Here is a 57,671-nt window from a genome sequence, read left to right as displayed (position 1 = left end):
TAACCATTACCGATGCGAATCAAGGCAGCAACCATGTACTGATGGTGACAACGCCCAGCTGAGCTGGACGGATGACGGCGTGCTAATCAGCGCCGAAAGCCTCGCCACGAATATTGGCGGCGATGATGACGTGTTCGTCAATGCGGGCAACGTCACCTGGATCGGCGGTGTGGGTGATGACAGCTTAACCATCACCGACGCTGACCAAGACAGTCAGCATGTGCTGATGGGTGACAACGCCCAGCTGGGCTGGACGGATGGCGGCGTGCTAGTCAGCGCTGAGAGTCTCGCGTTTGATGAGGGCGGTAATGACACCGTCACAATGAATGCAGGCAACGTCACCTGGATCGGCGGTGTGGGTGATGACAGCTTAACCATCACCGCCGCTGACCAAGACAGTCAGCATGTGCTGATGGTGACAACGCCCAGCTGGGCTGGACGGATGACGGCGTGCTAATCAGCGCCGAAAGCCTCGCCACGAATATCGGCGGCGATGATGACGTGTTTGTCAATGCGGGCAACGTTACCTGGATCGGCGGTGCAGGTAACGACACCCTTGAAATCACCGATGCGCATCAAGGCAGCAACCATGTACTGATGGGCGATAATGCCCAGCTGGCTTGGATTAACGATAGTGTCCTAACCAGCGCTGAAAGCCTTGCATTTGAAGAAGGCGGCGATGACGCCGTGTCGGTTAACGCCGGCAATGTCACCTGGCTCGGCGGTGCGGGTAACGACACCCTTGAAATCACCGATGTAGCTCAAGGTAGTGAGCATATCCTAATGGGCGATAACGGTCGTATTAATTGGAGTGATAAGGGACTGCCTCACCTCGTTGAAAGCATTGCGCCTGAGTCAGGCGGAAACGACAAAATCATTGTTAATGCAGGCACTGTTCTTGCAGTAGGCGGCAGTGGCGAAAATACAATTACAACAGGTTTGGGACGCGACCGTATTATTGGCGATAGCGGTAAAATGATGTTCGATAGTCTGGGTGTAGTTACTAGACTTCTCAGCACTGATTTTGCGTTCGGTGCAGGCGATACGATCGAAAGTACTGGAGGCGATAACTGGGTTATTGGCGGTACAGGTGATAACACCATTGAACTAGAAGGAGGCGATAATAGCGTCATAGGTAACAACGGTCTTATCAAAGGTGACAACAGTATTCGACGTTTATTGCAAAGCCTTGATGTCGACGCTCCAACCGCTGGAAATAACACGATTGAAACAGGTACAGGCCGTGATTACGTCATCGCAGGGATTGGGGTAAATAAAACTATCAATGCCGCAGGTGAATCGATTGTTATTGGTGATGACGGCTTGATCGTAGCTGATAATAACGGCCGTTACATTCGAGTAGAGACCGGCAACCCTGCCCTTGGTGCCAATAATGAGCTCATCGGCGGATCTGGTCGTGACATATTAATGGGTGGAGTCGGTGATGACATTATTCGAGGTGACGACGGAAATGACATCTTATTTGGTGACTTCGGGCGCGTAATTCGCACAGCGGATCGACTCTTTATCGACTCCAAAAGTCTTTTTGAGGGCGGCAACGACCAAATCTTTGCGGGCGGTGGTAACAACATCGCAATAGGGGAGCCGGCCAAGATGAGTTTGATGCTAATTTTTCTACAGATATCTTTGTTGGCGACTATGGTTTCTTTGAAGTTGGAGTAAGCGACCCGAACGAACAAGAGCGAATCTTGCATTTCGAAACTATTTCCTATGGCCGTAGCGACTTGATTAGGGCTACTCTTGAAAAGCTGTATAGTGCTAATAGGACTGAGGCACCAACGCCTGAGCCAGTGGTTATAGATCGTGTGTTTGGTTCTTTGAATGTCACAGATAGCGCGCTCTCAATGGAGAGGGACGTGAGGTATAGCGCTAATCATATTGCTCACTTGGTTGATGCATGGATGGAGCGCCAGTCGGGAAGTTTACGTTCCAGTATTGCTAGCGCAACGGCAGTCGCTGCGACGGAAAGCCTGCGCAATGTGCAGGATACTGAAATGATAGAGACATCAAGTGAGTCGTTAGCGGATGCCGCTAGTGCTGAAGAGACTCTAGAGGCAGAGCTAAATAGCCCCGCGCTTGAAGAAGAAATTATAGAAGCATCAGAGGGTGATGAAGCATTGACGGAGCCGGTGGACGCAATAGAAGAAGAGGTCTCGGTAGGCGAGGAAGCTCCAGAAAGTAATGCTGTCATTAGTGACGATCTCGAGGGACTTCCCCCGGCTGGCTTGCCACTGTAAGCGGTGCTTCTGCATTAGCAGTTGCACATCAGCGTAGTAAGGCGAATGTTACGGATAGGTTTGAAAAGCTACGTCGTGAGTCCGCTGCGCGACACTGGAAAAAATGACATCTCCGCAAAAAAATCAAGGTGGCTAATGAGCTTGTCATGGCATAGCAGCGAAAGAAAGATATCTCAAGCGACAGAGGCGAGCGACATACAGCAATGGCTAGATCTTCAAGCTGATAGATTGGTTAGTGCACATACGCATTTGCACCTTATTGAAGGCATCGCGTTATGGGAACAAGAGGGGCAGTACCTGCCCATAGCTCTGTGGCCATCACAGGCGGACGGTGTTGGGTTACTTGATGTTGCAAACCAATCATTAGAGGCTGCCCAAGGTGTAGCGGTCGCTATAGGGAATGATATTGGTGTTGGCTATCCTATTGTTGATCGCTCCCCGGGGAGTGAGGGGCACGTATTAGGTGCGGTCGCTTTTTATATCGCATACCGATCTACTCAAGCGTCCAATCAGCGTTATCTCACTACGTTTCTATATCATTTAGAAGACAGTGTCTCGGGGCTAGAACTGGAATGTCTCTCCAGTGAAGCGCTAAAAGCTCATATATCTACGCAGCAGCAAAGCGACTTTTTTCGCTTTTAGCTGCTGTGTTGGAGCAACCTACCTATGTGTCTGCTGCCCTACAGCTGACGACTAAATTAGCGTCATTAATGCGCGCTGAACGGGTGAGTTTAGGTTGGCGCTCAGGTGCACGAACCAAAGTTACTAGCATCTCGCATAGTGCTAATTTTAACCGGAAGATGAACCGCATCCGCGCAACGGAAACGTCAATGGATGAAGCGCTTGATCAACAAAGACCTGTTGTGTGGCCAAGTAGCAGCGAATTTGGCAGTGATGTGGCTGCCGTCAATCGAGCCCACTTTTCTCTATCACAATTGACGGATATTAGTCACGTGTTGACGATTCCGTCTGCCGATCAAACAGGTGTTAAAGCAGCGCTGACAATTGAAAGAGAAAGCCCCTTTACCTTAACTGAAATTGAAGCATTAAGTAGTGTGATGGCGTTAAGTGTGCGTGCGCTAGAAGAAAAACGACGCAACGACCGTCCTTTACTGCTAAAAATGTTAGTTGCTATACGCGGTCAGTTTGCTGCATTGTTAGGTGCAGGGCATCTTGGTTATAAACTTGCTGCTATTAGCGTAGCTGGCGTAGTGGGGTACGCTTATTTTGCCACAGGCACGGCTCATGAAGCTGCAAATGCCACCTTGCTTAGTGAGTCTCAGCACGTTATTTCAGCTCCGTTTCAGGGATATATAGATACAGCACAAGCACGTGCTGGTGATCGGGTCAGTGCTGGAGAGGCGTTGGTGTTTATGGATACGCGCGACCTTCGTCTTCAACAATTGCAACATCAGAGTCGGCTGGCTCAGTTAGAAAGCGAAGCACAAAGTTTAAGGGCGCAGGGAGATCGAGCTTCTTTAAATATTTTGGATGCACAGCGCGCTCAAACACAAGCAGATTTAGAGCTTGTTGAGTCACGTTTGCAGCGGTCGACGTTAGAAGCTCCGTTCGATGGGGTGATAGTGGAGGGCGATCTAACACAACAGCTGGGGAGTGCTGTTAGTCCAGGAGAGGAGCTGTTTCGTATAGCGCCAGAAGGACGCTATCGTCTAGAACTGGCGGTAAACGAGTCCAGAGTAGTCGATATAGAGGAGGGGCAGCGAGGGCAATTACTGTTAGCTGCCTTAACAGACAGGAAATTTGAGTTTGAAATACAACGCGTTACACATGAAACGCGTCAACGCGAGGGTAATAATTATTTTATTGTCGAAGCTGTTTTATTGGATGACGATCCTTCTTTTCGGTCGGGTATGGAGGGGATTGGACGTGTGCCTCTTGGTGAGCAGCGGCAAATTAGTATTTGGACGCGTGAACTAAGAGAGTGGCTATTGATGCTTAAATGGCGCATTTGGTGATTCATGAGTGCTTCACTTTATAGCGATCAATGGCATCGTGTTGCTCACCTTGCACCACGACTACGCAAACATACCAGCATACATCGCCATGATTATCGTGGTGCACCTTGGTATGTATTATTTGACTCTCTCACGGGGCAAGCTCACCGTTTTACACCCGAGGCTTATCAAGTGATTGGTCGGCTTGATGGCTCGTCTACGTTGCAGAACATTTGGGATGAGGTGAGTCATGAAATTGGCGATGATGTGCCTACACAAGATGAGCTAATAGGGCTCATAGCGAAATTACATCATGCTAATATTCTTGCAGGGTATCACGATATTGATATCGACGAACTTTCACATCGCAATCGACAAGGGCGGTTGAAAAAGATTAAGCAGATAATGCGTTCTCCTCTAGGCGTGAAAATTCCTCTAGTTGATCCAGATGCTTTTATTAATGTCACTTACCCTTATGTAAGACTATTGTTAAGCGTCTGGGGAGCTCTGATTTGGTTAACTGTTGTTGGCTTTGCAGTTGTATTGGCGGCCATTCACTGGGAAGCGTTAACGGATAATCTTGCGGATAGAGTACTAGGCTTGAACAACTTGCTGCTCATGGCATTGGTGTATCCCGCTGTTAAGGTGATTCATGAGTTGGGACACGCTTGGACAACGAAAGACACAGGAGGAGAAGTACATGAAATCGGCATCATGTTTTTAGTTTTCTTTCCAGTGCCTTACGTTGACGCATCAGCAGTGGCAGTATGCCCGGATAAACACCAAAGAATGTTAGTGGGTGCGGCGGGTATTTTAGTAGAACTGTTTATAGCAGCATTAGCCATGTTAGTATGGGTATTAGCAGAGCCAGGTTTGCTGCGTTCAATAATGTTTAACATTATGATTATTTCAGGGATTTCTACACTGCTTTTCAACGGTAATCCTCTTTTGCGCTTTGATGCCTATTATGTATTATCAGACTGGTTAGAAATTCCTAATTTTGGACAGCGTGCAAATCAACAGCTCGGATATCTCATTAAGCGCTTTTTACTAAAAAAACGTGATGTAACAAGCTTGGCAGACTCTAAGAAAGAGTCCTGTTGGCTTGTTATATATGCAATCACTTCTTTTATTTATCGCATGTTTCTGATGGTGTTTATCGCTATTTTTGTAGCGACTAGCTACTTCTTTATAGGGGTGGTACTTGCTATTTGGTCTCTGTATATGGCTCTCATATTACCGAGCTTTAAAATATTAAAGGAGATGGTGGTGGGCACGCAATTGGAAGGCTTAAAAAGGCGAGCGTGGATTTTGCTTGTAAGCGTTTTGCTCATATTGTTGGTAGGGTTTTTTCTTGTGCCGATTCCCCATTCTTCGGTAATTCACGGTGTGGTAGATAGTCGGGAGCCAACGAGTATACGTGCCGGTGCTTCCGGTGAGCTCCGTCAATGGTGGGTTGAGGATGGAGACTACGTCGAAGAAGGGCAGTTGATGGCTGACCTTTATGCGCCTGAGTTGGCTAGTGAAGTTTCTCGTCTTGAAAGTCAGAGACGAGAGGCGGAGTTTCGTATGCAGGCAATGGTGCGCGACCCTCAATTAATTGCTATTGAGCAAGAAAATTTAAGTTTGGTTGAAAGCCGACTTGTTGACGCTAAATTACGTGCTGCCGGCACAAGCATAGTGAGTCCTCGAAGCGGTCAAGTAAGACTGAGCCAAGAACGCATCGATCTTGGTCAACATATTGCACAGGGCCAAACTATTGGAGCTGTTGTGCAAGACAGTGATCTACGTATTAGGTCACTATTGCCTAGTTACTTACAGCCTCAGGTCGTGAGCGATTTACAAGCAGTTAGGCTGAGGTTGCCAGGAAGTGATCGCGAATTTAAAAGCGAGCTATTGGCAATATCTCCAGGCGCTACACGTGAAATACCCAGCATTACCCTTACGAGACAAGGTGGGGGGCAAGTAGCGTTAGATCCTGAGCAGACTCAAGAAGCTATGGCATATCGACAGCACTACACATTGGATATTGATGCAACTCCTTTGATCCGCTCTGAAATACCTCTAGCGCTTGAAGGTCGTGTGTTTATCAAGCTGGTTTATACGCCTTCTCCTTTAGGTTTCCGGCTTTGGGACAATATTAGGCGAAACTTTTTGTCACTTTTTGACCGATAACATTAGGCTAATACCATGTTTTTGGAATTAATCGCTATCCTATTAATGGTGTTGACCGGCCTGAAAAAACGGTACCACCGCCTGGCTGGTTAGAACAGCTGTGGTCATGGGTGACAGCGTATATTCGTTTTCCTTCTGCGCTGTCACTTTTTGCTTTGAAAACACTTCTTCCCTTTATCCATCGCTCTGGGAAGAAGCTGGAACCGCTATGCGATGCAGCGCTAGATCAGCTTATTCTGAATCAACGACGACACTTGCTTAAAACGGGTATCAACGTTACCAACGTGATCAATAACTTTGCGTTAATACGAGAAGTTGCTCGAAGAGAGCTACAAATGCCTCATAGGGATATTCAACTACTAGGCGGCATGTCACTAATGCGTGGCTGCATGACTGAAATACAAACAGGTGAAGGAAAGACGTTAACGGCAACCTTAGCCGCTGCCACTGCTGCAATGGCAGGTATACCTGTGCATGTTGTCACCGTTAATGATTACTTATCTCAACGTGATGCAGAGTTGATGATGCCAATTTATGATCGTCTTGGGTTAAATGTCCATGCAGTTGTACACGCTATGCCTAATGCTGAGCGTCGAAAGGCATACGGTGCTGATATTACGTATTGCACCAGTAAAGAACTTGTTTTTGATTATCTGCGTGATATAAAACGTTTCGATCATGTCCGCTCACCTTTGCAGGCGCACGCTGCGAATTTACAAAGCCGTCTTGCAATACGCTCACTACTGCTACGAGGGCTGCATTTTGCTATCGTTGATGAAGCCGACAGCGTGTTACTTGATGAAGCGAGGACTCCGTTAATTTTATCGGCTGAGGATAATGAAAATCACGATATTGACATTTCATTGATTCTTGCAGCTCTTGAAATTACAGAAAATTTTAAGAAAGGAGAGCACTTTGATATTGAAAAAAGCGTGCTTTTTTAACTGTTAAAGGAAAAAACGTACTCTTAGATGAAATAGCTTGTAAAAATAAGATAAAGCAGCATAATTCAATACAAAAAGCAAAACTGGAGTGGCTCGCTCATCAGGCGCTTGTCGCTAGGCATCAAATCATCAAAGACCGCCACTATTTGGTGAAGGATAAGAGGATACTCATTATTGATGAGCACAATGGTAGGGTACTTTCAGATAGGCGCTGGGCTAAAGGGTTACAGCAGTTGCTAGAAGTGCTTGAGGGCTGTGAACGTACGCCACCTAACGAGACCATTGCGCAAATCACCTTCCAACGTTTTTTTCGTCGCTATCATCACCTTTCGGGAATGACCGGCACAGCAAAAGAAGTGAAAAAGGAACTTTGGCAAACCTATGGGCGCCCCTTTTTAGCTATTCCTCCTCACCAAAAAAATCGTCGCCAGAAAGGAAGTGTTCATAATTTTGATAACAATGGCTCTCGGTGGAAGTGGGTAGCTCAGCAAGCTTTAGAAAAGTCACGTGAGGGTAGGCCGGTTTTAATTACTACTGTTAATGTCAATGACTCTGAAGAGCTATCTAAGCTATTAGCAGACTATATATCTCACCATGACGTATTGAACGCCCGTCAAGATAGTAATGAAGCAGATGTTATAGGCCGGGCTGGATACTCAGGTTCAGTAACCATTGTTACTAGCATAGCTGGACGTGGCACCGATATAAAGCTTGACGATGCTGCTAAAGCTTTAGGTGGCTTGCATATTATAGCGGCAGGTTTCCACGATGCGGCAAGAATTGATCGTCAAATCGAAGGACGATGTGCAAGGCAAGGAGATCCTGGCTCAATTGAATGGGCTATCAGCGAAGAAGATACTATTTTGGACGAACTGCAAGGATGGCACAAACACGTGGGTAGACTTTATCAGCGGCAAAAAAAAGCACAGCGTTTGCGTGAGAAGCGACATGCTCAACAGCGTGCCCGTATGCTGCGAGCTGATTGGAAAAGTAGCGAGCGACTAGGGTTTAGCGGTCGTCTAGAGTAAGCATGTGTAATTTTTATAAGAGTAGGTTGAATTAATATGTTGAAAATATATACACGTACATCATCTTGTTTGTCAGTAATTGCCTTGCTTGTTGCGCCATTAGCAGCACAAGCAAGCACTGAGGCAGTTAGTTGTTTGGTAGGGCCTAGTCGATTCGCTGTACTGTCTAGTGGAGTACCAGGGTTATTAAGCACGATAGACGTGCAACGTGGAGAAGAAGTCGAAAGAGGTCAGTTACTGTTTAGCCTTACAACTGACGTTGAGGAAGCAAGTCTCGCGCTTGAGTCTGCCCGTGTCGCTTTTGCGCAACGTACACTGCAGAGAAATCAAAGACTAATTGAGAGAGGTATCTTAAGTGAAAGCGAGCGTGATGAAATAGATACCGAGCTTAGCGTGGCGAGGCTACAAGCGAATTTAGCAGAAGCAAGGATAGCAAATCGATTAATTCAGGCCCCGTTCTCAGGAATTGTTGCTTCTTTAGATAGTGAAGAAGGTGAGTACATAGATAACACTCCCGTAATGCAGCTTATGCAAATTAACCCACTTGAGATTGAACTTGTGCTTCCTCTGAGTGCATTTGGCCAGCTTTCAGTAGGTGAAACAGTAGATGTTGACTTAACTGAGCCTGTGTCTAGAACAATGTCTGCTGAAGTCACAAATGTTGATCGTTTCGATCCTTCAAGTGGCACATTTGTGGTTTATTTGGATTTGGATAATTCTGATTACATCATTCCTCCGGGTATTAATTGCTATTTTTGACCAGAATGCGCGGCTTTTCTTATCCAGAAGCGCGTAAAACCACTTCCTGAGTCGCGAAGTGCGAAGGGAGTATAGGGACTCCTCCCCGGTTGCAAGCGCCGATGTCTGAAAAACGTAAGCCGATGCGTGCGTATAGTCGGTCTCTTAGTGGGGTAGCTAACCCCTGACCCTAATGAATGACGCGCGCCTTCTCTCCTCAGAGGGGAGGTGGCTTCTAAGAGCCCAACCCTTCGACAGGTTTTGAGAAGGCCGGTCTGACCTGTTTTTCATCTTTCGGTAAACGATCCACTAACCACATCTTCTCATAGTGCGTTTTGCTGACCACACTGAGGTTCGTAAACGATCCACTAACCACATCTTCTCATAGTGCGTTTTGCTGACCACACTGAGGTTCTCTTAAATTCAGGAGAGCTCATGATCCAAGAACTCAATGCCATGCAGGCGTTTTGGCTCGGGCATCTGTATCACGCCTCAGTGCGGGAGATGTCTCTCAGCGAATACGCGACGCAACAGGGACTCACCTTAGCCGATCTGCTGCTCTGGGAAAAACGCTTGAACGTACGCGGCTTACCGGTGCCACCCCGTCATCGGCCTGCCCGGTTTGTGCAAGTGACGGTGACGCCATGATCCGCCCCAGTACCGACCTGATCGTCTACCTGTGCCGCGAACCGGTGGACATGCGCAAGCAGATTGATGGCCTGGCGTTGCTGGTCCAGGAGGCTATGGAGCTGAACCCGTTTGATAAGGCGCTGTTTGTTTTTGGCAATCGCCAGCGAAACAAGATTAAGCTGCTGTTCTGGGAGCGTAACGGCTTTGTGGTCTGGTATAAACGCCTGGAGCGTGAGCGATTCAAGTGGCCAACGCACCTGGACGGTGACGCCGTGACGTTAACCGGCCAGGAACTTAACTGGTTGCTGGACGGCTATGACTTGAACGCCATGAAGCCTCATAAAGCATTGGATTTTCAGTGTGTTGGATGATTTTTTACTCCTCTTTCAAGGTGTTTTTTGATATGCTCTGACGCATGAAAAACACGGCTTCCCCCACCAAAGATATCTCTCAGCTGCAGCGCCAGATCAAAGCGCAGCAGGAAGAGATCGCGCAACTTCATCGCCTGATGGAAAAAAAGAAGCGCAGTGGGAAGCCACCAAACAGTCGCTTTATGAGCAGTTCCGCCTGGCACTGGAACGCCAATTTGGCCCTTCAACGGAGAAGTACGGCATCCAACAGGGTGACCTACTGATCAATGAGGCCGAGCTCATCGTCGACGAAGACGAGCGTGCAGCGGATGAAGTGCACGCTGACGTCGACGATGACGACGCGTCTGAAGCATCGTCTGATAATGCCGCACCTCCGGCCAAAAAGCGTACCCGTGGCGGGCGCGTCGCCTTGCCACCTGAACTGCCCCGCGTCGAGGTGGTGCATGAGTTGGACGATACTGAACGTTGCTGCGCTGAAGACGGCACCGAGCTTAAGGTCATTGGTGAAGAGGTCAGCGAAGAGCTTCACGTGATACCTGCACGGGTGGAAGTGATCCGTCATGTGCGACGCAAATACGCCTGCCCCACCTGCGAAGAAAACGTCAAGACAGCCCCGGTGCCTGCCAAGCTGCTGCCCAAGAGCAATGCTAGCGCCACCTTGCTGGCCTATGTCGCTACGGCGAAATACCAGGATGCCTTGCCGCTTTACCGGCAGAGCCAGATCTTTGCTCGCCACGGCGCTGACATCCCCCGCAACACCCTGGCCCGCTGGATGGTGCAGGCGGGCCAACGCCTCTTGCCGCTGATCGAAACGCTACGTACGCAGCTGCTGAAGGCGCCGCTGATCCACATGGATGAGACCACCCTACAGGTGAGTCAGGAAGAAGGCCGTAAGGCCAGCACCCAATCTTATATGTGGGTGCAACGCGGTGGACCGCCTGGGCAACAGGTGGTGTTGTTCGACTATGACCCCAGCCGTGCCGGCCGTGTTCCCCTACGCTTGTTGGGCGATTACAACGGCTGCCTGGTCACCGATGGCTATGAAGGTTATGCCGAGGTTGTGCGGCGTAATGGCATCACCCACGCGGGTTGCTGGGCTCACGCCCGTCGCAAGTTCATCGAGGCGCAGAAGGTGCAACTCAAAGGTAAAACCGGCAAGGCCGACTGGGGACTCAACCAGATGGGCAAACTCTACGCCGTGGAAAAACAGGCCAAAGCGCTTGCACCCCAGGCGCGTCACGCGCTGCGCGAGCAGAAAAGTCGGCCAATCATCGAGCAGTTACGCACCTGGCTGGATAAATCACTGCCTGCGGTGCTCCCGAAAAGCGCCCTGGGCAAGGCACTGCACTACCTGGATGGTCAGTGGGATCGACTCACCCGCTTTCTCGACGATGGGCGCATCCCGCTGGATAACAATCCGGCCGAAAATGCCATCCGTCCCTTCGTGGTCGGCCGCAAGAACTGGCTGTTCAGCCATACGTCAAGCGGTGCTCAGGCGAGTGCAGCGATCTACAGTTTGATCGAAACGGCCAAAGCCAACGGCCTCTCACCTTACGACTATCTGCAATACGTCTTCGACATGCTGCCCACACTTGACGAAGACGACGACCTCACGGCGCTGCTACCCTGGTACTGGAAGGACACATTACCCGCCTAAGCGATACCTGCCCAGATGCGGTTAGTGGATCGTTTACATCTTTCGGTGCTCGGCAACGTAAACGATCCATTAACCACATCTTCTCATAGTGCGTTTTACTGACCACACTGAGGTTCTCTTAAATCCAGGAGAGCCTCATGATCCAAGAACTCAATGCCATGCAGGCGTTTTGGCTCGGGCATCTGTATCACGCCTCAGTGCGGGAGATGTCTCTCAACGAATACGCGACGCAACAGGGACTCACCTTAGCCGATCTGCTGCTCTGGGAAAAACGCTTGAACGTACGCGGCTTACCGGTGCCACCCTGTTGGTTACGTGTGTCGATGATGCACACTTGAAAAACTCGCTTTGCCAAATCAATGCCAATCGCCGTATTCTGATTCATGACTCTTCCCCTTTTCCCATTGATTTATGTGTTCACTATCAATATAGCTCCTCGAAGCTTCAGGAGGGGAGGAGTCCCTTTCATTGGGGAGGATGTCAAACTTTTCGAGGATATAAGGAAACTGGGCGGTAGCTGTTGATGCAGGCGTTTCTGTAACAGATTATCAATGGCGGCGGGCGGATCAGCCGTGAATATGGTTTAGGGCGCAAGCGCACGGATCTGTTTATCGAGTGGCCGCTGGATGAAGCGCAGGGCTTTACCGGCCCGGTGCAGCGTGTGGTGATTGAACTTAAGCTTCAGCATCAAAGCCGCGAGGCAGTGCTGGCCAAGGGGCTGGAACAGACCGCCGACTACGCCGATCGTGTAGGGGCAGATGAAGCGCATCTGGTAATCTTCAACCGCGATGAACAGGTGCCGTGGGACGATAAAATCTGGCAGAGCGAGGCGCACTGCAATGGTTGGCGAGTTGGTACCTGGGGAGCGTAGCCGTTCTCAAGAGCATGCGGGAATGACGGGGTTGTGCAATGTGCGTGAATGGGTGGACTGCGCCGTTCATCCGCCGGTGAATGTATTGCCTGGTTGACGCTATCTGCCAGGCGGATGACGCCGAAAACCCACCCTACGGGGATCATGACCTGTGGATATTGCGTAAGGTGGGTCAAAATAGATGGCTGTTGACAGTGGCTTCGCGAAGCAAGCCACCAACCCGCCGCAGGCGGGCAGCGGTGCCCTTGATGTTTCGCGCAGGCCCGAAAATCGGGGTCAACACAACTTCTGAGGCTTTCGCGTTCCCATATCAACGAACCTGCTGTGTTAATCTGAAAACAACACCAAGGCTGCGCTAAGTAGGAGAGTACCATGGAGCGCTTTTTCAATAACGCCGGCCCCACCAAACCAAATAAGCACTACCATATTGACCCGCTTAGCCGCGTGGACTGGGATGATATTAAGCATCTGATTGATCAGGAGCGCTATTTTGTGCTCCACGCCCCGCGCCAAACGGGCAAGACCACCACGCTGCTGGCGATGATGAAGGCGCTTAACGAACAGGGTGATTACGCCTGCGCTTACGCCAACATTGAAGGGGCGCAGGCAGCGCGAGGGGATGAGACACAAGGGATTCCCGCTGTGTGTAGTGCCATTGTGCGTTCTATTCGGCTTTACCTTGGTGAGGCGTCCTTGGAGGCGTGGCTTACCACCCAACGGGGAAGCAGTCCGCAGGATCTTCTCACCCGTTTGTTGGAGGCGTGGGTGGCACTGACGGATAGACCCACGGTGCTGTTTCTGGATGAAGTCGATGCATTGGTGGGCGATACGCTCATCTCTCTGCTGCGCCAGATCCGTGCTGGCTATGCACAGCGCCCGGCGGCGTTTCCGCAGTCGATTATCCTGTGTGGCGTCCGCGATGTGCGCGATTACCGCCTTCATCAGGAAGGTGCCGAGGTGATCACCGGCGGCAGTGCCTTCAACATCAAAGCCAAGTCGCTGCGTATGGGCAGCTTTACATACGAAGAATGCGAGCAGTTATGGTGTCAGCATACCGAGGCCACCGGGCAGCCTTTCGATTCCCGTATCTTTCCTGAACTGTGGGAGGATACCCGTGGCCAACCGTGGCTGGTCAATGGGCTTGGGCATGAATTGACCTGGGAGTTTAGGCCCGCCCGGGAACGCTCTCGTCTACTGACGCTGGAAGATTACCGCAGCGCGCGGGAAAAGCTGATTCAATCCCGCGCCACCCACCTGGATCAACTGACCGATAAACTGCGCGAGCCGCGGGTACAACGGGTGATGAGCGCGCTGCTCTCCAGCGAGGAGAGCCTGGAGATTCAGAATATCGCGCCGGACGATCAGCAGTATGTGGAAGACTTGGGCTTGATCGAGACCACACCGTCGCTACGTATCAGCAACCGGATCTATCGTGAAGTGATTCCGCGAGATCTCACCTGGATTATGCAGACGCGCATCCCCAACCAGGAGCAGGTGTGGTATCTGACCCCTGAGCACCGGTTGGACATGCCAAAACTGCTGGCGGGGTTCCAGCAGTTTTTCCGTGAACACGCCGAAAGCTGGCTGGAGCGCTTTCAGTATAAGGAGGCCGGGCCACAGCTGTTGATGCAGGCGTTTCTGCAGCGAATCATTAATGGCGGCGGGCGGATCAGCCGTGAATATGGTTTAGGGCGCAAGCGCACGGATCTGTTCATCGAGTGGCCGCTGGATGAGACGCAGGGCTTTACCGGCCCGGTGCAGCGTGTGGTGATTGAGCTTAAGCTTCAGCACCAAAGCCGCGAGGCAGTGCTGGCCAAGGGGCTGGAACAGACCGCCGACTACGCTGACCGTGTGGGGGCAGATGAAGCGCATCTGGTGATCTTCAACCGCGATGGACAGGTGCCGTGGGACGATAAGATCTGGCAGAGCGAAGCGCATTGCCATGGGTGGCGAATTGGTATTTGGGGGCGTAGCAATCCTCAAGAGCATGTGGGAATGACGGGGTTGTGCAATGTGCGTGAATCGGTGAATTGCGTCGTTATCCGCCGGTGAGTTTATTAGTTCGTTCAGGCTGTTTGCCAGGCGGATGACGCCGGGAATCCATCCTACGGGTGATCATGATCCGTGGGTACTCGTAGGGTGGATTCGCGAAGCAAGCCACCAACCCGCCGCAGGCGGGCAGCGGTGCCCGTGATATTTCGCGCAGGCATCGGCATTGGTGGATTGCGTCGATCATCATCCGTGGGTACTCGTAGGGTGGATTCGCGAAGCAATCCACCAACCCGCCGCAGGCGGGCAGCGGTGTCCGTGATGTTACGCGCAGGCCCGAAAATCGGGATCAACACAACTTCTGAGGCTTTCGCGTTTCCATAACAACGAACCTGCTGTGTTAATCTGAAAGCGACACCAAGGCTGCGCCAAGCAGGGAATTATCATATGGAACGCTTCTTTAATAACGCTGGCCCCACCGTTCCGGCGGACCATTACCACATTGACCCGCTTAGTCGCGTGGATTGGGGAGATATTGAGCACCTGATCGCGCAAAAACGCTATTTTGTGCTTCATGCCCCGCGCCAGACGGGCAAAACCACCACCCTATTGACGATGATGCAGGCGCTTAACGAACAGGGTGATTACGCCTGTGCTTACGCCAACATCGAAGGGGCGCAGGCCGCGCGAGGAGATGAAAGCAAAGGCATTCCCACAGTCTGTAGTGCCTTGGCACGCAGCATTGAGGATTATCTGGGCACGCAAGCGGTGAATGTCTGGTGGCATGAAACCGGCCGCTATGAACAGCCTCAGGATCAAATGACGCAATTGTTGCGTTATTGGGCTAAGCAGTCCGCATTACCTACCGTGTTGTTTTTGGACGAAGTGGATGCACTGGTAGGCGATACGCTCATTCTCTGCTGCGCCAGATCCGTGCTGGCTATGCCCAGCGCCCGGCGGCGTTTCCTCAGTCGATTATCCTGTGCGGCGTCCGCGATGTACGCGACTACCGCCTGCACCAGGAAGGCGCCGAGGTGATTACCGGTGGTAGCGCTTTCAATATTAAGGCTGAATCCCTGCGTATGGGCAGTTTTACGTATGAAGAGTGCGAGCAGCTTTGGTGCCAGCATACCGAAGCCACCGGGCAGCCTTTCGATTCACGAATTTTTCCTGAACTATGGGAGGATACCCGTGGCCAGCCGTGGCTGGTCAATGCCTTGGGCTACGAGCTGACGTGGCGTTTCAAGCCCGCTCGGGAGCGCTCTCGTCTACTGACGCTGGAAGATTACCGCAGCGCGCGTGAAAAGCTGATTCAATCCCGCGCCACCCACCTGGATCAACTGACCGATAAACTGCGCGAGCCGCGGGTACAGCGGGTGATGAGCGCGCTGCTCTCCAGCGAGGAGAGCCTGGAGATTCAGAACATCGCGCCGGACGATCAGCAGTATGTGGAAGACCTGGGTTTGATCGAGACTTATCCTCGCTACGCATCAGCAACCGGATTTATCGTGAAGTGATTCCGCGAGATCTCACTTGGATCATGCAAACGCGCATCCCAAACCAGGAGCAGGCGTGGTATTTAACGCCGGAGCGCCGGTTGGATATGCCAACACTGCTGGCAGGGTTCCAGCAGTTTTTCCGTGAACACGCCGAAAGCTGGTTGGAGCGCTTTCAGTATAAAGAGGCTGGGCCGCAGCTGTTGATGCAGGCGTTTTTGCAGCGGATCATCAATGGCGGCGGGCGTATCAGCCGTGAATATGGCCTAGGACGTAAGCGCACGGACCTGTTCATCGAGTGGCCGCTGGATGAAACACAATGTTTTACCGGCTTGGTGCAGCGCGTGGTGATTGAGCTTAAACTCCAGCATCAAAGCCGCGAGGCAGTGCTGGCCAAGGGGCTGGAGCAGACCGCCGACTATGCTGACCGTGTGGGGGCAGATGAAGCGCATCTGGTAATCTTCAACCGCAATGAACAGGTGCCGTGGGACGATAAGATCTGGCAGAGCGAGGCGCACTGCCATGGCTGGCATATCGGTACCTGGGGAGCGTAGTCATCGTTGGCCTAGCGCTGGGGCAGAGACCCAATCACAGGTTGCCAAAACAAAGTGACTTCTTTCCAATAACAGTCTTGTTTGCTGACTCTACGAGGTTGCTGTGTCTGATCGCACTCACGTAAATAATGCCATGGCGTTGTTTATCGCTTTTCAACAATATAATTGGCAACATTTTTTCGACTCTAATTCGTTGCAGCGCGGTAAACGTTATGCCCGTGAGGGTCGTGTGCTGGGTGAGATTAGCTTATATCGTGATGAAGAGTGGCTGATATTGTCGGGAGCAGTAGAAGGCACTGAGAGGCGACCCTATCAGACTGAGATTACTCTTAATGTCTTGGATATGGGGGAGGAGTTCATCACCGAGTGTAGTTGTCCTGTAAGTATGAAGTGCAAGCATGCTGTCGCCCTGATCCAGACTTTCCTTAACCAGATGAGTAATACGCCTAATACTTCTGTAGAAACACCGTCACCCTCTGACGCCATGGAGACCTCAAGTGATCAAGCATGGCTTAAACAGCGCTGGGAAAACTGGATCAAGGAACTGTCGCAGCCCACGGCCCCTGTGGGTAATGGGCATCGCGTTGAGGCGATGTACCGACTCGCGCTGTTTTTAGATAGTCATAAGCGAGCGAGCCAAACACCTGTTCTCTCAGTATTACCCGTGTGGTTGCGCCCCTCTAAACAGAAGAGCCGCGGGACTGGCTGGGTTTCACCCCGCGCCATCGAGATAAGCTCATCGGGCACTCTGTTACCAGCACCTGAAGCGGGCTGGTTATCTGAGCAAGAGGAGTGCCTCGACCAGTTGATGCATGGTGAGCATGTGGTGAGCTGGTCAAGTACGCAACACAAGTGGGTACTGGTGTCTCATGCGTTTCAGGCCCGAGCCTTATGGGCGCTGATAGAGAGTGAAACACCGCCTTTGCTCTTTCATCGCAAGCAGACAGGCAAAAAGCTTGACGTTGGTGACGTCTGTCAGCTGGCACCTCGTTGGCAGACGGATAGTGAAGGAATGCAGCGGCTGCAACCGGCCACGGTGCCAGAGGATTTTCTCTCTTCTGAAGCGATGATTATCCGGGTTGGTCGGGGTCTTTGCTACCTTGATCTCGAACATGAGCAATTCGGCCGAATGGACGGTGCGCCCGAGCTCTTGGACAGGCTGCAGCGGTCGCCCCCGTTGCCACCGGAGATCAGTGAATGGCTGGGTGAGCGACTTCATCAGACATCAGCTTTGGCAGAGCAGCTGCCAACCCCTATGAGGATAGAAGAGCAAACGCTCAAGGATATTACTCCCCAACTCAAAGTAACGATGTGTGTGGCGGAAGGTCAGCTTGGCTTTCGTCACGGTGCGCCACTGCCGCGCTGGGTTCAGGTGGGGGCCGCCGTAGTGAGTTTTAACTACGATGGCATTGAAGTACCACCGGAAGAAAGTCATCAAGCGACAGGATACCGTCAGGGCAAACGGCTAACGATTCAGCGCGATACGGAAATGGAGCGATCTCTGGTGCGCGATCTACCCTCAGGCATGGTGACGCTGGAGCATTTAAGTCAAGAGGCTACCGTACCCGAACATTTGGAACTACCGCCTTGGACACTGCTGTTACCTCTGGAAGGTACACCGCCTTCAAGTGCCATTGAGTGGTCGACGCATCTCGCCGGTCCTGATGAATGGTGGGAGATGATCGAGGCTTTGCGCCAAGCTGGTTGCTTGATCGCATTCAGTGATGAGTTTCCTGAAGCGCCCACCTTTCTAGAGCCCGAGGCTTGGCGCGGCGAGCTAGAATCGGCCAGCAACGGTTGGTTCGACTTGGCCTTGGATATCGAAGTGGAAGGCGAGCGGCTCAATCTTTTGCCTATTCTGCGTCAACTGCTCAAGCGCGCTGATTTTCCATTGGCACCCACCGATAACGAAGCTAGCGATGCAAGTTGGACGCTGGAGCTAGGAGAACGTCGCTACTTGACGCTTCCCCTTGCTCGGCTGCGGGCGTTGATGATGCCGATCCTAGATTGGCTGGGGGATGAGAGTGACCCTGAATCAGGGGTGAGGCTACCGCTGACGGCGGCTGAAGCAGTGGCACCCTTGGCTGAGCACGAGCGTTGGTCTGGGCGTGAGGAAGTAACGGCCTTGGCGCAGCGCCTACGTGAACTGCCGACACGTATTCCAATGCCTCCGGGTTTTAAAGGTGAGTTGCGCGACTACCAAGCGCATGGCGTGGCCTGGCTGCGTTTTCTTTCCGAACTGGGCACCGGAGGCATCCTCGCCGATGACATGGGGCTTGGCAAGACTGTGCAAATATTGGCCCATGTACTCAACGAGCGTGCCCGTGGTGGGCTGGAAGGCCCGACCCTGGTCATTGCCCCCACGAGCTTGGTGGGTAATTGGTGCACTGAAGCCGCGCGATTTGCGCCGAGCCTCAAGGTAGTAGCGTTGCAGGGTGGCAAAGCACAGCGCGAACGCCAGTTTGAAGAGGCGCTACCTCATGCTGACCTAGTAATCACTACCTATGCACTTCTGATCCGCGATGTTAAGCGTTTAGGTGAAACGGCCTTTGGCTTGCTGGTGCTCGATGAAGCCCAGGCGATCAAAAACGCTGCTAGCCAGACTGCCCACGCCGTTCGCGCGATTGACGCCAAGCGTGCCCTGGCAATGACTGGCACGCCATTAGAGAATCATTTGGGCGAGCTGTGGGCTCAGCTGGATGCTGTGGCGCCAGGGGCGCTGGGTAACCAGCGGTGGTTCGGCCAGCATTTTCGCACGCCGATCGAGAAAGAGAGTGATAAAGCGGTGAGCGAGCAATTATCGCGTCGCATAGCGCCTTTGATGCTTCGCCGAACCAAGCAACAAGTGCTCGCTGAGTTGCCTGAGATCACCGAGACCCGTCGTGAGGTTACACTTGGTGGTGCTCAGCGGGAACTCTATGAGAGCCTACGCTTGGCGCAACATCAGCGGGTACAGCAAGCTGTGGCTGAACGAGGGCTGGCTGCCTCAGGTATCGTGATGTTGGATGCGTTGCTGAAATTGCGCCAGGTTTGTTGCGATCCACGGCTCGTAAAGCTCGATAGCGCTAAAAAGGTGAAACACTCGGCCAAGCTTGAACAACTCCGTGAGCTGCTGCCTCCCCTGGTTGCTGAGGGACGGCGTATTCTTATATTTTCACAGTTTACTGAGATGCTAGGGTTGATCAGTAAAATGTTGGAAAAAGCAGATATTCCCTTCACTCAGCTAACAGGTGACACTCCTGGAAAGACTCGCACGCAGCGAGTGGCGTTTTTTCAGAAGGGTGAGATTCCCGTGTTTTTGATCAGCCTCAAGGCCGGTGGCACCGGGCTCAATCTTACTGCAGCCGATACAGTGATTCACTATGACCCTTGGTGGAATCCTGCCGTAGAAGCGCAAGCGACAGGCCGTGCTCACCGCATGGGTCAACAAAATCCCGTGTTTGTTTACAAACTGATGTGTGCTGGCACCGTTGAAGAACGCATCCATGAGCTGCAAGAACGCAAGGCGGATCTGGCTGCTTCCATCCTTGAAGGTGGTGCTGAGCGCCAGAGTGATGGTCCGCTGTTCGATGAGGAAGACCTGGCATTGCTGTTCGCACCAGTTTCATAGTGACTGCTCCCCGTCCTAGGCGCTGACGCGCCACGGGCGGGGCTTCCAACTTCTTAGGCAGCAACCGACGCGTGGCCGGATTTACGCATGCCTCCGTTGGCAGGAACCGACAGTCCTTCGGCTCGTAGTTTGATAATGCCCTGCTGGCGAATGTTGATCGCGGCGTTAATGTCACGGTCAATGCCTTTTGTGCCGCAACCTGGGCAATCCCAGGTGCGAATGCTGAGCGGCATCTTATCGACCTTGTGACCGCAGCCAGCACAGGTCTTGGTACTGGCAAACCACTGGTCGATTTTGACCAGGTGCTTGCCCTGGGCTTCTGCCTTGTATGCCAGCTTTTGGATCAGGCCGTACCAACTGGCATCGGCAATGTGCTTGGCCAGCTTGCGGTTTTTCAGCATGTTTTTGACTTTCAAGGTCTCGACCACCACCGCTTGGTTATCGTCAATGAGTTGTCGAGACAGCTTGTGCTGGAAGTCAGCACGGGTATTCGCCAGACGCTCGTGCGCCTTGGCGGTATGCGACCGGTGAACACACCTTCCGCTGGACCGCGATTTCCTTGACGGTAGATGTCCACCTATTTCTTAGTGGACACTCCCATGACCGAATTAAGCGTGTTGGAAGCGCCTCGCAAGCGCCTCGCAAGCGCCGCCGTTACAGTCCAGAATTCAAAACCCGTATTATCAACGCCTGCCAACAGACCGGCGCATCGGTGGCCGGTATCGCGTTAGAGAATGCGTTGAACGCGAATCTGGTACACAAGTGGATTCGTGAAGCACGTCGGCAGACGTCCAGAAATGATCCACCTGCGTTCGTTCCAGTGCCAATATCAGGCACATCTGCACCGGGGAGCACTCGACATAATAGTGAGGTGGACTATATTCGCCTGTCGATACCGAGGGCTAAAGGCGTCGTGATTGTCGAATGGCCGTCAACCGGCCCTGGCAAAGCACGCCCGAGCGCTGTTAACCCCAATCGACGATCCGTCAGCAAGGCACCCACCGTATCCAGAAGCGCTTGAAGGCGTTTGGCATGTATTGAGGGGAGTGCTGATGTGAGCCAATTGTGTAAGAATCGTGGGGCCTGCATGGGTCTCCTTAGGCATATTGTTTGTTTGGCGATTAACAACATGCCGACTCATGCAGGCTCCTTCAACATTACCTGCTGATTTTATTGAAATATTCGTGGAGATCCCTCAGGTTTTACGCGCTTTTGAATAAGGAACAATAATGTACCCTTTGCTGAAAACTCTGGGGCGCAGCTGATCATGCCGTTACCGATTACCTTTGCGCTATTGGCGCTGGGTGGCCTCTTGTTTTGGGGGCGGTATCGGCAGGCAGGTGCAGCGGCTTTTGGGTTGGGAGTGGCTGTGTTGTTTCTGGCCAGTTGGGGGCCAGTCGCCGAGCGTTTGCTGGCCCCTTTGGAAACACGTTACCAGCCGGTTCAGTCATTGGCGGATGATTCCTTGCTAGCGGACGAAGCGCCGATTGAGGCCATCGTGGTGCTGGGTGGCGGTTGGCAGCCCCATGCTCCCTATGCCAACACGTCGAAGTTGAATGATAGTTCCACCATGCGTTTGGTGGAAGGCATCCGACTGTGGAGGCAGGTGCCGGAATTACCCTTGATTTTGACTGGTGCTAGCCGGCGTGCCGGTGAAGCGCCAATCGCTGAAGGCTATGCTGAGGCTGCCCAAGCGCTGGGTGTGCACGAAGAGGCACTTCAGGCACTGGATTGGCCCACGGACACAGGTCAGGAAGCCAGTGCAGTTCGTGAACGTCTGGGCGCCGGCGCCCGAATCTTGCTGGTGACGTCTGCTTCTCATATGCCACGGGCCATGCGTCATTTTGAAACCGTGGGGTTGTCGCCGGTTGCCGCACCAACGCATTACCTGGGCGAATACCATGAGCCTAACGGTTTGAGCTACTGGGTGCCCTCTGCTCGCCATCTGCGTAAAACCGAGCGGGGTATCTATGAAGCCCTTGGACTTTTGATGGTAGGGCGCGAGCATTAGTCGACCCGGGCAGTCATTAACGACAACCGCGCATCGATATGCGTGATGGTCATGGGCGTGTCCACAACGCCCTTACCAGCTCGAACCTTGGCACCTTGCCCAAAGTGCGAAGCGTGGGGCGTATCAGAATTCGGGCTTGTCATAGATATTTTGTTGCAGCAGGATATGTTTGAGCTCTGGGCATCGTTCTCTTGCAAGTATCTGTCGTGGAATAGCAGCTCTGCCGTTTGTTGGCGTGAGAGTTTCTATTCTTAGAGCTTGCCCTAGCCTTCCAAGTACTGTTCGACCAACAGGCTTTCGCTAAATTTTTTGACCTACTGGTGCAAGAGCTTCATGACCCTATTGCCATTTCAAAACACACAGACCCCCGATGATCATGAGGAAAAGAGTGCCGACCAGAACCCTCTACACGTTGCTATAATTATGGATGGCAATAACCGTTGGGCAAAGGCGCGTGGTCAGACAAGTATGCGTGGCCATCATGTTGGTGCTGAAGCTGTACGCAAAACTATTAAACGTGCTGTTGAACAAGGTATTGGAACTTTGAGCCTATTCGCCTTTTCCAGTGAAAATTGGAAAAGGCCTGCATCAGAAGTTAACGTATTAATGGAACTTTTTTGAGCGCATTGAAGCGTGAAGTTAAAAAGCTTCACTCTCACGATATTCGTCTCACGATTATTGGTAATCGACAGGGTTTGTCACAAGCTATACAAAAACATATACGCCGGGCTGAGGAAATGACTGCCCATAACAAGGGAATGCATCTTGTTGTTGCGGTCAATTATGGTGGTCAACAGGACATCACTAACGCGGTACGCAAGCTGGCTCAGCAGGTTGCTGAAGGTAAACTTTTGCCTGACGATATTGACGAGGAGCGTATGTGTGAGGCGATGAGAATGCATGATGTGCCGCCAATTGATCTTTGTATCCGTACCAGTGGCGAGCAACGGCTTTCCAACTTCATGCTGTGGCAGCTGGCCTACGCCGAGCTGTATTTTTCGCCTGTACTATGGCCAGATTTTGATGCTGATACTTTAGATGAGGCTCTGATAAATTTTGCCCGGCGCCAGCGGCGTTTCGGCATGACAGGTCAGCAAATCGAGACTCAGGGTGTTTAGTAAAAATCCGCGTAAACTTCAGCTGAATGCAAGCGGAATTGGCAGAAACGGGTTCATGGCTTTCAGGCCGGCGACATGGTGAAAGTTGTGATGCCGAACGGCAAAAAAGCCGGCATCCATACCGGCCGTGCGTCCGTTCGCAAGACCGGCAGCTTCTTCAACGTCCAGACCAAAGACGGTGCCATACGAGGTTTCTCGCACAAGCACTGCACCGTGATACAACTCGGCGATGGCTACGGCTATCACCTCAGACCATCCAGTAACCAAAAAGGAGACGCGGAGCAGGCGATGGCGTAATACAAGTCGCCTTACGAGCGACGCGCTATCCCTCCCGGCACTAGAAGTACCGGGTATCTCGCGCAAAATCTGATGATGTCGATAGCAGCACTGTTAAAAACGTTGACCCGGCCTGCTACTTTGGGTGGCCATTGGTTGCCAGGTGTGCGTGTAGGTAACTTGGATAAAAGACTCGAACATTCAGATATGTCCGGTGCTCGGCGTATCGATATTCCACTGGACCCCGGCGACCGCATTGCCTTTGTGCGTCGCTGGGTCAAGAACAATCAACGTGCAATCAAGCGTGGCGGTATAGGCAGTACCCTGGTGATGCCGCTGCTGGCACAGTCGGCGTTAGCCAATGAGCTGAAGGTCTTGGCTAATGATGTTATTGGCGTATCTGACGTGGTTCGCCAGTCTGACGGCGGGGTGACTCTTGAGATGCAAAGTGGCATGGCAGTTGAAATTGCTCCTCGCCATGTAGCACTTGAAGACGGAGAAGTTGTTGTCGAGCTTGATGCCTTGCTGGAGGCGCTGGGGCAGAGCAGGGTACTACAGACCTCGTTAGTCTCGTTGCCGGACGTGGCCAGTTGGCAGGTGCTGCCCAGTGGGGCCGTCGAGGTGACCCGAGAGGACGGTGCGCGCCTGTTGCTGAGCAGCAGTGATGTTGATGTGACCGGTGATGTTGCCTGGATTGGTGCTGACGATGCGCTTCGTTATGGTATTGCCAGTAGTGAGGATGTGTCGTCATTGCTGGTGGGGCAAGTGGTGTCGAACGGTGCACTGAGCACAGGCTCATCGACGAGTAGCAATATCCGCAGCGGTTCATCAGCGGATGCCGATGGGGGTGGTATTTCCCCTTGGGTATATGTAGGTGGCGGTACGTTGGCATTAGGCGCGGGCGCTGCTGCTGGCGGTGGGGGCGGTGGAGGCGGAGGCGGCAGCACCGGTGAGAGTGCGCCTTCAACGATCAGCGGTTTTGTCATTGATGGCTATATTGCTGGCGCTAAAGTGACACGAGAGTTTGATAGCAACGAAGTCATCACTAACGAGGATGGCTTCTTTGAAGGCTTGCAGGGCAGTGGCTATATACAGGTAGACCCGGTAGCCGCTGCTGACGGCACGCAGGGAAGCGTTGATATTGCGACCAATCAGCCGTTTAACTTGACCCTGCGCGCGCCGGAAGGCTCTTCAGTGGTCACACCGCTAACTACCCTGATGGTTGCAAGCAACAGTACTAATGCGGAATCCGTAGTATTAAGAGCGCTGGGGTTGCAGGGTCAGGACACGCCCATTGATCTACGTAACACTGACCCCCTGGCCGAAGGCAGCGCAAATCTGGAGCTGCTGGTGGCCGGTATCAAGGTAGCAAGCGTGTTATCCGCCGCCCAGGCTGCCGGTAAAAGTGCTGATGCCGCCCTGTCAAACCTTTATCAGATGATGGTTGAGGCGGTGAATAACGGCAGCACCCTGAGCAATGAGCAAATGGCGTCGGCCATTGGCTTGCCAGGGGCTGAGTTACCTGTGGTCAGCGTGCTGGATAGCCTTGATGCCGCAGCTGATACGCCGGATGAAAGCCTGTTGGCGACCTATCGGGAAGGCAACGCTAACCCGCTAAGCGAGGCGCAGATAAAAGCGCAGGGCGCTGAGGGCAGTATTCTTCCTGAAGTCAGTGAGCGGGCCAGGCTGGATGATTATTCGCTGGAAGAAGCGCTTGCGTTACCTTTGCCGCCGGCATCAGGTGAGTACGTTATTATTCCGTCAGAGTCGCCGTTGAATGCAGGCGTGCTGGATCTGACCCGAGCAGGGGAGCAGCTGCAACGGGTCAATAGCCTGTTGGATAACGCGGCCTATAGCCAACAAACTGGTAGCGAGCGCATTCCTACCGGTGAAGAGTATCGCTGGTCGGTGGAGTCCACTGCAGATCTGATTCTGGCCGCTGATACGCTTTCAAGGCCTGAGATTCAAGGGGCTGACTCGGTCACTCTGCGCGATGCCACTATTACGATCGGCCAGTATCGCGAGCTGGACACTTTAGCGCAGTTCGATCTGGGCGATACGGTGGTGCCCATGACCATGATGCGGGCGATCATGGATAGTCTGGATAATGACCTGGAGCTGCCTGCCAACTACACCATTGACCTTGATGCCGTCTATGTAGAGCGGGACGTTAGCCTGGAGAGAGGGGCGGCGTTGATTGATACAGCGGCACGGATTCTGGATAACGCCCAAAATTCACCAGAGGGCGATGATGCCTGGCGCGAGTTACTGGACTGGAGTATCGAGGACACCCTCGACAACATTCTGGACGTGTCGCCTGAACGGCCAGAGCTGGCCTTGGCTGATTCCTTTCAGGTTGCAGAAAGCGAACTGACACCTGAGCAGTTTGTTGAACTGAATAGCCTTGGGCCTTTCGAGCTGGCAGATACGCTGGTGGTCTATACGCTTCAACAGGCGCTGGATGCCGAGCCTCTGGCCAGTAACTACCGCCTGGAAGCGGAACCTACCATTGACGCAGGCACGTTGACGGTTGATCAGGCTGAGGCCGAATACGCGCGTGTCAATCCGTTTATACAGGGAGCGAGCAACCGTGATGCGTTGCCGGATGGCCTGTTCACCTGGGGCATCGAGGACACCGCCAGTGCAGTCGTGGCGGATATTGGCCAAGCACATATTACTCAAGCTCAAAGTATTCAGGTCGCCAGTAACTATGTGCCAGTTCGCGACTATGAACAGCTGATTGAGCTGGCTAACTTTTCAAGCGAAGGGGTAATTCCTCAGTACACTCTTGAACAGGCGGTGGCAGAAGAGTTGTCGCCAGATAGCTCCTATGCGATTGATCCTGACGCCTTGTGGGTGCCACCCAATGCGCTGAGGGTTGATCAGGCGGAAAGCGTCTACTCCCAGGTGTTGGCGTTGGTCGAGAAGGCGGATAATACCGATGATCTGGCGCTTGGCGAAATTTTCAACTGGCGCATCGAGGATATGGCCGCTGCGATTACCGCAGAGGCGACGATCGACCAGCCCTATATTCAGAATGCTGGCGAGGTGACTGTCACCAACGCGCGTATTTCTCTGCGCGAAAATGAGCTGCTTCAAGGGCTGGACAACTATGTAGTGGGCGATGAAATCATCTCTTACACCATGCAGGAAGCCTTGAGTGCGGTAGATGCTGACAACCTGCCTGCCAGCTACGAGCTTGATGTTCGTCAGCCTCTGGGGGAAATCGGGGTCGCGCGTGCCCAGACGGCGCTGGAGATTCTGGATAACGCCCAGAACACAGTGGCATTGGACGCATTGGAGTGGCAAGTGCTTGATGGGTTGGCCATGGTCCTGCCCATCCTGGAAAGTGCTGACAATCGTGCCATTACCGCCGCTGATCGGGTCACCCTGAGCGATGACATCATCAACTACCTGGATTATCAGCAGCTGATTGATGCCCTTGGACGTGCCGAAGATGGCGGGCGTTTTGTGCTGGATGACACTCTGGTGCGCTATACCCTGCAGCAGGCAGTGGAAAGTGGTGGCCCCGTTGATGCCTATGAAATTGTGCCGGACGAGGCCTATCCCTTGAACGGGTTGAGCATCAATGAGACCAGGGAGTTCTTGGCGCAAATCAAAACTATTCTTGAAGGTGCGCTGGCGCCTGATGACGCCAACGTCTATGCACTGTTCAATTGGACAATACGTGACGCGGCCGAAACAATTCTGGCGGCCGGCGATATAGTCCCTCTTACCCGGGCTGACGTCATTAATGTCGCCGATGACCAGATCACCCTGGCGCAGTTTGACGAGCTAAGTACTCTGGATAACTATGCCCGCGACGCCGAAGCCGTGGCTTACACCCTTGATCAGGCATTCAGCACGACAGGTGGCTTTGATCCGGCGGCGGTCGGTGAACTGTTGGATAATTACGCGATTGCCGCTGACAGTACTCTCTCCGAAATTATTTCGGTCGCTCAGGCCGACACCCTGGTCAACGTGGTGGAGGGCGCGGCTAATAATCCTTTGGCAACACTGAGCTGGGAGCTTGATGACAGCACTCAGAGGCTGCTCGATAATCTGGAAACATCCGCAGTCGCCCAGGCGCAAACCGTTACCATCAGCGACGATGTCATCTCATATGACGACTATCAGACGTTGTTGAAAACGCTGGGGGCCGCAGATGACGCGGGTAGTTTGTCACTTGTGGATACGCGAGTGCTTTATACCCTGGAGCAGGCGGTGGATAACGATGGGCCTGTCGATGATTATGACATTGTGCCGGACGCAACCTATGACCGGGACGATCTCAGTATCACTGACGCCAGCGCTACCCTGACGCGTGTCGAAAATATCCTTGCTGGTGCCCGTTCACCTGAAAATCCTGATGTTGATGAGCTGTTCAATTGGACGGTGCGTGATTCAGCCGCGGCGATTCTGGATGCCGGTGATGTGGATCCTCTCACCCGGGCCACACAATTGAGGGTGACGGATAATCAGATCTCTCTTGACCAGTTCACCTTGCTGGACGCTCTGGAAAACTATGAACGCGGTCCAGTCGCTGTGGCCTATACCCTGGAGGAGGCGTCTGGCGCGACTAATGGCTTTGATCCCGCGGCCGTCGGTGATCTGTTGGATAATTACGCCATCACGCCAGACAGTACCCTTGCTGACAGTATCTCGGTGGCTCGGGCCAATACGCTGGTCGATGTAGTGGAGGCCGCCGTCAATGATCCTCTGGAAACCCTGAACTGGCGGCTTGAGGACACTGTCCAGGCGCTGCTTGATAGCCTTGAAACGCCCGAAGTGGCCCAGGCGCAAACCGTTATCATCAGCGACAGAACCATTGATTATGATAACTATCAGACGCTGCTGAAAGCGCTGGGGGCCGCAGATGACGCGGGTAGTTTGTCACTTGTGGGTACGCGGGTGCTTTATACCCTGGAGCAGGCGGTAGAAAACGATGGGCCAGTCGGTGTTTATGAAATTATTACGGATGTCCCCCTACGCACTGGATAATCTGAGTCTCAGAGACGCCAGCAGTACCCTGATGCGGGTTGAAAGTATCCTTGCTGACGCTTTTCGGCCCGAAGGCCTTGATGCCGATACGTTATTCAACTGGACGGTACGCGATTCGGCTGAGGCGATTCTGGCAGCCGGTGATGTCGGTCATCTCACCCGGGCGGACGAAGTTAACGTTACCAATAACCAGATTAGTCTGGATCAGTTCAAAGATTTGAATGAACTCGCCAACTTCGAGCGCGATGCAGAAGCCGTGGGTTACACCTTGAATGAGGCGTTTGGGGCAACCGCCGGGTTTGAGACGGTCGCCGAGGATAGCTTGCTGGATAACTATGCCATCGTGTCTGGCAGTACGCTGAGTAATGCTATTACGGTGGCACAGGCCAACACCATGCTTGATGTGGTTGATGGTGCCATCAATAACCCGCTGGAGACCCTTGAGTGGGATATAGACGACAGCCCTCAAACCCTGGTGGATAACCTGACCACGCCAGAAGTGTCTCAAGCGCAAACCGTTACCCTGAACGAGACGGAGACGTTCATTGTTTTTGAAAACTACCAGGATCTGCTGGATGTGCTGGGAGCTGTGGAAGAAGGAGGAAGTTTTGCGCTGGGCGGAACCCGAGTACGCTATACCATGAAAGAGGCTGTGGAAAGCGACGGCCTCGTCGACAACTATGAAATTGTGCCTGATGTCCCTTACCAACCGGGTAGCATCGACATCGCGACGGCCAGTGATACGCTGGAACAGGCGGAAGAGATCCTTGAAGGGGCTTATACGCCAACCATAGAGAGATTGGATAGTCTGTTTGACTGGACGGTGCTTGATTCAGCCGAGGCAATCCTGGCAGCCGGCGATGTGGCACATCTGACCCGGGCTGATGAATTGAATGTCACCAATGATCAGATCACTCTGGATCAGTTTACTGAGCTGGAAGCACTGGCTAACTATGTGCGTTCAGGTGAGGCGGTTGAATACAGCCTGGACGGGAATCCCGCGATCGGGAGCGCCCCTGAAAGCTTTACAGATTTCACGACGGGTACGCCGCCGGAAGGAAGGGATCAGCTGTTTATAGAACTGGCCGATACCGAGCTGCCCCAGCTGCGTGGCTACGATACCACTGATTGGGAAAACACTAATTTCGCGCAATACACCGATGAAAGTGAGGCCTTGGGAGTAGACGTGGCTTTTGCGGTCTTCACCACCGCTGAGTTCACTGGTGCAGATACTGGCTGGCTGAATGATCTTGGCCTTGAGGATGGCGAGGTGACCTATCTGCTGGCGGGTAACGGTGAAACGCTGACGATTGATGACGATGCCCAGCTATACCGGGTGGAAGGGGGGCGGAGTCCTCTCCCAATGCGCAGTTATTGGCAAATTTCGAGAATGTCACGCTGGATAACTTCAATGAGGAGAACTGGTTGACCAGTTACGACAATCAGTCAGGCAGCTAGCACCTGAATGTGGCTGGGCCGATGATTTTCGGCCCAGCCACTCTTGCTGCTACCAACCACCATCGTCGAGCAGGCTACGGGTATTATTATCCAGCGGCAGACGAAAATCGGCCGTTCCCAGCACCATGGCATTCCCTGTGCTTACTACTCGCGCGCTGACGTAGATATAATCCTGCCCCTGGGCGTAAGTGCCCATCAATATCGAACGGGCGTCGTGCTGAGCACTCAGGCGCTGTACCTGGCGGGAGAGGATCAGCTCGCCCACGCTTTCTTCAATGAACATGCTGTCGCGCATCTTGATTTCACGTACCTGCATACCGTAACGCGCCAGGGCGGATGCCATGATTTCTGAGCTGATGCGTCCAAAGGTTGAGGACTGGCTCAGGTTATCGATATCCACAAAGGTGGAGGCGATCATCGGGCTGTAATGGGTAATGTCAGGGTTGCCTGCCACGATCTTTTCGGCCGCTTGATGGGCGAGTTCGGAGAGGTCGGGCTGTGGAGGTGGTGCTGAGCTACTGGTATCCAGCAGTGAGCAGGCGCTTAATACAACCGTCATGAACGTCAATAGAAGGCCGCGCAAAACAGACAGGTTCAGAGGTGAAAACGGGATCAGGTGCATAGGCTTACCAGGCGTCCGAAATGGAGATAGTGGGTATGGCAGGTGGTTTAACTACTTGGTTGGGCGCGTAATGGCGACGGTCTTCCTGGTTGGTGTAGTAAATGTTGGAAGATGAATAGAGAATCTGATTGTCATCAACAATCTGGGTGGTAACAATGATTTCCTCATTACTCTCGCTCGTCCAACTGCCGCTGGAGACATCCGCGGCCGCCGCTAAGGGAAGCAGGGCCAGGGCAGGCTCCTTCCAATGGTTGATGGGGTAGGTGGCCACCGCAATGCCGCTTGCCAGGGCCGTCAGTACCCCGTTGGGTGGGCGAACAAATCGGTTCGCCCGGTGTTCGACAAGCTCCACATTAACCTGGACGGACGCACTGTTTTCATGTGGCGCCTGCACGACGCGTACACCGCGCGATACCAGCTGGCTGGTCAGTAAGTCACGAAAACCACGATCAAATTCGCCACCCTGCAGCGACGACATGTCATCCGCGGCGGGCAGGATATATAAATCGCGAAAACGGGTGTCGGCCTGGCTGACAATGCTTTCTGCCTGGTGGTTGGCCAGCACATCCCAGTGGTGCGCGGCCTGCATGCGCTGCTGCTTGCTGTAGGGGTAGGTCGTCGCAATGGGTGCTTGCGAGGTGTTCGTACTAAAACAGCCACTTAGCGCCACTGCCGCTACGCTGATAGCGAGAGGGCGTAGCCAGGGTAATGCGCCGGGCTGAGTGTATGGCGTATCAAATGAGTAGGATGACACTGGCAGTTCCTTCCCGCGATAAAACAGTATTGAGTGACGAATTTGTCACATTCTACAAGAATCGGCCAAAGCGTTTGAAACTTTAGGCATGTTTTTCGAGGATCGGCATGAGGCAAAGCCAATCGAGGGCTGGAGCTAATGGCCTGTGCAGAGTAGACTGATGCAATATTTAATCTTTGACTACACTTTGCATGGTTGAACGCTTGCCGTGATCAGTGCGTGTTGCTTCTATTGAGCTGAGCTATGAATCGGAAAATTCTTTTTTACCCGCTATGGCGGCTTTTTTTGGGGTTGTACTGAGTGGCTGTGCATTAGCACCCGGTGGCAATATCGAGTATCGCACTGAAAGTGCTCCTCTGGATGACCTGGTAGATATCGAACCCATAACGCCGGGTCTTGTGTCCACTTATCGCTCGGTTGTTTCCAGAGCGCAACCGCTCAGCGCAGAACAGCGCCAGGCATTTGATGACTACGAATATCTGGTGGGACCCGGCGATGTGTTAAGCATTATTGTTATAACCATCCGGAGCTGACTAACCCTTTTGGCGCCGGGTCAGATCGTTCGCTCAATGAATCAGGGAATTTGATACAGGCTGACGGTACCATTAGTTATCCCTTCATCGGTACATTGGAGGCAGAGGGGCGCACGGTTAAGGATATCCAGCAGGAACTGTCCCGCCGCTTGAGCGAGTATCTCACCGACCCTCAAGTGGTAATACGAGTGGCCGCATTCGAATCGCAAAAAGTCTTCTTGAGTGGTGCTGTAAGCTCTGCCAGGGCGCTGCCGATTACCAATACGCCGCTGACCATTATTGATGCCATCAGCCAGGCAGGGGGTTGGCGGACAATGCCAACTGGCATGATGCGGTGCTGAACCGCGACGGACAAGAGCGGGAAATTTCCTTGTATGCCTTGTTGAAAGAAGGCGACTTGAGTCAGAACCTGCTGCTTGAAGATGGCGATGTGTTACATGTGCCTACCTCGGATAACCAGGCGGTGGCAGTGATGGGGCAGGTGCGCTCACCGGGCAGCCTGCGTATGGGCGCTGATCGCTTCTCGTTGACAGATGCTATCTCGCGGGCAGGTGGACTGGATGAAACCAAGGCCGCGCCTTCAGGCATTTTTGTGTTGCGCCGCCAGCCTGAAGAAAGCGACAAGCTGGCCACCGTTTTTCAGCTGGATATCCGTAACGCGACTGCCTTTATGGTGGGCAGCCAGTTCACGCTTGAGCCACGTGATGTTATCTACGTCACGACAGCGCCGATTGCGCGCTGGAACCGCGTTATTGATCTGCTGCTGCCATCAATGGACTTCCCGGGCGACGGCGTCAATATGCGTGATAGCGTAGAAGAGCTGCTTTAATAGATAGTTTTGAGAGGAGCCAGGATGTTAAGTGATGCGTCATTAGTGCCTCTTTCATGGTCAGCACACGGCGGCCTGATGTGGCAGCGTTTTACGTCCTATGATTTTGCTGCCGAGGTTCATTGGGTACCTCTGGCCGAGCAGGAGCTTGCCCAGGCGGCACTGGCATTTCCCATTGCTTTCCGATTTGAGGAAGGCACCTGGTCGGTGGTGGCTCTGCTTGGCCTAGTGCCTGGGCGGAATGTTTGGGTAGATGGTAATGATGGACGTTGGTGCCAGCGCTATGTGCCGGCCGCGTTGCGCAGCCAGCCGTTTGGTGTTCACCGCGAAGACCCCGATACACTCTGTGTCGATGAGAGCTCTGAGTGGCTGGTACAAAGCTATGAGGGAGAGCCGTTGTTTGATGATGAGCGCGGCTTGGCAAGCTTTGTGCAGAAAACGCATGAATTTCTGAAAGCATGGGCAAACGGTTCCGAGAAACTGAGTCAACTGGCGAGCGTGCTGGATGATTATGGTGTGTTAACCTCGTGGGAATCGCCGGTTCTGAAGGAGCTGCCTGAGCTTTATCACATTGATGAAGCACGCTGGAATGCCCTTGATGACGAAGCGGCTGCCAGGGTCCGCCGTCAGGGGGCTCTGCCGCTTATCTACGCGCGCACCTGCTGGCCAGAGCCAACCTCACCCTTCTTCAGGCGCGTAACCAGCAGTCGCGTGAATCTTCCTTGCCTTTTTCCTCCTCGCCCCCACGTGAGCAGCGTCAGCAAGCCGTTCTGGAAAGCTGGCGCGATGCGTTGGCCGAAGAACCCGCACCTGATGAATGGACATTTCCAAGCCGCTAAATGCACTATCTGTCGATCTGATGATTTCAACCGCAAGGAGTGAGTGTGAAGAAGCTGAAAAACGGTCGCGCCGAATGCCGGGCCTTGTTGGCTGCCTCGCTACTGACAGTGTCGGCATACTCAGGTGTGGTGTTTGCTCAGTCGTCTGAAGCCCAGGACAAGCTGTCGCCCGAGAATGACAACTTAGGCGTTTCGACCGATCAACCTGCTTTTTCAGCGCTGACTGAAGAGGCGTTGGCACCTTTCTATTGGCAGGCCACTCACTCTGAGGCTAACAGCACGGGCCAGGTGCTGCGGCAACGCCTGGTCGAGGCGCTTGACCGACAGCCGCGACTGCAGGCGCAGTGGGCGCAGGAGCAGGAAAGCAGGCTACGTATCGATGAAGTACGCGCTGAGCGACTACCTCAGGTGAGCATGGGGCTTGAGCAACGCAATAGCCTCCAGGAAGTGAATCGTAACGCCTTTGATAGCGGTAACCGGCTGGATGCCTACGTTAGCGTTTCGCAGCTGCTGTATGATTTTGGTGCCAGCGGGGAGCGGGTCGATAGCGCTGAATTCAGTGCCAGGGCGCAGGAGTGGGAAAGCCGTGTGAGGGCTGAAGAGCTGGTGCTTGATGCACTGACCGCTCACCTTGATGTTGTTCGCTACAAGGCTCAGGTCGCGATTGCACAGGATAATCTTGAGCAGCATCAGCAGATTCTGGACGATGTTAACGCCCGACGTCAGGGAGGCGCCGGTTCCAGCGCCGACGTGTTGCGTGCGGAAAGTCGCCTGGCGGAGGCCAGCGCCCGTCAGACCAGCCTGCAGGGGCAGCTGCACAGGCCCGCAACCGCTATCAGGAGCTTTTCTTTCAGGCTCCTGCCGGGCTGACGCTCCCCATGTTTGAACTCCCGGACGTGCCCGTTATTGAAGCTGCTCTGGATGACGCCATCGCTGCCAATGCGGAACTGCAGCGCAGCCTGTTCGATACGGATGCTGCCCAGGCAGAGGCACGTGCCACTCAGGCCAGCCAATTACCCAAACTGTCAGCGGTAGTGGAAGGTCGTCAGTTCAGCGTGGATGAGCCCTCAGAGTCTGAAAGCGATCTGGCCCTGCGTTTTCAGGTCGATTACCAGCCCTATACTGGCGGTGCCGCCTCCTCGCGAAGCGCTCAGGCCGAGCAGCGCGCCGAGCGAGCCTACCAGGAGCGTAAGGCGTTGCGGCGTGACCTGGAGACTCGCCTGCGCACGGCATTCACGGATGTTGAAGCACAGCGCGAACTGTGGAGGGCGCAGTCATTGAATCTGGAAGCAAATGTCGAGACGCTAAGCGCCTACCGTGCTCAGTTTGGTATCGGGCGGCGTAATCTCAATGACTTGCTTGATGCCCAGCGGGATCTGTTCCAGAGTGCCACCGCGCTGGTGGATAGTCGCACAGACTGGGAGCTGGCCCGTTACCGACAGCTCCTGTTGATGGGTGAGCTGTTACCAGCGCTTGATATTGACGTTTTGCCCGAATTCAGAAATCAGGATTATGAATGACCATATCGAGTGATGCCCAGGACGAGCATAACAGCGCCCAGGATGCTGAGCAGGACGAACGTCAGGACAGTCAACCTGCAGACAGCAGTGATAGCGACGCCTATCAGGGAGACCCCCTTGAGCAGTGTCTTATCTTTCTGGCGCGTCATCTGGAAATGCCCGTTTCTGACAGTGCCATTCGCGCTGGTCGGGTAGGTCTGGATGGCACTCTCAATCCCAAGAGTTTTATCGAGACGGCTGAACGCCATGGCCTGGTGGCTGCACTTGGTGAGTATTCTCTTGATCAGTTGCCCAATAGCCTGCTGCCTGCCGTTGCACTCTTGCGCGGTAACCGCGCGGTGGTGATTACCCAGAAACTGCCTGATGGCGGGCTTGCGGTGTATGACCCGGCCCTGGGTGATACGACCGTTGAGTACGCTCAGGCGGCATTTGCCCAGGATTACCTGGGACACATTATTGCGGTGCGGGCAAAGCATCGTCCGGCGGCCACCCAGTCGGGGCCGGCGTTGAGCCAGGGTCACTGGTTCTGGAGCGCGCTCTCATCCAATCGCTGGATCTACGCTCAGGTGATCATGGCAGCGGCGCTGACTAACTTCCTGGGGCTTTCCACATCGCTGTTTATCATGGTGGTTTATGACCGCGTGTTGCCCAATGAGGCCATCGAGTCGCTGATTGCCCTGACGATTGGCGTCAGCGTGGCGTTGCTGTTTGATTTCCTGGTCAAGACGCTGCGTTCAGTATTTATTGACCGTGCTGGTCAGCAGGCGGATTTGCGCATGGGGCGACGCATTTTTGACCACGTGCTGAATCTGCAGATGAGCGCCAAGCGCGGCTCGGCGGGCGGCTTTGCCAATACTTTGCGTGAATTTGAAACCCTACGTGAGTTTTTTGCCTCGGCCTCCCTGGTGGCAATTGTCGATCTGCCTTTCATCTTCTTGTTTATCTGGGTGATTTATCTGATCGGTGGCCCACTAGCCATTGTGCCTCTGGTCGCCGTGCCTCTGGTATTGCTGGTAGGGGTAGCCGTGCAGCCCTTTCTGCGCCGCTTGTCCAATACCGCTTTTGAAGAAGGCCGCAACAAGCAGGGCGTGCTGGTTGAGGCTATTTCAGGGCTGGAAACTATCAAGGCCAGCGGGGCCGCGCCCCTGATCCGCGAGCGCTGGGAGGAAAGCGTGCGTCAGCAGTCGGATATTGGTCGGCGTGGGCGTGCGATACAGCAATTTGCGCTCAATGCCACGGCCTTTACTCAGCAAGCCGCCCAGATCTGCATTGTGGTGTATGGCGTCTTTCTGGTGGGGGACGGTGTGATTTCCATGGGGGCGATGATTGCCTGTGTGATTCTGACCGGGCGTACCCTGGGACCCCTGGCGCAGCTCGCCCAGACAATGACCCGCATCAATCAGGCACGCACCTCGTTTCGCGCCATTGACCAGCTGATGGCGATGCCGTCGGAGCGTCCGGAAGGACGGCGTTATCTCAGCCGTCCGGCGCTGGAAGGCAAGCTGGCGCTGCAGGATGTCAGCTTTCGCTACCCGGATCAGACCGTTGAAGCCCTGGCCGATATCAACATCACGATCCAGCCAGGTGAAAAAGTAGCCCTGCTGGGGCGGGTGGGTTCGGGTAAGAGCACTCTGGCGCGCCTGCTGCTGGGTATCTACCCACCTGAGCGCGGTGCCGTGCTGGTGGATGATACCGATATCCGCCAGCTGGACCCCGCTGATCTGCGCGCCAGTATTGGCAGCGTGCTGCAGGAGTCCTGGCTGTTCAGTGGCACGGTACGCCAGAATATCGCGATCGGCGGTAATCACCCGACTGACAAGGATATTCTGGAGGCTGCAAAACTGGCGGGAGCCCATGACTTTATTGCCCGCCATCCACATGGCTACGACATGGTGGTTGGCGAGCGGGGGAAGGGCTTTCCGGCGGCCAGCGTCAGTTGATCTGCCTGGCGCGTGCCCTGCTGGGTAGCCCGCCCATCATGCTGATGGATGAGCCGACCAGTGCCATGGATATTCAGACCGAAAAAGACGTGATTACGCGCTTGAAAGTCGCTGCCAAGGAGAAAACGCTCGTGGTGGTGACCCACCGGACAAGCCTGCTGGAGCTGGTGGATCGTGTGATTGTTCTGGACCAGGGTAAGGTCGTGGCCGATGGTCCTAAAGCCGAGGTGATGCGCCCGGTCGAAACGCGTAAACGTCAGCCCGGCTCGAGCACACCTGCCATGGAGACTAAGCCATGAGTGCCGCGTCTCAACGTGAAGATGAATTTGAACACTTTCTGCGCCACGGCAAAGCGCGGCGCCCCATCGCCGGAAGCCTGTTGCTTGGCCTGATACTGGCGTTTTTGCAGTCGCCTTTACCTGGGCCAGTGTGACTGAAATTGATGAAGTGACCCGAGGGCAGGGCAAGGTGGTGCCTTCCCGGAACCTGCAGATCGTGCAAAGTCTGGAAGGTGGTGTGGTTGAAGAGATTCGCGTTAGGCGCGGCGATCGTGTTGAAAAAGGCGACGTCCTGATGGTGCTTGGTGCAGGCCTGTTTGAAGGGGAGTATAACGAATTGCAGCAGCGTTACTTTGCGCTGGAAGCCAAGATTCAGCGCCTTGAAGCGGCCCTTAATAACGAGGAACTGGTGTTCTCCGAAGCGGTAAGCGATGCTGCCCCCAGCGTTGTGGCCACCGAGACCCGACTTTTTCACGGGCGCCGTATCGAGCTTGAATCGGAAATTCAGGTACTGGAGCGTCAGCGTTTCCAACGTGAGCAGGAGCTGGTCGAAGCTCGTGCCACCCTGGATGCGGCCCAATCTGGCGTTGAGCTGGTTAGAAGTGAGCTGCAGCTGATTGAGCCGCTGGTATCACGTGGGCTGGAGCCTGAAACCTCGCTGTTACAATTACGCCGTACGCTGAATGACTTAAGTGGTGAGGTAGCGCGCCAGCGCAGTGCGGTGCCGCGCCTGGAAGCCGCGATTGCAGAAATCGAGGAGCGCAAACAGTCGCAGCGCAATGCCTACCGGGCTGAAGCCTTGGCGGAGCTTTCTGATGCAACAGCGCGTGCAGCGGAGCTGGAGAAAAGTCTGCCTGCCAGAGCACGGCAGTTGGCTCGCACGACATTACGCGCCCCCGTGGACGGCATTGTTAATCAGGTGCACGTGCATACGATCGGCGGTGTCGCACCGCCTGGAGAGCCGCTGGTAGAAGTGGTGCCGATAGGTGATGACCTAGTGATAGAGGCCCATGTACGCCCTGCGGATATTGCGTTCCTTTATCCGGGCCAAAGCGTCAAGGTAAAGCTGACGGCTTATGATTTCGCTCGTTATGGAGGTCTAGATGGCGAGCTGACTATGATCGGCGCGGATGCCGTTGAAGTGCCCAGCGGGGAGTCTTCTGAATTGATGTACCCTGTGCAGGTGCGCACAAGCGGGAATTTATACGATATAGATGAACAGCCTCTTGATGTGATTCCCGGTATGGTCGCCCAGGTGGATATTCTAAATGGCAAACGTAGCGTGCTTGATTATCTGTTAGAGCCGGTCGTGAAAGTACGTGATCGTGCACTAAGGGACTGATCAAGTGGTGAGATACCACAAACCGACAGAAAATTAGATAATTCGTAACTTTGCTTGAGTTATGCATAATGTTACGACGGAGCATTGCAGCATGTACCATTAATCTTCTATATTGATCTTTGATTCAACTCATGGATATATGAAGTGAGCTAACAATTTATGCAAAAACAATGAATAGTTGGCTCATAATATGGATTTTGTTGGAAGTAATCATAGAAATAGATAAATCTATCGACTTGCTGTCCATATTCCACAAGTGATTGCTAACATAGCTTCAAAGGACCCATCATGCAAAACATTTCATCTGAAAGTCTACGCACCAAATTAGGCCAACTTTTGTCAGCAACTCGACAAGGTTTTCTTGCTGGCCACCCACTGGACCACGTACGCGTCACCGATGCTCGTAAAGGTCATGATCTTGCAACACTTGCTGATCAGCCAGGCAGCGGCGTAACCCGCGTTAGCGTGCCCGTTGACCCGACTGAGCGTGTGCGTTTTGTACGTAAGTGGATGGCTAAGCATCAGCGTAAACTGGCCGGCGGTGCATTGGCCAGCACCTTGGTACTGCCAATGTTGGCGCAGGCAGCTGAAGGTGAAATGGTTGCGGTGGGAGACCTGAACGGCGTTGCAGCCACTGAAGAGTTAGCTGATGGCGGTCTGCAGATTATTTTTGAAGATGGCCGAGTTGTTCAACTTGGCGCTGACCATGTGCAGATGATGGGTGAGCAGGTTGCCGTGGACGCCCAGGCACTTCAAAGTGCTTTGGAAGCTGCTGCGATACCGGTAGAGCAACTTGAAGGTGTTGAAGGTGTGGTCTTGAATGAAGACGGGACCGCTACGATCACCATGGAAGATGGTCAGCGGATGCTGATAGAGCCGGGCGCCATGCAGGTGCAAAGCGGCCAGGTTGTCATGACCGAAGCTCAAGTATCTGGCGCTGGCTTGGGCGGCAATTACAGCTTTAGTACTCCGTTAGAGGGTGCGGCAATGAGCAGCGGTGCTTCGGCTAGCACTAGCTCTTCAAGTGCGTCCGGTGACACTGTGCTGGGTGGGTTAACAGGTGCCCAACTTGCGATGGGGGCTGCAGGTGTGGGTGTCGTGGCTGCGCTGGCCTCTTCCGATAGTAGTTCATCGTCTGCTCCAGAAACACCGACTGAAGCCCCAACTGAAGAGCCTGGGGAGCCTAACACTGTTGATGCATTTGTTATTGATGGTTACTTGGATGGTGCTACTGTCACTTGGGATGGTGGTGAGGCCACTTCAATTAACGGTTTGTTGCAGTTGCCTGAGGGCTTAGATAAAGAGCTTACGGTAGTTGGTGATGAAAATACAATTGACATCAGCACAGGACTGCCATTTGACGGTACGTTAAAAGCACCTGCCGGCGCGACTGTTATAACCCCCTCACAACTCTGATTGCTGAAGGTGCCTCTGAGGAGGCCATCAAGTCGGCTTTTGGCATTGATTCAAGCGTGGATCTGCTCAAAACTAACCCTTTGGAAGAGGGTGGCGAAAATGCGGCGTTATTAACGGCAGGTATAAAAGTAGCCGTGGCCATGGCATTGGGTGAAACCCTAGGTGTGGAAAATGTGGGTAAAACCCTGGCCGATATATTATCCAGCGGCGGTACACTTGGAAATGCTGATATTGTCGAAGCATTAGGTGCCACAGGGCAAGTAGCTTCTGTTTTGCTAGAACAGTTGAATAACATCGATGATGCTAGTGCTGATCTTAGCGCAGCCGATATAACTGCATATGCCGATGCCGGAGCTGGAAACAGCCTGCTGGCCTCTGCTCAAGCTGCGGCACAAGGAGATAGTGCTACCAAGGCTATTAAGGCAGCCCGAGCAGAACAGGAATTTATTGATGGGCTGAGTAATACGACCGTTTTGACCCGCGACAGCAGTTTGGATGACATCCAGGCAGCCTTGGAAGGGGAAGATAATACTGTCACAGTCATTGCTGGCGGTATGACCACTGAGCAGCTTGAGGCTCTTTTTGACGGTAGTGCCATCGCCTCGTCTGTCGATAAGATTGTCGGTGCGCTTGAAATTGATGTTTCAGCTCTAGGTCAACAACTTGGTTCTTTGCTTGAGGCTTACGATGCATCTGCAGTTGGCGCTAATATCTCTTTGGTTAATGGTGGTGATCCCATCAGCAGCGCTCTTGTTCCAGTTATTGTCAACAACGCCGGTAAGCTTGCGGAAGGTGCCATTAGCGCTGATGACGGTATCGAGTTGTCAACTGACCAGCTGCTGACTTTACTCGATGGTGCTTCTGCAGCCTTAGAAGACGGTAGTGCGATTGTCTCGGATATTACTACCTTGGCAGAAATAGATGCTGAAACGGTGCTGGCTAACGTCGACAAGCTTGCGCCGGAAAGCGTTGATACTGCTGGTACTCTGACTGCTGCAGAGTTCCATTCCCTTGCTTCTGCGTTGGCTCCAGGTGCTGTTGCAGGTGTCAATGCGGAAGGCGCAACCGCTGATCAGCTCGGCGTGCTTGCTGAAAACATTGACAGATTATCAGCCGATGCAACTATCTCCGATTTGGCTGTGACGAACGAGTTGAGTACAGCTGATCTAAGTGCGCTGATTGAGCGTGCTCCTGGTACCCAGGTTGATGCAACCGGCATGAGTGCAGCACAGCTGAATGTTTTGGCGGGTGCTTTAGAGAGCGGTAATGTTGCATCTGTCGAAGGTACTTTGAGCATCGGTTCTGGCGTTAGTGCAGACAGCATAACGGCTCTTCTAGATACTTCTCCTTTGGCGTCAGAGTCTGAAGTCAATGTTCTTACCAAAGGAATGACAGACAATCAGCTAGTCGCTGTCACGAACAATCTGGATTCAATAACAACCCTTAATATTGCGTCTGGAGTTACGATCACCGCAGAGGACCCTGATACGATTCCTGACAATGTCGTTGGCAATGGTACGTTAGCGCCAGTTGGTGATATTGACAGTGGGCCAGTGCCAGATAGCTTTAGCGTTGCGACATTGGACTTGACTGGTGCTACATTCACAGATGGTACTTTCAGTTTAGGTGACAGCACGATTGGTAAACTGCGTATCACTGGTGAGCAAGCAGATGGACTTGAACTGACAGGTACTTCTGGTGCTGATCGTATTGAAATCGACGTTAGTGGCGCCTTTACAGATGGCGTTGATTCTGCTGATGTTGCACTAAATCTTTCCACGTTGGCAGGCAATGACCATGTGGTCTTTGATTTTGGTAGTGAAGCAGATAATACAGTCAACCTTACCGGTACGCTGAACTTTGGCAATGGTAACAATATTTTAGAAGCCAGTAATGGCACTGTAAATATTGCTAATCTTTCTATATCAGAGGGTTATGAACAGATCGGGTTGATTGTGAATTCGACTGTCGTAATGAGCTCGAGTCAGTTCCAAGCGTTTGGTGAACAACTAGATGCATTGAGTGGTTCTGGTCAGCTGGATATAACCGATGTCGATGCTGACGGCGTTGATCTTGGCGTAATCTCTTTCGCACCTGGCGGTGCCAACTTGCCGGTTATCCGTCTGAGCTTTGCTGATCAAAGCATCTTAGATGATATTGAAATCGATACAGACGGCAGCGTCACAGTTGATTGGCTTGAAAGCCAAAACATTGGCCTTCCACAAAATACTGATGTTATTTTACAAGTCGAAAACTCCGGTGAGTTTATAGATGTTGCCAATTACGAAAGCGGCCGTCTGCTGTTCCTTGAAACCGCGACAGTCTATAACAGTGACCAACTTGATAGTCTTCTAGCAGCTATTCAGGAAGGTGCAGAAGGTATCCGTGGTACCCAGTCCAGCGATGTAGAAACTGTTGCCCTGGGTAACAATATTGCACTAACTGGCCCGCGTGAATTGGATACCACGCAGTTGGATATCGTCCTTGGCACAGGTGCACGTACCCTGACCCTGGGTGAAGGCGTTACCATTACGGCCAATGCAGAACAAATCGATGGTGCCAGTATTGTGGGCATTGGCTCATTACTGGTTAATGTTAATAGCAGTACACTAACGAGTACCGACTTTAGCAACTTGGGCAGTATCGCAACCCTGCAGTTAAACGGTACTACCACCTTGGGCGAAGAAGATAATCTACCTGAATTTGCGCTTGTTCTCTTCGATGGAGCAGAGCTGAATGCGTCAGCTAGTCAGGTGAGCAATCAGAGCATCAATGCTTCTGAAGGCACCTTGAATATTACTGATTTGGGTGCTGTCGGTGTAGATTTTACAGACATCACTGGTAATGCGCAGGCTTCCCTAGTCGATGATGCTGTTACCCTTGATGCTGATACAGAGCTTGGTAACGTTACCGTTGCATTGGCGGAAGGCCAAACACTTACATTGCGTGCAGCGCAAGCTGACAACGTTACTATCATCGGTGACGGAAGTGTCGTGTTAACTGGCTTCAGTGCGCTGTTGCAAGGTGATATTGATCTTTCCAGTATTCAGGTACCTGTTGCTGCTGAGATCAGTCGTAACCTCGATATTACTGATGCAAATCTGCCTGATAACCTAGCGCTGGATGTTTCTGAAGGCCGTACTCTTACTCTTACCCTTGATCAAGCAGGCAGCATAGATGTGAGCGGAGAAGGGGGTAACACTCGACGGTATTAGCGGTACACAGCTGGAAGATACCAGCTTGACCGGCATTGCGGTAAGCGGCTCTAAAGAACTCAATATTACCGATGATGCAAGCATTAATACTGGTACTGTCTTAGGTGGCTTCACACTGAATGTCGCTGATGGAGCAACGCTGGATATCAACGCTCTAGGAGCACGTAGTGTCGCTCAGATCAGCAACTTCACTAATCTGCGCGATGTAGAGCTTGACCAGCTTGACTTCACGCTCCAAGACTCTTTGGCCAATTTACAAGCTGCTGAAGAGGTACGTGAAGCTGCTGATGAGTACGCTCTGACAAATGCTTTGCTTGATGCAGGCACAGTCACAGTGGCACAAGCACAAGCAGCTTACACTGCTGTACAGGGATTGATAAACGGCGCCACTAATAGCGATGAACTTGAGGTCGGTGATCTACTGACATGGTCCATTAACAGTGGTGCTGGGAGTATTATTGCGGCACAAGATCAACCATGGATCACTGGTGCAGACACCATCTCGCTAACTAACGCACAGATTACTCAGGTTCAGGCTGATGTATTGAATGCGCTTGGTAATGTTGATATTGGCGACACTGATGTGGTCAGTAATGACACTGTCATTACAGTAACGCTGGAAGAGGCGGTCGATGGTCAAGATATTGAAGGTGCATTGCCGGAAAGCTATGCAGTTGATGCGACTGTCTTCGCAGCAGGCGCTGTAAGTGTTGCTGCTGCTGGTGAGACATTTGCGCAGGTCGAAACAGCCATTGAGAATGCCGTCAATTCAGAAGATCTTGTAGTTGCAGATCTATTTACCTGGTCAATCGAAGATTCGGCAAGCGCTGTACTTGATGATGTCAGTTCTCCTGTCATTGTCGGTGCTTCACGCGTCAATGTAACTGATGACACTATCACGCTAGAACAGTATCAGAGCCTGGATGCGCTAGATAACTATCAGCGGAGTGGGGAAACAGTTGAATATAGCTTTACGCAGGCCTTGGGTGATGCTGAAGCAGGGCAACTTGTACCGAACTATGCGATTAATACTGACTCTGCATCTGTTGATGCTGGTACAGTGACAGTCAGTGCTGCAAAGGCTGCACTGGCATCTGTTTTTTTTTAACAGGTAGTGCTAGCAACGCGAGTTCATTGGATATTAATGCGTTATTCAACTGGACTGTCGAGGACACTCTCGAAAACTTGGCAAATGCTAGTGATAACCAAGCCATTCTTGGTGCTGAATCCTGGACGCTGAGCAATACCGCATTTACGGCGGATGTGATTGACACCGCCGTAGCCGATCTGGACGCCGGTGTCACGGCAGTTCAGGATGGTTTCTTTAATGCCGACGAGCAGGCGGTGATTGACGGGGCTACCAATACGGCGGACGTTGCGGTCACTGTGCCATACACGTTGACCGATACGCTGGCGAATCTGGTGGCAGCAGATGCAGCCGTCATCAGCGGTGCCGAGTCCTGGACGCTGAGCAATACCGCATTTACGGCGGATGCGATTGACACCGCCGTAGCCGATCTGAACGCCGGTGTCACGGCAGTTCAGGATGGTTTCTTTAATGCCGACGAGCAGGCGGTGATTGACGGGGCTACCAATACGGCGGACGTTGCGGTCACTGTGCCATACACGTTGACCGATACGCTGGCGAATCTGGTGGCAGCAGATGCAGCCGTCATCAGCGGTGCCGAGTCCTGGACGCTGAGCAATACCGCATTTACGGCGGATGCGATTGACACCGCCGTAGCCGATCTGGACGCCGGTGTCACGGCAGTTCAGGATGGTTTCTTTAATGCCGACGAGCAGGCGGTGATTGACGGGGCTACCAATACTGCGGACGTTGCGGTCACTGTGCCATACACGTTGACCGATACGCTGGCGAATCTGGTGGCAGCAGATGCAGCCGTCATCAGCGGTGCCGAGTCCTGGACGCTGAGCAATACCGCATTTACGGCGGATGCGATTGACACCGCCGTAGCCGATCTGGACGCCGGTGTCACGGCAGCCCAGGACGGTTTCTTTAATGCCGACGAGCAGGCGGTGATTGACGGGGCTACCAATACGGCGGATGTTGCGGTCACTGTGCCATACACGTTGACCGATACGCTGGCGAATCTGGTGGCAGCAGATGCAGCCGTCATCAGCGGTGCCGAGTCCTGGACGCTGAGCAATACCGCATTTACGGCGGATGCGATTGACACCGCCGTAGCCGATCTGGACGCCGGTGTCACGGCAGTTCAGGATGGTTTCTTTAATGCCGACGAGCAGGCGGTGATTGACGGGGCTACCAATACGGCGGACGTTGCGGTCACTGTGCCATACACGTTGACCGATACGCTGGCGAATCTGGTGGCAGCAGATGCAGCCGTCATCAGCGGTGCCGAGTCCTGGACGCTGAGCAATACCGCATTTACGGCGGATGCGATTGACACCGCCGTAGCCGATCTGGACGCCGGTGTCACGGCAGCCCAGGACGGTTTCTTTAATGCCGACGAGCAGGCGGTGATTGACGGGGCTACCAATACGGCGGACGTTGCGGTCACTGTGCCATACACGTTGACCGATACAGCTTCCAGTCTTGCTGATGCTCCAGCAGATGTTTTTGACGAGGCGGTTTCAACAACTATACGTGATACTGCATCTGGCTTGTTCACTGCGCAGGCGGCTGAATTGTCTAGCGGTTCAGATATTGCCAACACGGTAGACGCTTGGGAAATTACCGGAGTTGGTGAAGGCTTTTCTGCAGCTCTTGCAGCCATAGATATTGCTGTTGAAAGTAGCAGCCTTGTGGAGCGGTTGTCAGATGATATTATTAACAATACTGAAAGTGAGGCAACGTTAAGCAAATCGCAGCTGAATGCGCTAATTGATTATCGTGAAGCCATTCAGCGAGCTGTCGAGTTGGCTGAAACAGGCGAGGCGCAGGTGTTCTTTAACGGTGCTGATGCTCCTGATCTGACTGCCGTTCTTAATAATCTCGTTAGTCTGAGTGTTGATGGAGCCGTGTTTACTCAGGCTAATGCAGACACTGCCATTGCACTGGTCAGCGATGTGGCCGCTCTGGCCGCTGCTAATCCGGAACAGCTTAATGCCTTAGCTGAAGTTGCCTTCACCACTTTGACAGGTGGCGTGGATGCTACGCAGTTCAGCGAAATGCTGGGTGAGCTGGCGACTCAGCTCAACGATGAAAGCATTTCAATCGGTGGCCTTTCGCTTGATGCACAAAGCGTGACGCAGCTACAAACCTTGTTTGATGGTCTAGGAGCTGAAGCTCAGGCAGTGGCTCTTGCATCGGCACAGGACCTGCAGATCAATGAGCTGCTTGACCCGCAGGCTTTCTTCACTGAAGCATTTGCTGAAGCGCTCAAGCTGGAAGTTGAAAGCAACGAGACCCTCGGTAGTCTTGCTTTTCAACCGTCTTTGGTATCGTTCATTGAGAAAGTTGGGCAGTTAGAAGGAGAGCAGTTTGAAGCTGCTGACTTCGGAAGTGACGGCCTGATGGCGACTTTGGCAAGCCAGGTGGACACACTGTTGAGTCAAGCTAACCCAGCTCAGGTACCTGCTGGTGTTGAAATCGATGGAGATACCGTTAGCTTCAATGGTCTTTCATTGAGTGTCAGCCAGCTGGAATCTGCTGTTACCGGTTACGGTAACCTGAACCCAGAGAGCCAGGCCACTTATCTGGAGAACCTCAACAATCCGAATGATCTTTCCTTGTTGACTGATCTGGGGTCGGCGCTCCAAACACAGGTAGTGCAGAGCATCGCCAGCGAAACAGAAGATCAGGCCATTGTGTTAGGTGAAGGCGACTATGAAGGCGTGGCTGGCGTTGTTAGTGGTAGCGGTGATGACAACATCACAGGCAGCTCTTTGGACAACACCATCGATATCAGTGCGGGTGGCAGTGACACCCTTACCTTTGCTGCCAGCCTGGCTGACAATGGTACGGATACGATTACCGGTTTCAGCGTTGGCGCAACGGCTGATGGTGGTGACGTGATTGACTTTGAGGGTCTGCCGGCCGAGCTAGGCACTAACTATGAAGTGAACCCTACAGGTGAGTTGGGTGCTGATATAGGGCTGCTGGTATTTACAACAACAGCAGGTTCAGAGCTCTCCGAGCTTGGTTTGACGGAAGGTGACACGATCATGGTATTGGAAGTCGCCGATAATGGTTCGGACGCCCAGCTCCTCAAGGTTGAGGTTGGTGCAAGTGACTCAACGACTCATGAGCAACTGGCGACCTTTGAAGGCCTGGGTGGTAATCTTGGTAACATTGTTGATGATAATCTGCAGGACTTTAACCTGACCAATACCTGACCAGGTCGTTCTGAAGCGTTCGCCTGCGGCTCGCCGCAGGCGTGATAAACACACCAACACCTTGTTGGTGTGTTTTTTTGTTTACTATTGGGGTATCTACCCGTGCAAACTATGGCCATACCATGACTGTTCTTTTACCTGCCTCTCGCAAACATATACCTTTCAAGCATACTTTGACGCCACACAAGCAAGGTAAACGCCTTAAGCAGCTTGCTTTGGGTAGTTCGCTGTTGCCTCTTTTGGCATTGAACGCTGTCAATGCACAAGAGCGTATAGCGCTTGACCAGATAGAAGGGATTGAGGAAGTGTTGCTTCAGCCCGATGGAAGTGTGATTGTGGTGCGCAGCGATGGCATTCGCCTGCAACTTGCCGCAGAAGCCGTTGAGATCAACGAAGGTGTGGTCACCATTACCCAGAGCCAAATAGAGGATCTGGGCCTGATTATCCCCGCGGGTTCTGGTGCCGTGGATGGGGGCGCTGGATTGAGTGCCATGGCATCGCCAATGAACCTGGCAATAGGTTCTGGTGCGATAGGTGTCGGCGCGGCAGCCGCTTCTAGCAGCGCCTCTTCAGATACCTCTGAGCCACGTAATCTGACCTTGCTTGAGCAGGTGAATAGCGCAGACTCAAGTGATCGTATTCTGCGTATTCTGGATGGTTATTCAAATGAGCTTGACCCACAGGTTCAGCAGCTTCTTGTCGGTGACCGGTTGCTTGACCAGGCAGCGCAAGCGCTATTGGATCGTAGGCCAGAAGGTGGTTTTGCCGATCAGGCTGCACTGGAAGATGCCGTACGGCAAATAGCAGGCCCTTCTCCAACAGAAGAACCCGCAGAAGAACCCACAGAAGAACCTGCTGAGACCCTTGTTGAACAGATAAATTCTGCTGCATCAGCACAGGAAATTCTGGTCATACTGGATGCTAATGCCGGTGATTTGGAGAGGAATGTTCAGCAGGCGTTAGAAAATTTACGAGCATTAGGGCCGCAAGGTGACGTTCTGTTGAATCAATTTGCACAGCAGTTGCTTAACAGTCGCCCTGATAATGGATTTTCGGATCAAGGAGAGCTTGAAGCGACTGTAAGGAAAATTGTGCTGGGAGAAGCACCCACAGAAGCACCCACAGAAGCACCCACAGAAGCACCCACAGAAGCACCCACAGAAGCACCCACAGAAGAGCCAACAGAAGAGCCAACAGAAGAGCCAACAGAAGAGCCAACAGAAGAGCCAACAGAAGAACCAACAGAAGAACCAACAGAAGAACCAACAGAAGAACCAACAGAAGAACCAACAGAAGAACCAACAGAAGAACCAACAGAAGAACCAACAGAAGAACCTAGTGGTGAGACGTTTACCAGTTCGGCAGAAAATGAGTCGTTTGATCTGACCGGTGGTGGAAGTGACACTCTGTTGCTAGGCGCTACGCAGGCAACCAACGGTGTGGATACCATCACGGGATTTAGCACAGGGGCATTAGCTGCGGGCGGCGATATTATTGAATTCTCATCACTCGATCAAAGTGCATTAAGAGGTTCCGGTGTCGATGCAGAAGCATTTGACTCTGCCAGCTTTGCTCTGGGCGATAGCACTGGCATGGTGGTATTTACGACCAGCGTGAGCTTGACCCCGACAGATCAGGATCCGGCATTGATAAACCTGGTGCTGGAAATGGACGAAGGAGATGCGCTATATGTACTTGCGGCCGAATCAGGCAACGGTGACGCGCAACTGGCCAGGGTGGAACGCACGGGAACAGGCTTTACTGAAAGCGACCTGGACGCTCAGCGCCTAGCCATATTTGAAGGGCTTGGCAGTGAGGGGTTAGGCAAGATGATTGATGACAATATAAGTGATTTCCAGCTGACCTAGTGCTATTGCCCCGCCTGCTATTGCTAATCCTTTGGTGGGGCTAGCTTGTCATGTTGTCTATTCGGTCAAATCGGCTCAGGTACTTTCACCAGGCTGGTAATCGGTGCCTTTACTATATGCTGGCGGTAGTCGATGCCGCTGCGCAAAATAAAATCATCCAGCGAGCGTTCATTGCCCAGTGAATAGCGAGGGGCAAGTTGGTTATCGATCAGTTTGCTTAAGCGTTGGCGCGCGCTGGCACGCCGTTGCGTCCACTTGATGGGCCTTTGGACATCGAGGTCTTGGCGCCAGTGCAGGTTAGCTGAGGTGCTGTTGGGTTGCTTGTAGAGGTGAAACAGAGGGACTTCATTGAAAGGAGGGTGAAAGATTTCCCAACCGTGGGTAAAGGCACGCACGGCAAGGTGCTGTTCCTCACCATGAAAGTAAAAATGTGGGTCGTAAGGCACCTCACGCACAAAATCCCCTAGTGTGAATAAAAACCGCCAGCTACATGGAAGCCACAGGCATAATAGGTGTGTCTGTCCTGGGGGGCGGGCTGGTAGGTCACCCTGAAGGTCAGTACCGGGTTGTCAGGTGTCAGGTGCTGGTCTGGCTTGACTTCAAATATGGCCAGACTCTTGCTGATATTGATCTTTTGTGATGGTTGTCCGTTGGCATTGAACTCAAATCCTGGTGGATAAATGCTCAAGACAGGGCGTGGATGTATTGTCTGCAGGTTCTCCATATGTTGACGCAACACGCCATCCCAGTTGGGCGTGAACCATGTATGCGAATCAATCTGTAAAAATACTTTTCATCATCATAGAGCGTCTGGGCCAGGTGGCGCGCCCAACTAACGCCCTTTGAATGCAGTGGGTCGATATGCAGATAGCGGATCTGATTGGCATGCGTCAGTGTAGAGATCCATGCCTGCTGTGATTCATGGCTTTGGTCAACAATGCCCAAAAACAGCTTTTCAGGTTCACTGGCCTGAGCAAACAGCGACTCAATGGTAAAGCGCAGAAACGGATCACAAAATGCCGCTATGCTGACGAAAAGATGACGGTTTCCAGCTGCTTTAGAGGTGCTAGTCAGGCTTGAATCCTGTGTCATCGGGTCTCCACAAACGTTCAGGTCATATTTGTGCGCTACGGTTACCACAACCCTTGAACGCGGCGCTCCTGTGTCAGCTCAAAAAGGCACTCGCGGCGTTGTAAAACGCTGCCGCTGTCATTGTCGAGTGCTTGCCAGCGCAATGTTGGTGCTGTTGATGCCTGGCCTAATGACAATGGTATGCTTAACGTCAGGGTAGGGGTAATGTTGTGTTCCCGGGCATTACTAAAGGTGCTGGAAAGGCTGACGTTAACTCCTGAGGGTGTCTGATGCGTGGCAGCCAGGCGTACGCCGGTATCGCCGCCGAGATAGCGATGCAGCCCTGCTTCAAGCAGGAAGGCGTCATCATTACCAGGGTAGAGATAGGCGGTGGCATCGCCGGTCCAGCGGTTGTCATCACGCAAGCCAAAGGGTTCGTCGAATTCACGTTGGTGGACATGAGCGGCATTCAGGCTCCAGGCCAGCGGGCTGGCAAAGGGGCGATACAGCAGCTCGGCACCAATACCCGCATATTGGGTTTCAAGCAGCCCTGCATAGGCCAGGCCAAACCAGTGACTGCCCAGAGGGGTTGCCTGGCTGTATTGCAGATGAGACAGGGTAAGCGGCTCTTCGGCGTAATAACCGCGCAGGCTGCGGGTCGGTTCAGCATCGTTCAAGGGGTCAATAGTGGCGGGACGCGTCAGGTTGTGCGCCAGGGTATAATCCAGGCCTGCACTCAACCAGCCGTTTAACGGCGCCTTGTCAGCTAGCTGGTAGCGCGCTTCAGCCAAGGCCGCCAGGCGATAACGATAGCCATGGGCCTGGCTGCCGGCATTCTGCTCCAGCAGCGGGCGCAGTGACCATTCAAAGTTTTCGCGACTGGCCTGATAGTCAGGCATGCCTTTTTGGGTGTCAGGGCAGCACGGGCATAGAGGCTGTGTCGTTGTTGAGTGTCTGCAGTGCTGCTGGCCTGCGCAGCGCCGATGGCGCTACGCTGATAGACGTCTTCACGCAGTGGCATTCCGGCTTGTTCCCAGCGGTAGATAAACTGGCGCGGGGGTGTCTTGTCGTCAGCGGTGTGCGTGTAAAGCAGGTTGTTGGCAGCGCTGTAGGCGGCAGAGGCCGTTTCTTCCTGGCCGGTATAGGTTGCATTCAGTTGCAGGCTGTCTCCACTGCGATAGACCTCGTGCACCTGGATCTGGCCATGATGTGCCAGAGCGCGGGCAGTGTCGTCCCAGCCAAGTGAGCCACTAGGCAAAGGCGGTACCGTAGATGTGCTCGCGGAAGGCTGGCTGAGGTCAAAACGATACTGAACGCCTGCGCTGAGCGTGTCGCCGCGCTCCCAGCCAAGGCTAACGGATAATGGTTTGCTTAACGCAAAGCGCATACCTCCTTGCCAGCGGCTGCTTTGTTCGCGTGTATCGCCGGCGGGCCATTGTGTTGTATCACCGCCGCTATATTCCATAGCCAGGCTCAGGGGTTGCCAGGGTGTCTGGTAGCTAACGCCGCCAAACAGGCTGGCAGAGCCCTTGAACCAGTCGCTTTCTTCGTAGGGTTGCAAATTTTCGGGCGCGCTGCGGGTATCCCAGCGCTCACTCAAGTCGTTGAAAGGAGCTTCAGCATCGCCCGCGCTGCCCAGTGCTCCCCAGCCGACGCCGAGACTGACATCCCAGGCGTTCCATCGCTTGCTGGCCACCAGGTATTCGGCATTGAAAGGCGTGTTGTGGCCGATATCACGCGCCCCCAGGGCAATAGCAGGCAGGTAGCGGGTTTCCTCCTGCCAGCGCCATTTAATATCCAACTGAGGGTCGTAGTTGTGTCGCTGTTGGCCATCTCGGGGCTGACGCTGGCTATAACGAAAGCCAAGCTCCAGATGTTCAGTGGGCTGATAGAACAGCGGTATGTGCACATCCGGGGATGTGTAGTGGCCACCAAGCGTCAGGCTGCCTGCCGGGGCCATTCGTGCATTAGGCATTGTCCAGAGACCGCCGCCGCCCAGGGTGCTGTAGATCGTCGTGTCAGCGTATACCATGCCAGGCAACAAAAGGGCGACGAAAGCTAAGATGTTAGGTGGCGTCACTGGGGCTTCTCCTGAGGCCATGTCTGGCAATCTTCGCCGGGTAGTTGCGCTGCAAGCCATCGGGGAAGGCGCTCGTTGACCCAGCTGCGTTCGACATTAACACCCATGGTAGGGTACTGTGCTGGCCATTCGACCATCACGCGACTGCCAGGGGCAAGCGATAGCGTCTCTTTATTCCAGTCGGCAATGCCGTGGCGCTCAAGTTGGCCTTGCGGTGAGATATGCCAGGCATGACTTGACTGATGCGATCGGCTTCCTGTCACATCCTCCAGTGTCAGGGATGACTGCCAGGGGTGGCGGGTAACGCCATTAATGCTCCACACCTCAACCCAGCTTGGTGGCAGACAGTAACCCCAATGTGCCAGTTCATTGAGTGGCAGGCGCTCGCTTGCAGGTAAATCGCGGCTACGCAGAGGTTCATCCAGCTGGGCCCGGATAACGCCTCGCCACTGGGCTATGGCGCTGCGGGAAATGTCATTACCGCTAACAAGCGCTGCCCGTTGTAAAGTGATTAGTTCATGCATCAGACGAACTCCGCTTCGCGAGTGTCACGCTGGTCATAAGGCAGTAGGGCAAAGGGGATAGTCTGCGAAGGCCAGGTAGACTGGAGCTCACCAAAGGTATTCTGGTTGGCAAGGCGCTCAAAAGTTGGCGCCTCTTGCATGAGGCCAGCCGCAGGCAAATAGGACACCTGAGCATCATGAGTGCTATGGTAGCCGGAGGCACAGCCGGCGAGTAAACTGGCCACAGCTAATAGCAGGTAAGCCCGATTTTTGATTAGGTGCTGCTTAAAGCAAAGGAGCAGACTAGAGTAAAGTCTTGTTCGCAGCTTCAACGGTTGTTTGACGAAACTTGGCGTCAACAATGGGATCTCCTGACGATTTGGCAAAGCAGCGCCGCGCCGCAAATGAAACAATATATTACCTATATAATAACTAGACTCAATGTTTAGATAACTTGGAGCTGGCCCGACGTTGGTAAATTATCTATCGGACAAACGCATATCTGCAATCTATACGTCATTAGGCGTTTTTCTACTTGGTTTTCTGATGCTGATCATGCCAAGTGGTTATTCGGTGGGAGCTGGCTGGTTACTGCTAGGCAGTTTTTTTTTGTTGGTTAGGCGGCCTGCCCTTGAGCTGACGTTCAGGGATATCTGGTTTGTCAGTGCTTTTATCTTCTATGCCTTAATACATATTAGTGAAGCCTGGTGGGATGGCCAGGGCATCAGCGGCGTGGATACGCCGTTGCGTTTTTTACTCGCCATTCCTTCATGCTGCTCGTTAAGGCCTACCCGCCACGCTTATCCTGGCTGTGGAGTGGGATTGCAGTAGGGGCCTTAGGTGCGGGTAGCCTGGCTATCTGGCAAAAGTTCGGGTTGGAAATGCCACGTGCCAGTGGGTTTCAGAATGCCATACAGTTTGGCAACTTGAGCATGTTGCTGGGAGCCTTTTGCCTAGCTGGGCTGGGTTGGGGGCTTGATCAGCCGGATAGGAAAAGCTGGGCGATGGCACTGGTTACATGCGCGCTGTTTGGTATTATCGGTTCACTGCTTTCAGGCAGCCGAGGCGGCTGGATAGGCGTGCCCTTTATTGCGTTTGTCTTGTATCGTGCCTATGGGCGTCTACTAACACGCTCGCTTAAGGTTGCTGTGGCGCTGATTTTACTGTTGGTAGTCACTCTGGCTTATGCGATACCATCTTTGGGCGTGCAATCGCGTGTCAACCTTGCCATTGATCAGGTACACCATTATGTTGAAGGTGATAGAAGCCTTTCGTCAGTGGGCGCACGGTTTGAGATGTGGCGCGGGGCTAGCCATCTGATCGCTGCAAAACCCTTATTTGGCTGGGGTAAGAATGGTTATGCAAGCCAGATGCAGCGATTGGCGGATCAGGGCGTTATCGCCCATCAGGTGGCCCGTTATGATCACGCTCACAACCAGTTTATCGATGCTTGGGCAAAACGTGGTCTGCTTGGTCTGTTGGCTCTAATCGCGCTTTATCTCGTTCCCATGCGCCTGTTTATCAGTTTGCTGTCAAGTCAGAATATGACCAGGGTGTCAGTGGCTGCTGCAGGGGTGCTCCTGCCTGTTACTTACATTGATTTCAGTCTGACGCAAGGTTTTCTGAACCATAACAGCGGCACCATGGTTTATGCATTCTGGTGCGCTGTTTTTTACGGTTTGCTACCCCCATCTTCCTCAGCAAGCAGATGAAGTCAGCTTCCAGCGTGGTTCCACAAAAGCGCTAGCGCAAAGTGCCTGCTCGTTGCCTAATGCCCGTAATCCTAGGCGCTTGAGCATTTCGCTAGAGAGGCCGCGTTCACTGCTGAACTGAAAGGAAACGTCAACAGCCTGCCATTGGCTGTTTGCATCAGAACGCGTCGCCAGTTGATAGGTGAACGGGTAAAAGCCGAGAAAGCCCAAGTGTACATCAGTTACCTGCAGCGTTTCCTAATCACCTGATTCATGGCTGTCATAGCGCAGGAAATCACCGGTAAACCATTTTAGACGCTGAATGCGGGGGCCCTGTTGAAAGTCTTCTGACAGCTGAGGTTGTCGCGTCATTGCTTCAAGCTGCGGCGGGTAACCACTTTTCAAGAAAATGGTCGCCAGCAGTCGATCCGGCTGACCAAGGCGGCGTTTTGCTATCATAATGGCGAAATCACCATTGCCAAGGCAAAGACACCGTTACCCATCCGGTGGAGCGGGCTACTCCCCTCTGCACCTTCTAGCATCACGATTTCACGCGATCGTGCTGGACGCTACTTCATCAGCTGCTTGTGTGATTTTGCGCCAGTAGCACGCTCGGTCACGCCGACGCCGACGCCGACGCCGACGCCGACGCCGACGCCGACGCCGACGCCCAAGACAATGGGTGTTGATCTCGGATTGACCGACCTGTTCATCACCAGCGACGGCGTAAAATCCGGCAATCCGCGCCACCTGAAACGCTACAAGGCGAAGCTGGCCTAATTGCAATGCCGGTTGGCGAAGAACCAGAACCAGCCTGTGGAGCGACCGGAGCGGGGACAGCGGCTTAGCCGCTATCTAGTGAAGGTGTGTGGAAGCAGGAAGATTCTGGGAGTGACCTTGGAACCCTCGCTCAAAGCGCGAAGCGCGGTGGGCGCATAGGGACTCCTCCCCGGTTGCAAGCCCCGATGTCTGAAAAACGTAAGCCGATGTGTGCGTATGGTCGGTCTCTTAGTGGGGTAGCTAACCCCTGACCCTAATGAATGTCGCGCTCCTTTCTCCTCAACGGGGAGGCGGCTTCTATTAATCCGGCAATCAAATAGGTTTCTGTCAATGCATTTGAAATCAGATTGTTGCATGCATTTTTTCACACCTGAAAGGTTGCTGGGTTAATAAAAGTTCACGCCCTCAACAGGTTTTGAGAAGGTCGGTCTGACCTGCTTTTCATCTTCAGTGCTTGGCAACAAGGTGGCAATTCAGGCTGCCTGACTCACCTTGATAGTGCTGGTTTATCCAGCTGCGCGTAAAACCGCTTCCTGAGTCGCGAAGCGCGAAGGGAGCGGATACAAGCGCGGCATCCACCGGATGCCCTTGCTGTCGATTTGCACAGTGCCTATACTGAAAATGTCGACACAGCCTACCGAGGGGCACTCGGGAAGATACGCCTGTGGAGACGATGTGAGACCTAGGGGATAGGCGTTGGTTCGTCACCGTAAAAATCCCCACTGGGACTTTGCGGCGATAAACAAGCCATTCCCTCGGGCAGTCGTCTTGGAAGCAGAAACCAGGAAGGTAACGACCTTGGATTCCTCATCCTGAAGCGCGTCAGCACTAAAAGGTGGGGAGGATGTCAAACCACTGTCTCCTGGATCGCATGAAAATCGTGACGGTAAGGAGCTTTCCTGCTAAGGACTCCCAAGCAATACGGACGTTCTTGTTGGTGAGCGCAACAGCGGCTCTATTTTTGCCAACGCGACTGACTCATTTGCACAACCACTGAACCAATCACCGTATGCTGATGCATGACTCTTCCCTTTTCCCATTGATGTATGTGTTCACTATTAATGTAGCTCGTTGAGGCTTCAGGAGGGAAGGAGTCCCTTTCATTGGGGAGTGTCAGCTCAACACGTCGCTGTGTTGGGGGCGGCTTCGACGGATTGCCACGCTAGATCACCGGCGTAACGCCATGCCATATGGCCCTTCTCATCTAAGGCAAACAAGTGCAACCAGCGGTTATCGAAGAGGGCGCGCACGTTTGCATGTTTTTCCAAAATCTGCGTTATGGCGTCTTTAGGGGCCTCAATGCACACTGAGAGCCGAAGCGGTTCGTGTGCCAGATGCTCGCCATCATGAACAGATTGCCAGGGCAGACCAGGACGTAATACACCACCATTACCCTCTACGACGCCCATGCCACCCACCACGTTGTGCAGGAGCTTGTTGCCGCCGCCAAATGCTTTGGGAGCCACGGTCGAGCCGAAGTACTGCAGGCTAATCCAACTTGCGACCACGACGGGTGCGGTCATGATCAGTTCTAACACTCCAAAGCCTTCATCCTGCTGCCAATCGTAGTCGTGCAAAAGGCCCGACCTTCCAGGTTTTTACCTTGGGTTCGCTGACGCGGCGCGGCGATAAAGGCTTTACAGCCGGCAAGCGCCCATTCAGGGCGTACCTCGGACCAATCGCGGCTACGTTTGATGACGTGTTGCGCGTTGCTGGCGCCAGGTAAGCGCAATGCGCGCTCCGTGCGAGCCAGAGAACCGGCTCGGGTTAGGAGTGTCCGTGCCCGTTCGATATCTGCGGCATGTTCCGCGGAGGGATGATCGGTATCGTAAATGATGACAGCATCGGTGGTGGTGTCGTGCAAGGCACCAAGAAACAGGGTGTCTTCTGGAATCACGATGTTACGGGTTGCAAGGGCTTGCCTTACGCCTTG

Annotated in this window: 46 protein-coding genes and 8 pseudogenes (2 of these 54 running past the window's edge); 44 read left to right on the top strand and 10 right to left on the bottom strand. The window is 53.2% G+C overall.

The genetic code is table 11. The annotated features are described in order from the left end of the window. The 20 genes and pseudogenes from HLB35_RS14720 to HLB35_RS18575 form a co-directional block, all read left to right on the top strand. Positions 1–62 carry the end of a beta strand repeat-containing protein gene (locus HLB35_RS14720; protein WP_171703156.1) on the top strand. It extends 3,640 nt beyond the left edge of the window, so the window shows 62 of its 3,702 coding nt (coding positions 3,641–3,702); the start codon falls outside the window, past its left edge; it ends in the stop codon at positions 60–62. 17 nt (positions 63–79) lie between these two features. Beyond that, positions 80–457, top strand: coding sequence for a hypothetical protein (locus HLB35_RS14715; RefSeq protein ID WP_171703155.1), 378 nt, complete (start codon positions 80–82; stop codon positions 455–457). Beyond that, complete coding sequence (locus HLB35_RS18580) at positions 451–1,683, top strand: calcium-binding protein (protein WP_171703154.1); 1,233 nt, start codon at positions 451–453, stop codon at positions 1,681–1,683. The genes HLB35_RS14715 and HLB35_RS18580 overlap by 7 nt, the downstream gene beginning before the upstream one ends. Before the next feature lie 26 nt (positions 1,684–1,709). Beyond that, on the top strand, positions 1,710–2,258 hold the full coding sequence (locus HLB35_RS14705) for a hypothetical protein (RefSeq protein ID WP_171703153.1): 549 nt from the start codon (positions 1,710–1,712) through the stop codon (positions 2,256–2,258). A 60-nt stretch (positions 2,259–2,318) separates the two neighbouring features. Beyond that, entirely contained in the window at positions 2,319–2,900 is a 582-nt protein-coding gene (locus tag HLB35_RS14700; RefSeq protein ID WP_216601583.1) for a hypothetical protein, read from the top strand. Between the two features lie 188 nt (positions 2,901–3,088). Beyond that, positions 3,089–4,234: an efflux RND transporter periplasmic adaptor subunit gene (locus HLB35_RS14695; protein ID WP_171703151.1), complete on the top strand. Its 1,146-nt coding sequence runs from the start codon at positions 3,089–3,091 to the stop codon at positions 4,232–4,234. Positions 4,235–4,237: 3 nt separating this feature from the next. Next, entirely contained in the window at positions 4,238–6,388 is a 2,151-nt protein-coding gene (locus HLB35_RS14690; protein WP_171703150.1) for an HlyD family efflux transporter periplasmic adaptor subunit, read from the top strand. A 110-nt stretch (positions 6,389–6,498) separates the two neighbouring features. Then, a complete protein-coding gene (locus HLB35_RS17620; protein WP_328732146.1) occupies positions 6,499–7,332 on the top strand; it encodes a hypothetical protein in 834 nt (277 codons plus the stop codon). Positions 7,333–7,364: 32 nt separating this feature from the next. Continuing rightward, the gene (locus tag HLB35_RS17615) at positions 7,365–8,360 is read left to right on the top strand and encodes a preprotein translocase subunit SecA (RefSeq protein WP_328732163.1); all 996 of its coding nucleotides are present in this window, start codon (positions 7,365–7,367) and stop codon (positions 8,358–8,360) included. A 36-nt stretch (positions 8,361–8,396) separates the two neighbouring features. Next, positions 8,397–9,119 carry an efflux RND transporter periplasmic adaptor subunit gene (locus HLB35_RS14680; RefSeq protein WP_171703149.1) on the top strand — a complete coding sequence of 241 codons (723 nt, stop codon included), beginning with the start codon at positions 8,397–8,399 and terminating at the stop codon, positions 9,117–9,119. Positions 9,120–9,533: 414 nt separating this feature from the next. After that, positions 9,534–9,746 carry a hypothetical protein gene (locus tag HLB35_RS14675; RefSeq protein ID WP_171703148.1) on the top strand — a complete coding sequence of 71 codons (213 nt, stop codon included), beginning with the start codon at positions 9,534–9,536 and terminating at the stop codon, positions 9,744–9,746. Next, positions 9,743–10,099, top strand: coding sequence for an IS66 family insertion sequence element accessory protein TnpB (gene tnpB / locus HLB35_RS14670; RefSeq protein WP_171703147.1), 357 nt, complete (start codon positions 9,743–9,745; stop codon positions 10,097–10,099). Before HLB35_RS14675 ends, tnpB begins: the two co-directional genes overlap by 4 nt. A gap of 44 nt (positions 10,100–10,143) precedes the next feature. Further along, positions 10,144–11,756: pseudogene (tnpC, locus tag HLB35_RS14665) on the top strand (IS66 family transposase). A 137-nt stretch (positions 11,757–11,893) separates the two neighbouring features. After that, a complete protein-coding gene (locus HLB35_RS14660) occupies positions 11,894–12,094 on the top strand; it encodes a hypothetical protein (protein ID WP_171703146.1) in 201 nt (66 codons plus the stop codon). 326 nt (positions 12,095–12,420) lie between these two features. Beyond that, on the top strand, positions 12,421–12,627 hold the full coding sequence (locus HLB35_RS16660; RefSeq protein WP_216601582.1) for a hypothetical protein: 207 nt from the start codon (positions 12,421–12,423) through the stop codon (positions 12,625–12,627). A 372-nt stretch (positions 12,628–12,999) separates the two neighbouring features. Continuing rightward, on the top strand, positions 13,000–14,679 hold the full coding sequence (locus HLB35_RS14650) for an ATP-binding protein (RefSeq protein ID WP_216601581.1): 1,680 nt from the start codon (positions 13,000–13,002) through the stop codon (positions 14,677–14,679). 384 nt (positions 14,680–15,063) lie between these two features. After that, positions 15,064–15,654 (top strand): AAA family ATPase, encoded by a 591-nt coding sequence (locus tag HLB35_RS16655; RefSeq protein WP_216601580.1) that lies wholly within the window; start codon positions 15,064–15,066, stop codon positions 15,652–15,654. After that, positions 15,651–16,133 carry a hypothetical protein gene (locus tag HLB35_RS16650; RefSeq protein WP_216601579.1) on the top strand — a complete coding sequence of 161 codons (483 nt, stop codon included), beginning with the start codon at positions 15,651–15,653 and terminating at the stop codon, positions 16,131–16,133. Before HLB35_RS16655 ends, HLB35_RS16650 begins: the two co-directional genes overlap by 4 nt. Positions 16,134–16,156: 23 nt before the next feature. Beyond that, the gene (locus HLB35_RS16645; protein WP_216601578.1) at positions 16,157–16,666 is read left to right on the top strand and encodes a hypothetical protein; all 510 of its coding nucleotides are present in this window, start codon (positions 16,157–16,159) and stop codon (positions 16,664–16,666) included. Between the two features lie 103 nt (positions 16,667–16,769). Continuing rightward, entirely contained in the window at positions 16,770–20,276 is a 3,507-nt protein-coding gene (locus HLB35_RS18575; RefSeq protein ID WP_171703145.1) for a DEAD/DEAH box helicase, read from the top strand. 53 nt (positions 20,277–20,329) lie between these two features. On the opposite strand, the gene HLB35_RS14635 is transcribed toward HLB35_RS18575, so the two are convergent. Next, positions 20,330–20,857, bottom strand: coding sequence for an RNA-guided endonuclease InsQ/TnpB family protein (locus HLB35_RS14635; RefSeq protein ID WP_328732161.1), 528 nt, complete (start codon positions 20,855–20,857; stop codon positions 20,330–20,332). Here HLB35_RS14635 and tnpA point away from each other — a divergent pair. Next, positions 20,836–21,180, top strand: a pseudogene (gene tnpA, locus HLB35_RS19010) (IS66-like element accessory protein TnpA); the annotation flags it as partial. The gene HLB35_RS14635 and the pseudogene tnpA sit on opposite strands and share 22 nt — an antisense overlap. 35 nt (positions 21,181–21,215) lie before the next feature. Here the strand turns inward: tnpA and HLB35_RS17605 are convergent. Continuing rightward, positions 21,216–21,365, bottom strand: a pseudogene (locus HLB35_RS17605) (IS4 family transposase); the annotation flags it as partial. A gap of 178 nt (positions 21,366–21,543) precedes the next feature. On the opposite strand from HLB35_RS17605, the gene HLB35_RS14625 reads away from it, so the two are divergent. The 5 genes and pseudogenes from HLB35_RS14625 (at position 21,544) to HLB35_RS14605 (ending at position 30,111) form a co-directional block, all read left to right on the top strand. Beyond that, positions 21,544–22,287, top strand: coding sequence for an ElyC/SanA/YdcF family protein (locus HLB35_RS14625; protein WP_171703143.1), 744 nt, complete (start codon positions 21,544–21,546; stop codon positions 22,285–22,287). Between the two features lie 423 nt (positions 22,288–22,710). Beyond that, a pseudogene (gene uppS, locus HLB35_RS14620) lies at positions 22,711–23,405 on the top strand (polyprenyl diphosphate synthase). Positions 23,406–23,480: 75 nt separating this feature from the next. Next, positions 23,481–23,702, top strand: a complete 222-nt coding sequence (locus HLB35_RS14615; protein ID WP_171703142.1) for a hypothetical protein — start codon at positions 23,481–23,483, stop codon at positions 23,700–23,702. A gap of 159 nt (positions 23,703–23,861) precedes the next feature. Continuing rightward, positions 23,862–28,682 carry a hypothetical protein gene (locus HLB35_RS14610; protein ID WP_171703141.1) on the top strand — a complete coding sequence of 1,607 codons (4,821 nt, stop codon included), beginning with the start codon at positions 23,862–23,864 and terminating at the stop codon, positions 28,680–28,682. After that, positions 28,660–30,111 carry a hypothetical protein gene (locus HLB35_RS14605; protein WP_171703140.1) on the top strand — a complete coding sequence of 484 codons (1,452 nt, stop codon included), beginning with the start codon at positions 28,660–28,662 and terminating at the stop codon, positions 30,109–30,111. The genes HLB35_RS14610 and HLB35_RS14605 overlap by 23 nt, the downstream gene beginning before the upstream one ends. A 78-nt stretch (positions 30,112–30,189) precedes the next feature. Here HLB35_RS14605 and HLB35_RS14600 read toward each other — a convergent pair whose 3' ends face one another. Further along, positions 30,190–30,762, bottom strand: a complete 573-nt coding sequence (locus HLB35_RS14600) for a FlgO family outer membrane protein (protein ID WP_171703139.1) — start codon at positions 30,760–30,762, stop codon at positions 30,190–30,192. Positions 30,763–30,766: 4 nt separating this feature from the next. Continuing rightward, a complete protein-coding gene (locus HLB35_RS14595) occupies positions 30,767–31,516 on the bottom strand; it encodes a hypothetical protein (RefSeq protein ID WP_235937249.1) in 750 nt (249 codons plus the stop codon). A 215-nt stretch (positions 31,517–31,731) separates the two neighbouring features. On the opposite strand from HLB35_RS14595, the gene HLB35_RS17600 reads away from it, so the two are divergent. From HLB35_RS17600 to HLB35_RS16640, 15 genes and pseudogenes are all read left to right on the top strand, one after another. After that, the gene (locus tag HLB35_RS17600) at positions 31,732–32,049 is read left to right on the top strand and encodes a hypothetical protein (RefSeq protein ID WP_235937248.1); all 318 of its coding nucleotides are present in this window, start codon (positions 31,732–31,734) and stop codon (positions 32,047–32,049) included. Then, positions 31,992–32,431: pseudogene (locus tag HLB35_RS17595) on the top strand (polysaccharide biosynthesis/export family protein); the annotation flags it as partial. The gene HLB35_RS17600 and the pseudogene HLB35_RS17595, both read left to right, overlap by 58 nt. Positions 32,432–32,521: 90 nt before the next feature. Beyond that, positions 32,522–32,878, top strand: coding sequence for a polysaccharide biosynthesis/export family protein (locus HLB35_RS17590; protein WP_422822469.1), 357 nt, complete (start codon positions 32,522–32,524; stop codon positions 32,876–32,878). A gap of 24 nt (positions 32,879–32,902) precedes the next feature. Continuing rightward, on the top strand, positions 32,903–33,760 hold the full coding sequence (locus tag HLB35_RS14585; protein ID WP_171703138.1) for a SapC family protein: 858 nt from the start codon (positions 32,903–32,905) through the stop codon (positions 33,758–33,760). Positions 33,761–33,762: 2 nt separating this feature from the next. Continuing rightward, complete coding sequence (locus HLB35_RS14580) at positions 33,763–34,587, top strand: TolC family protein (protein WP_171703137.1); 825 nt, start codon at positions 33,763–33,765, stop codon at positions 34,585–34,587. An 8-nt stretch (positions 34,588–34,595) separates the two neighbouring features. After that, complete coding sequence (locus HLB35_RS14575; protein WP_171703136.1) at positions 34,596–35,237, top strand: TolC family protein; 642 nt, start codon at positions 34,596–34,598, stop codon at positions 35,235–35,237. After that, complete coding sequence (locus tag HLB35_RS14570; protein WP_268895931.1) at positions 35,234–37,177, top strand: type I secretion system permease/ATPase; 1,944 nt, start codon at positions 35,234–35,236, stop codon at positions 37,175–37,177. Before HLB35_RS14575 ends, HLB35_RS14570 begins: the two co-directional genes overlap by 4 nt. Next, positions 37,174–37,476, top strand: coding sequence for a hypothetical protein (locus HLB35_RS17960; protein ID WP_268895930.1), 303 nt, complete (start codon positions 37,174–37,176; stop codon positions 37,474–37,476). The genes HLB35_RS14570 and HLB35_RS17960 overlap by 4 nt, the downstream gene beginning before the upstream one ends. Beyond that, entirely contained in the window at positions 37,473–37,610 is a 138-nt protein-coding gene (locus HLB35_RS17585) for a hypothetical protein (RefSeq protein ID WP_235937246.1), read from the top strand. Before HLB35_RS17960 ends, HLB35_RS17585 begins: the two co-directional genes overlap by 4 nt. After that, positions 37,607–38,797 carry an HlyD family type I secretion periplasmic adaptor subunit gene (locus HLB35_RS14565; protein WP_328732134.1) on the top strand — a complete coding sequence of 397 codons (1,191 nt, stop codon included), beginning with the start codon at positions 37,607–37,609 and terminating at the stop codon, positions 38,795–38,797. The genes HLB35_RS17585 and HLB35_RS14565 overlap by 4 nt, the downstream gene beginning before the upstream one ends. A gap of 510 nt (positions 38,798–39,307) precedes the next feature. Next, entirely contained in the window at positions 39,308–40,213 is a 906-nt protein-coding gene (locus HLB35_RS14560; protein ID WP_171703135.1) for a hypothetical protein, read from the top strand. A 56-nt stretch (positions 40,214–40,269) separates the two neighbouring features. After that, a complete protein-coding gene (locus HLB35_RS14555; protein ID WP_171703134.1) occupies positions 40,270–43,428 on the top strand; it encodes a beta strand repeat-containing protein in 3,159 nt (1,052 codons plus the stop codon). A gap of 25 nt (positions 43,429–43,453) precedes the next feature. Beyond that, positions 43,454–44,536 (top strand): hypothetical protein, encoded by a 1,083-nt coding sequence (locus HLB35_RS14550; protein ID WP_171703133.1) that lies wholly within the window; start codon positions 43,454–43,456, stop codon positions 44,534–44,536. Between the two features lie 26 nt (positions 44,537–44,562). Continuing rightward, positions 44,563–47,745: a beta strand repeat-containing protein gene (locus HLB35_RS14545; protein WP_171703132.1), complete on the top strand. Its 3,183-nt coding sequence runs from the start codon at positions 44,563–44,565 to the stop codon at positions 47,743–47,745. A gap of 215 nt (positions 47,746–47,960) precedes the next feature. Further along, on the top strand, positions 47,961–49,613 hold the full coding sequence (locus HLB35_RS16640) for a hypothetical protein (protein WP_216601577.1): 1,653 nt from the start codon (positions 47,961–47,963) through the stop codon (positions 49,611–49,613). Between the two features lie 65 nt (positions 49,614–49,678). Here the strand turns inward: HLB35_RS16640 and HLB35_RS17955 are convergent, their stop codons facing one another. The 5 genes and pseudogenes from HLB35_RS17955 to HLB35_RS14510 all read right to left on the bottom strand — a co-directional run bounded on the left by HLB35_RS17955 (position 49,679) and on the right by HLB35_RS14510 (position 53,428). Then, positions 49,679–50,116, bottom strand: coding sequence for a GlcNAc-transferase family protein (locus HLB35_RS17955; protein WP_268895933.1), 438 nt, complete (start codon positions 50,114–50,116; stop codon positions 49,679–49,681). Continuing rightward, positions 50,077–50,705: pseudogene (locus tag HLB35_RS19005) on the bottom strand (GlcNAc-transferase family protein). The gene HLB35_RS17955 and the pseudogene HLB35_RS19005 overlap by 40 nt, the downstream one beginning before the upstream one ends. A gap of 41 nt (positions 50,706–50,746) precedes the next feature. Continuing rightward, a pseudogene (locus HLB35_RS17575) lies at positions 50,747–52,644 on the bottom strand (YjbH domain-containing protein). 116 nt (positions 52,645–52,760) lie between these two features. Beyond that, on the bottom strand, positions 52,761–53,288 hold the full coding sequence (locus HLB35_RS14515) for a capsule biosynthesis GfcC family protein (RefSeq protein WP_171703128.1): 528 nt from the start codon (positions 53,286–53,288) through the stop codon (positions 52,761–52,763). Next, positions 53,288–53,428 (bottom strand): hypothetical protein, encoded by a 141-nt coding sequence (locus HLB35_RS14510; RefSeq protein WP_171703127.1) that lies wholly within the window; start codon positions 53,426–53,428, stop codon positions 53,288–53,290. The genes HLB35_RS14515 and HLB35_RS14510 overlap by 1 nt, the downstream gene beginning before the upstream one ends. 385 nt (positions 53,429–53,813) lie before the next feature. Here HLB35_RS14510 and HLB35_RS17570 point away from each other — a divergent pair, with 385 nt between their 5' ends. The 3 genes from HLB35_RS17570 to HLB35_RS17945 all read left to right on the top strand — a co-directional run bounded on the left by HLB35_RS17570 (position 53,814) and on the right by HLB35_RS17945 (position 55,738). After that, positions 53,814–54,098 (top strand): hypothetical protein, encoded by a 285-nt coding sequence (locus HLB35_RS17570; protein ID WP_235937260.1) that lies wholly within the window; start codon positions 53,814–53,816, stop codon positions 54,096–54,098. Between the two features lie 248 nt (positions 54,099–54,346). Continuing rightward, complete coding sequence (locus HLB35_RS17565) at positions 54,347–54,979, top strand: O-antigen ligase family protein (RefSeq protein ID WP_328732127.1); 633 nt, start codon at positions 54,347–54,349, stop codon at positions 54,977–54,979. Positions 54,980–55,318: 339 nt separating this feature from the next. Then, positions 55,319–55,738: a hypothetical protein gene (locus HLB35_RS17945; protein ID WP_171703126.1), complete on the top strand. Its 420-nt coding sequence runs from the start codon at positions 55,319–55,321 to the stop codon at positions 55,736–55,738. A 1,118-nt stretch (positions 55,739–56,856) separates the two neighbouring features. On the opposite strand, the pseudogene HLB35_RS14495 reads toward HLB35_RS17945, so the two are convergent. After that, positions 56,857–57,671, bottom strand: a pseudogene (locus tag HLB35_RS14495) (YbcC family protein) (it continues 1,584 nt past the right edge of the window).

The sequence above is a fragment of the Vreelandella azerica genome (genome assembly GCF_013112225.1).
Lineage (GTDB): Bacteria > Pseudomonadota > Gammaproteobacteria > Pseudomonadales > Halomonadaceae > Vreelandella > Vreelandella azerica.
The sequence above is the reverse complement of the archived record's forward strand: the minus strand, read 5'-3'. Positions and strand labels throughout refer to the sequence as shown.

What these genes read in the sequence shown, in the direction of transcription:
- HLB35_RS14695 (WP_171703151.1), top strand. Translation starts at nt 3,089, where the DNA reads ATGGATGAAGCGCTTGATCAACAAAGACCTGTTGTGTGGCCAAGTAGC.
- HLB35_RS14690 (WP_171703150.1), top strand. Translation starts at nt 4,238, where the DNA reads ATGAGTGCTTCACTTTATAGCGATCAATGGCATCGTGTTGCTCACCTT.
- HLB35_RS14680 (WP_171703149.1), top strand. Translation starts at nt 8,397, where the DNA reads ATGTTGAAAATATATACACGTACATCATCTTGTTTGTCAGTAATTGCC.
- HLB35_RS14675 (WP_171703148.1), top strand. Translation starts at nt 9,534, where the DNA reads ATGATCCAAGAACTCAATGCCATGCAGGCGTTTTGGCTCGGGCATCTG.
- tnpB (WP_171703147.1), top strand. Translation starts at nt 9,743, where the DNA reads ATGATCCGCCCCAGTACCGACCTGATCGTCTACCTGTGCCGCGAACCG.
- HLB35_RS14660 (WP_171703146.1), top strand. Translation starts at nt 11,894, where the DNA reads ATGATCCAAGAACTCAATGCCATGCAGGCGTTTTGGCTCGGGCATCTG.
- HLB35_RS14650 (WP_216601581.1), top strand. Translation starts at nt 13,000, where the DNA reads ATGGAGCGCTTTTTCAATAACGCCGGCCCCACCAAACCAAATAAGCAC.
- HLB35_RS16655 (WP_216601580.1), top strand. Translation starts at nt 15,064, where the DNA reads ATGGAACGCTTCTTTAATAACGCTGGCCCCACCGTTCCGGCGGACCAT.
- HLB35_RS16645 (WP_216601578.1), top strand. Translation starts at nt 16,157, where the DNA reads ATGCAAACGCGCATCCCAAACCAGGAGCAGGCGTGGTATTTAACGCCG.
- HLB35_RS14625 (WP_171703143.1), top strand. Translation starts at nt 21,544, where the DNA reads ATGCCGTTACCGATTACCTTTGCGCTATTGGCGCTGGGTGGCCTCTTG.
- HLB35_RS14615 (WP_171703142.1), top strand. Translation starts at nt 23,481, where the DNA reads ATGGTGAAAGTTGTGATGCCGAACGGCAAAAAAGCCGGCATCCATACC.
- HLB35_RS14605 (WP_171703140.1), top strand. Translation starts at nt 28,660, where the DNA reads ATGTCCCCCTACGCACTGGATAATCTGAGTCTCAGAGACGCCAGCAGT.
- HLB35_RS14600 (WP_171703139.1), bottom strand. Translation starts at nt 30,762, where the DNA reads ATGCACCTGATCCCGTTTTCACCTCTGAACCTGTCTGTTTTGCGCGGC.
- HLB35_RS17590 (WP_422822469.1), top strand. Translation starts at nt 32,522, where the DNA reads ATGGGGCAGGTGCGCTCACCGGGCAGCCTGCGTATGGGCGCTGATCGC.
- HLB35_RS14585 (WP_171703138.1), top strand. Translation starts at nt 32,903, where the DNA reads ATGTTAAGTGATGCGTCATTAGTGCCTCTTTCATGGTCAGCACACGGC.
- HLB35_RS14575 (WP_171703136.1), top strand. Translation starts at nt 34,596, where the DNA reads ATGTTTGAACTCCCGGACGTGCCCGTTATTGAAGCTGCTCTGGATGAC.
- HLB35_RS14570 (WP_268895931.1), top strand. Translation starts at nt 35,234, where the DNA reads ATGACCATATCGAGTGATGCCCAGGACGAGCATAACAGCGCCCAGGAT.
- HLB35_RS17585 (WP_235937246.1), top strand. Translation starts at nt 37,473, where the DNA reads ATGAGTGCCGCGTCTCAACGTGAAGATGAATTTGAACACTTTCTGCGC.
- HLB35_RS14560 (WP_171703135.1), top strand. Translation starts at nt 39,308, where the DNA reads ATGGCTAAGCATCAGCGTAAACTGGCCGGCGGTGCATTGGCCAGCACC.
- HLB35_RS14515 (WP_171703128.1), bottom strand. Translation starts at nt 53,288, where the DNA reads ATGCATGAACTAATCACTTTACAACGGGCAGCGCTTGTTAGCGGTAAT.
- HLB35_RS14510 (WP_171703127.1), bottom strand. Translation starts at nt 53,428, where the DNA reads ATGCAAGAGGCGCCAACTTTTGAGCGCCTTGCCAACCAGAATACCTTT.
- HLB35_RS17570 (WP_235937260.1), top strand. Translation starts at nt 53,814, where the DNA reads ATGCTGATCATGCCAAGTGGTTATTCGGTGGGAGCTGGCTGGTTACTG.